The sequence below is a fragment of the Paenibacillus sp. NRS-1781 genome (assembly GCF_050467745.1).
Classification (GTDB): domain Bacteria; phylum Bacillota; class Bacilli; order Paenibacillales; family Paenibacillaceae; genus Paenibacillus; species Paenibacillus terrae_A.
The window spans coordinates 57,672-115,342 of sequence record NZ_JBITPI010000024.1; the positions used below are offsets into that span (position 1 = coordinate 57,672).

Sequence of the window (57,671 nt, forward strand, 5' to 3'; positions counted from 1 at the left end):
CTTGTCTGGAAGGCTTGCCTCTGAAGGTAGCTTAAACAATTTGTTGGTAAAAACTTCTTTTTCTGTTTCCACATTATAACCAGCCTCGTATGAAGAACGCTCTATGCTTGAGGCAGCTTGTTCGGAGCCAGCCAGCAAATCAGCCAACCCCTCCTTGGAACTGTTCGTCATTTGCGTTACCCGTCGATAGGCTTCAGGTGCGGCTTGTCTGGGAACCACTGGTGACGATGGTACTTCCTGCTGCTCAGGAGCATTCATGGGTGGAAAAGCCTCAACCGACTGCTGCTGTGACGGTTGGACCCGTCGTGGTTTTTGAAGCTGCTGCTCCTCTACCGCAGCGACGACCTCGATTTTCTTTTTTCCGAACATACCCATGAATCCGCCGATCTTCATTTCCTTGGTGCTCAAAATGACGGCATCCGTTCCGAAATCACCTCTGATTTGCATCATGGCCTCCGGCATTGTATCCACTACATATCGTTTCACTCTCATAAGTTCACCACCCCGACACTTTGAATTTCAACGTTCGGCTCCAACTCACTGTACGACAGTACCGGGACATCCTGCATCGTCCGTTCCATCACTTGCCGCAAATACATACGAATCGTCGGTGATGTTAATACGATAGGCTGCTGCCCGGATTGAATGAGACGATTGATTTGCTCCATCATCCTTTGATACACCGTCTGCGTGGATACCGGATCAAGTGCCAGATAGCTGCCCTGCTCCGACTGTTGCACGCTTTCGGCAATTTTCTTCTCCAGCCCTGGCCCCACGGTAATGACACGTAGCGTCTCTCCCTGCTGGGCGAACTGTTGAGTAATCTGGCGAGATAACGCCTGGCGAACATATTCAGTCAGCACGTCCGGATCTTTTGTATAAGTGCCGTAATCAGCCAGCGTTTCGAAAATGGTCACCATATCGCGGATGGAGATTTTTTCTTTTAACAGCTTGGCTAGCACTTTTTGTACATCTCCAATCGCCAACACAGAAGGAATAAGATCGTCCACAAGCACCGGATAATTTTCCTTGAGATTGTCGACCAGCGACCGCGTTTCCTGTCTGCCAAGCAGCTCGTGGGCATGTTTCTTAATCGTTTCCGTCAAATGAGTAGCTACAACCGAAGGAGGGTCCACAACCGTGTAACCGGAAAGCTCCGCAACATCCTTGGTATTCTCATCAATCCAGAGCGCAGGCAATCCGAAGGCTGGTTCTGTCGTTTCGATGCCTGTAATGGAATCGTCGTCGTATCCCGGGCTCATTGCCAGATAATGGTTTAACAGCAATTCCCCGCCGCCTACCGTATTGCCTTTAATTTTGATTACATACTCGTTCGGCTTGAGCTGGATATTGTCCCGTATACGAATGACCGGCACAACCAAGCCCAGTTCCAGCGCACATTGACGACGGATCATAATAATCCGGTCTAGCAAATCCCCGCCCTGCTGCGTATCAGCCAGCGGAATCAGCCCGTATCCAAACTCGAATTCGATCGGATCGACCTGAAGTAAATTAATGACACTTTCCGGACTGCGCACCTCTTCAATCTGTTGCTCTTCTTCCAGCTGTTCATCAGCAATCTGCTTACGTTCCATATTGCCCTGCATTCTTCGGGCCGCCAAAAACAACAGAACAGCCAGTGGAAGGGTCGTAATGATATGAATAGGAGTAAACAAGCCCAACAAAGCAATCGTGGCAGCCACGATGTAAATTAGCTTTGGATATGAAAAGAGCTGCTCCGTCAAATCATCCGCTAAGTTTCCATCAGATGTAGCACGTGTAACGATCAGACCTGACGCTGTTGAAATGAGCAATGCGGGGATCTGGCTAACCAGTCCATCACCAATGGTCAAAACGGAGTAAGTCGACAGCGCCTCCTGAAACCCTTTACCCTGAACAGCCATACCGATAATAAAACCGCCGACCAGGTTGATAATCAAAATGATGATACTGGCAATGGCGTCACCTTTAACAAATTTGCTGGCACCATCCATTGCTCCATAAAAATCCGCTTCCCGCTCAATTTTACTACGCCGTTCACGGGCTTGCTGTTCGTTGATCAGACCTGCGTTCAGATCAGCATCAATACTCATTTGTTTACCCGGCATCGCGTCCAGTGTAAACCGTGCGCCTACCTCAGCAACCCGCTCGGAGCCCTTGGTGATCACGATAAACTGCACAACCACAAGAATCAGGAAGACAACAAAACCGACCGCAATTTGTCCACCTGCAATCCAACTACCGAACGTAGCCACTACTTCCCCGGCATGTCCCTCACCTAAAATGAGCTTGGTCGTCGAAATGTTAAGCGCCAGACGAAACAAAGTTGTGATGAGCAGCAATGAAGGAAAAATAGAGAACTGTAAAGCTTCCTTCGTGTTCATGGACACAAGTAGAATCATCAAAGCAATCGATATATTGATCACGAGCAAAATGTCGAGCAACCATGAAGGGATCGGTAGAATCATCATAAGAACGATGCCGATGACGCCTGCAAGGACGGTTATTTCTTTTATTTTCACGGGTCTCTTGGCCTCCGATCCCTTTATTTCACTTTACCTTTTAATTTATATACATACGCCAGCACTTCGGCAACAGCCTGGAACAGATCAGCTGGAATGGCATCCCCGATTTCGGCTCTTTGAAACAGCGCTCGTGCCAGCGGCTTGTTTTCCATCGTTATAACGCCGTTTTGCTTGGCAATTTCCTTAATTCGGAGCGCTACGTAATCTTGCCCTTTCGCAATAATCTGCGGCGCTTCCATCTCCGAACCATCATATTTCAAAGCCACAGCAAAGTGCGTAGGGTTAGTAATGATGACATCTGCATTGGGAACTTCCTGCATCATGCGCTGCATGGCCATACGACGCTGTCGTTCACGAATTTTCCCTTTGATCAGCGGGTCACCTTCCATTTTCTTGTATTCATCCTTAATGTCCTGTTTGGACATCTTCAGATTTTTCTCATGCTCATAGCGTTGATACATATAATCCAATACTGCTAAAACGAACAGCACCGCACCAATTTTGAGTCCCAGCTCCATTGTTAACGAAGCCGTAAAGCTCAACATTTGGTCACCGGACATTTCGGCCAGCTTGGGTAAGTCTGCTTTTGTTTTCCACAGCACGCCGTACACCAGATAACCGATCACGGTCATTTTTAAAACAGATTTGAGGAATTCGACCAGTGATCGCATGGAAAAAATATTTTTAAATCCTTTAATCGGGTTAATCTTGCTAAACTTGGGTGTAATCCCCTCTCCGGTTAACAGGAAACCGATCTGCATGTAATTCGCCACGATCCCGATGACAATGGCCCCAATAAAAATAGGAGCCAGCATAATCATGATTTGCACACCATACTCACCCATCATCAGCATTGTAGTGTTCGGCGTTACTTCCATTAATAAGCGATTTACAAAAACATCCCGAAACAAGCGAACCGCATGATCCTTGAAATACCCGCCAAAAATCATTAGGCAGAAAAACGTTACCAGCAGGACACCTGCTCCGGGCAACTCCGTACTTTTGGCAACCTGCCCCTTTTTCCTGGCATCCTGCTTCTTTTTGGGTGTGGCTTTTTCCGTTTTTTCCCCTGAGAACAACTGCAGGTTCATAGCATATTTAAATGACAAACTACGTTCCTCCAAACCAGATATTAAAGACGGTTGCCCATAATATCCAACAAGTTGCGCATGGATTCGAACATCACAGTAAACAATTTTTCGAAAATAAAAGCAAAACTCGGCATCAGAAGCAATAACATGAACAGTCCCACAATAATTTTAAGCGGCACACCAATTACAAAAATGTTAAACTGAGGAGCCGTTTTAGCCAAAAATCCGAGTCCCACATCCGTTAAAAAAGTAGCTACTACTATAGGAGCAGCAATTTGAAAAGCCAGCATAAAAGATTCAGCAAAGGAACGAATCAGAAATTCCGTCACACTGCCTCCATACAGCTTTACAAAAAAATTATTCGTCAGCGGCACCCAATCATAGCTGTATAAAATAGCGGTAATCAGGTGATGATGCCCATTTAAACTTAAAAAGAGCAACACGGCTATCGCAAACTTGAAATTTCCCGTTAAAGGCGACGAAGCTCCTGTCATCGGGTCAAACACACTGGCCATCCCGAAACCCACCTGAAGGTCAATAAAGGAACCTGCGGTTTGGATCGCTGTCATGAATAAATAAGCGGTAAAACCCAGCAACAACCCAATCAACACCTCGCGACCCACCAACAGCACATACGCTGCATCCGTCGGTACTTGCTGATGCATTCCATAAGTGAGGTACACAATCAATGCGAGAAATCCCGATATACCAACCTTAAAGATATTAGGTACTCCTCGGGTCGAAAAAATAGGTGCTACAACAAAAAACGAGGTAATCCGACAAAAAATCAGCAAAAAAACAGGAAAACTCTGTAACAACATGTCCATAACTTCAGCCTAACCTATATATTTGTACAAATTGTCCAGAATATTAAACGTAAAATCCACTAATGTCGTCAATATCCAAGGTCCGAACAAGAGCAATGCCAGTAATACGGCGACAATCTTCGGAACAAATGCCAAAGTCTGCTCCTGAATTTGGGTTGTCGCCTGAAAAATACTGATAATCAAACCGACGACCAGTCCCAAAATCAGCATCGGAGCACTAACTTTAAGCACTGTGTACACCGCTTGTCCGGCAAGGGAAATAATAAACTCCGAAGTCATTGCCGTCCTCCTTGATTGCTGTCCCTACGGGAAACATTCATGTGTTAAAGCTCAGAAGCAATGATTTGACGACCAGATACCAACCATCTACGAGCACAAACAGCAGTATTTTAAAAGGAAGCGAAATCATCACCGGCGGCAGCATCATCATCCCCATAGCCATGAGCGTACTCGCCACCACAATGTCAATAACCAAAAAAGGTATGAAGATCATGAAGCCCATCTGAAATGCTGTCTTTAACTCACTAATGGCATAAGCCGGAACCATCACCGTTAATGGAATATCCTGATAGTTTTTCGGTTTTTCCATCTTGGTGTATTTCATAAAGAGCAGTAGGTCCTTCTCCCGTGTATGAGAGAACATAAAGGTCTTGATGGGTACCGCAGCCTTGTCCAGCGCCTGCGACTGTGTCAAATTCCCCTTGAGATACGGCTGGAGGGCAGTTTCGTTCATAGCTGAGAACGTCGGCGCCATAATGAATAAGGTAAGAAACAGAGCCAGCCCGACAAGCACCTGATTAGGTGGCATCTGCTGAGTCCCCAGCGAGGTGCGAACAAAGCCCAGCACGATCACAATTCGCGTAAAGCTTGTCATAAGCACAAGCAACGCGGGCGCTACACTGATGACAGTAATAAGTAAAATAATAGACAGCGAGGTGGCACCGGGCTGTCCTTTATCCGAGTTGCCGACTTGAATATCAATGTTCGGAATCGGTTCCGCAGAGGCCGCCGTCACCGAAATGAAGCTGAACAAGACCAGCAGCAAACATGCAAGTATAATCTTTTTTCTCATGAATCTCCCGACCGATCTGTAGTATTCTCCTCATTGCGCAGCTTTTCGAGTTTATCCTTACGATTCGGCATCTGCCGAAGCTTGGATTCGAACATCTCGTGAAAAGACGTTTCCTCTTCAGGCTGCTGCTGTGCCGCGGTGTTCCGGCGAAGCTTATCCGCAATTTTAGCGAATAGCGGGGCAATCGGGCCGCGCTGCAGAGAAGCTTCCTGCTCCAGTGCGGCCAAAATTTGCTCCACTTCTTCAGGATCGGATACTTTGTCAACAAGCCGGATATCTTCTCCCACACCAATGAGGTACACACTGCTGCCAACTTCAACAAGCTGAAGGGATTTGTTAGGACCCAGCCCCACGCCTCCCAGTATGCGAACGGAGCGGTTGCTGAACCAGCTCTGATTTCTTTTACTCAAAAACCGTATCAAGTACACGATCAGTACGATGATAAAGATTAGCACGAAAAGGACCCAGGCAATGTTGCCTATATTGCTGGATGTACTCAATGCGTCAGAGGCACCCTGTTGTGTATCCATACCGAATGCGCCTTACACACCCAGTGTTTTGTTGATGGCTTCGATAACCCGATCCGATTGGAAAGGCTTAACAATAAAATCTTTTGCGCCTGCTTGGATAGCATCAATAACCATCGCTTGCTGACCCATAGCGGAACACATGATGACCTTTGCGTTCGCGTCAATTTTTTTGATTTCCTTCAGAGCGGCAATGCCGTCCATTTCGGGCATCGTAATATCCATCGTAATCAGGTCCGGACGAAGCTCCTTGAATTTTTCAATAGCCTGTGATCCATCCTGGGCCTCTCCTACTACTTCATATCCATTTTTGGACAGGATGTCCCGAATCATCATTCTCATAAATGCAGCATCGTCCACGATCAAAATACGGTTTGCCATCTGAAATAAATCCTCCCTAAATTATGCTATTATTGTAATTTTTGAATACGGTCCCATTGGCTTACAATATCCGTCACACGCACGCCGAAGTTCTCATCGATGACGACAACCTCGCCTTTGGCAATCAGTTTGTTGTTAACAAGAATGTCCACTGGCTCTCCAGCAAGCTTGTCCAGTTCAATAATTGAACCTTGTGAGAGCTCTAGAATATCTTTAATTTGCTTTTGGGTCCTTCCTAATTCTACGGTGACTCTAAGGGGAATGTCCATCAATAAATTTAAATTGTTTTCATCCACTTGCGCAAATGCACCGGACTGCAAGTTTGAGAATTGTACAGGCTGCACATTTACATTTCGTCCCGGTATCGAACCATAATGATGAGGCGCTCCATAAGGGGCCTGCGGTGGGACACCTCCAGCCATTCCATAACCTGGTGCTCCCTGCTGACCGTATCCAGGGTCTTGAGGGTACATAGGCGGTTGCTGTCCATAACCTGCATCCTGCGGCGTCTGTACAGGCATCTGTGCGGCTACAGGCGGCTGTTGATACGTTGGTGCGGGTTGCTGTTGCGGAATCTCGGTTTGTTGCGGCACTTCTGGAGCAGTCGTTGCAGCTACTTGCTGTGCCGACGCTTGCGGTTGCTCATCTTCCTCTCCGCCATTCATCAGAATGCTCACCATCTTTTTAGCAAAATGCACAGGCAACAATTGCATCAATGTAGAGTCAATCAGGTCACCGATCAACAAACGGAAGGATACTGTAATCAACGTCTGTTCGTCTGGCAGGCTGGATACTCCATCACCATGCATTGGATCCAAAATATCAATTCCAGGTGGAGAAATATTAACAAAACGGTTAAACATAGTAGACATTGAGGTTGCCGACGAGCCCATCATCTGGTTCATCGCTTCCTGCACAGCGCTGATATGAATTTCATTCAATTCTTCATCTACCGGATTTCCTTCACCGCCAAGCATCAAATCCGCTATGACCTGCGCATCACGCTTTTTGATCACGAGCGAGTTAATACCCTCAAATCCATCTACATAATTCACATGTACCGCAACGTGCGGCTTAGGAAAAGTTGTTTCGAATTCAGAACGGGTAATAATTGAAACTTTAGGGGTTGTAATATCAACCTTTTGACCGAGCAGTGTGGAAAGAGCTGTCGCTGCGCTGCCGAACGTAATATTACCGATCTCTCCGAGAGCATCCTGCTCCAGAGGAGTCAGAAAATCGTCAACGGTCTTGTTGGCGGGAGTAGAATCCGTGCCCGCTTCAGACTGTTTCAGCAGGGCATCAATTTCCTCCTGGGACAAATAGTCTTTACTCGTCAATTTCTTCAACTCCTTCGCTGACAATTTCATCAATCTGTACGGCAACACGATCTTTTACCATGCCGGGACTTCCAAAGAATTTCAGTTTTTCGCCCACCCGGATGGAGAGCCCTTCCTTGACGGGTTTGTTCAATGAAATGACGTCCCCCACCGAAAGGCCCAAAAACTCGGCCACATTTATTCGGGATTCACCTAGCTCGGCAATAATGGGAAGTTGCGCTTTTGTGACCCGTAATCTCAAGGCGTCAATCTCTTCAGGCGCCCTTGATTTCTTTTCGGATGTAAACCACTGGTGCGTGGACAGTCTAGCCATAATAGGCTCCAATACCACGTGCGGGATACAAAGGTTAATCATCCCTGTGGTATCACCAATTTTGGTACTAAGTGAGATTAGGGCAATCGTTTCATTTGGTGAAACAATCTGCATAAACTGCGGATTGGTTTCCATTGCCTCCAAACGCGGTTCAATGTCCAATACCGTTTTCCAAGCCTCTTGCAGGCTGTCAAAGGTACGACTAAAAATCCGCTCCATGATTGTCGTCTCAATTTCTGTCAACGCGTTAACCTTGGACGGCGCTGATCCGGTTCCTCCGAGAAGCCTATCCAGCATTGCAAAAGCTACGTTCGGGTGAACCTCAAGCACCATGCGTCCTTCCAGCGGCTCAGCTTCAAAAATGTTCAAAATGGTCATTTTTGGAATGGAGCGAATGAATTCATCATAAGGAAGCTGCTCCACCTGAACGACATTAATTTGGACAAACGTCCGGAGCTGTGCTGAAAAATAAGTGGTCAGATACCGCGCAAAATTTTCGTGTATCCGCGTCAAACTCCGAATATGATCCTTGGAAAACCGAAGCGCTCTTTTGAAGTCATAAGCGCGAACTTTCTTTTGGGTATCTTCTTTTTTAAGTTCTTCCGCATCCATTTCACCGGACGATAGAGCTGCTAAAAGGGCATCAATTTCCCCTTGCGACATTACATCCACCAATGTTATTCACCCCCTTACATGTTCTGACAAGTTCACCTGGAATCAAATGGCTGCCAGCAAAAAGTCTGTAATTTTGGCGTTCCCCAGGTGACCTTCAGGGAGCGACTTGTTGATGAGATCCGTCAGCTTGTCACTGAACTGGTCCCGGCCTCTAGCTGTTCTGAGCTCATCAGGCTTGGTGTCTGCAAGTAATTGAATAACGATTGGCTTGATACTGATGTCCTTGATTTTTTCAAAAGATTCCTTTGCTTTTACATCGTTTAATTGAAAGGAAAGGTTCATTTGGACAATATAATCAGCGTCTGCCAAATTTGTTTTGATACCGGTAATTTCAGAACTCACTTCCACTAATTCATCTGCTGACAGTCGGGGAAGCTGTTCTGTTTGAGCGGCTTGCGCATTTGGAGTGGCTTCCGACTTCTTCCCACTAAGCGCTGGTATAAGTACAAAGGCCGCACCTGCAATCAAAGTAATCGCGAGTAAAATTGTAATGAGCCATGGCAGCATCTTTTTCATTCGTCTTCCTCCATTTGTTGCACTTTTATCGTGGCGGCATGTATGCCGATTTCACGGCTGTAACCCTTGATCAAGGAGACGACATCTGCCGCTTTTTCCAGTACAATCAACCGTTTTCCCGTCACTAAAGTGACGTATGTATCCGGCGTTTCCTCCACAGTCTCAATGAGCAGAGCATTAAGCCACATAGGCGAGCCGTTCAGCCGCGTTAACGGAATCATCGTAACACCAACCTCCTGATAGGAGCGGGGAAGCCTTTACTTCCCCGCCTTTAGATGCGATTATCGTTTCAAGTTTACAACTTCCTGAAGCACTTCATCCGAGGTCGTAATGATACGCGAATTCGCCTGGAAGCCGCGCTGCGCTACGATCATTTCGGTAAATTCACCTGTCAAATCGACGTTGGACATTTCCAGCTGGCCCGCAATGATAGCACCCCGGCCCTCCGAATTGGCTACTCCAGGCTCAATTACATCAATATTGGAGTTAACGGTGGTACGGTACAAGCTACCGCCGATTTTCTCCAATCCTTCCGGGTTTGTGACTGTGGCAATACCAATTTTCGTGCCAGTGTCCACGGTGCCATCTTCCAATTGCTGTACAATCGTACCGTCCTGTGAGATAGAGAACGAAGTCACATTGTCATTCAGTATGATTGGATCTCCACCCTCGTTTCCTACGAAAAACCCATCTGAGGTAACCAAATTTCGGCTCGCATCCACGTGAAAATCACCCGCGCGAGTCAGATAAGGAACATCCTGTGCATCATTCATTTTGATCAGGAAAAATCCGTCACCGTTAATCCGCAAATCTGTCGGATTGTTCGTAGTCATGGCACTCCCTGGAAGATGAAGTGTATCTATCGAGCTGACCGATACCCCTAAACCGACCTGCTTAGCGTTTTGCCCCGCAGTAGTCGTTCCGTCCGGTGCACTTGCGCCCGAGCTCGTCTGGCTCAAAATATCCTTGAACATGACACGGCTGGACTTGAAGCCTGTTGTATTTACGTTTGCAATGTTGTTACCGATAACGTCCAGCTTTGTTTGAAAGCCCTTCATACCCGATACACCCGAATACATTGATCTCAACATTGAGTATAAATCCTCCTCTGAATGCTTGCTTGATTAACCGCATCAGTCGATCCGCGGCTTCTTCATGGCTTTCCTGCTCGGGCCAGCCATTTATCGCTAAATTTTCTATGAAATAATAACGGCGCTATCAATTTGCGTAAATACGTTATCCTGCATGGATTGCTTATCCATTGCAGTAACTACTGTCCGGTTGGGCACACTTACGATCAACGCCATATCCTGCATTAAAATCAATGATTCTTTGGCACCTTTGGCAGCTGCTTTATCCACTGCAGAGTTAATCTTCGCCATCTGGTCACTTCTCAGCTCTATCCCCCGCTGCTCCAAACGCTTGGCTGCATGGTTGCTCAGCTTGAGTACTTGATCCTGCAACACCTGTCCGAATGGCCTACCATCCTTCGGTACCGGATTTACCCGGTTCTGCGAGATCGCTGCTGGAGGGACATTGGCGGGAAAAAGACGCCCGACCGTTATCCGGTCATTCATGTGTCTCACCACTTCCAGTAGAGGAAGAAGTTGCAGTATCCGCTGTTCCTGCCGAGGAAGCCATTGTTTGAGCTTGGCTTACTGATGTCACATCTTTCAGGGCTACCTCTGACTTTCCGATTTTGGCATACTGTACACCGTCACGAATAACGATGGAATCCACGATTCCACTTTTCACCGCACCTGCGCCCGTTTCACCCGTAATTGAATCCTTTTTACCTGCCTCAATCCAGCTGACTTCCTTTCCAATCAAACCGGAGGATATGCCTAAAGACTGTCCCAACGTATTCAACTGGGTAGAAATGTTCATCAACTGCTCCACCGAAGAAAATTGCGCCATTTGCGCGATAAATTCCTTATCCTCCAGAGGCTGCATTGGGTCCTGGTTTTGGAGCTGGGTAATCAAAATTTTCAAAAATTGATCCTTACCCATCGTTTTGGTATCCTTGGCGCTTGCCGTTTTGACGTTATTCACGTTGTAATTCGGCCAGACGTTACTGGTGGATACATTATTGTCCGCAGTCGTCATTGTGTTCTCACCTCCATGCTACGCTTGTGCTGTAAAGGAGCCAGTCCGATTTACATCATCTGTGCGTTGTTCTGCTGTCCAATTGCGGAGTTCCTCCGCCATTTCAGCTACCTTTAGAGCATCCTCGGCTTCTTCTCTACTCCGCGACTTGGAACGTTGCTCGGATTGTTGCTGCTGATTTGCACCTGATCCACGGCCATCCTGATACATGTGGGAAGAAAGTGATTCATTTTGCGTGACTTCCACTTTATCTACCTGAATACCCTGGCTTTGAAGACTTGCACGCAGCTGTGACATTTGCTGTTCAAGCAAATCCTTAGCTCCACTGTGCTCAGTCATGAACTGGGCGACCAAGTGCCCATTCTGCATCGTCAGTTTAACTTCCAGCTGTCCCAAATGATCCGGGCGAAGCATGATAGTCGCTTCCGTTAACCCAGAATGTTTCACGATATCAAGCTTTTGCACTACAAATTCCGTCATTTCCTTAGCAAATTGTCGTACATGTACAACAGGCTGCGCCGGAGCGGAAGGAGTTGTACCTTGCGTCTGCACTGAAAGCTGGCCTGCGGTCGTAACCACAGAAGTTTGACCATTGTTCGCTGTCGGATCAGCCTGCTCGGCTACGTCTACTACACCAGTTTCATCCGTTGAAGTCGCTTTAACAGCGGCTTGAACATGAATATTAGCTGCTGAACGTTGTCCTTCTGTACCTTGCTGGCTTGTCCCACCTTGACTCGTCTGCTGCTCAGTAGCAACAACCTGTTTGTCTGTAGAAACAGCCGTTAATGACTGAGCGCCATTCGCCCGATTCGCGGAAGGCTGAACTGCTTGTGAATCTGTGCCATCAACAACCTCTACAGCTTTCAGTACGCCGGTCCACTGCTCATCGGAAATAGCTCCCGTACCAGCCGTCGTATTTTGAAGCGATTGTAACAGCTGTGTAATCTGGGACTTTTGGTCTCCTGTAGCCTGATTCGCTACATTTGCAAGCTGTGACAAAGCATCCTGTAATGCAAACCGAATGGTAGCTGGATGAGCTGCCAAAGCCGTTAAGCCTGCCGCCCCATTCGTTCCTGCCCCGTCTGTTTGCTGCTCCGCTCCACCGCCTAAAAACTGTTGTACTTGCTGAACCCACGACTGCAGAGCTGCAAGCAAGGCTGGATCAGCTGTTACCTGATCATCCAGCTTTTCAAGATTTTGCAGTAATGGAGCCAATGTCTCGACAAGCGGTGCTGCTGAAGCTTCTGTCGATTCTCCGGCAGTAATCAACGGCAGCACCATAACTAATGGAGATTTCCCAGCATCTGTACCTGTAGAACCCGTTTGTCCGCCAGTCATCATTTGCGTAAGCGTCTGATTAAAACCACCGCCTGTGGCTCCTGCAGCTGCCGTCCCTGCTGTTGAAGTTGTCGCTGTACTAGCTGTGCTACCAGCCGTCTGACTGGAACTGCTGAGAGATACACTTTGAGAAATAAGTGTCATTTATTTTTTCACCTCCCTTCATTTAAATCACTTGCTACCCATCAGCTTGTTCAAAATTTTCGCCGTCTGTGCAGCATCCTTCGCAGACATATTTTGCAGTAAAGAAGCACGTGTCGAATCATCTACTGTATTCAATATGTTTAATGCCTTGTCCGGACTGATTTTGTAAGTTTGTAAAATAAGCTCGGCACCACTTTTCTTGTCCATGGAAGCGAATGTACTGCTAATTTGAGTGTTTTGCAGATTTTTACTCGTTGTTCCCGCTGTTGTGCTTTGGTCCTTTTTCAAGCGGGACTGCAACGCAGCCAACGACAAATCGGTAGATGGCGTTACGTTTTTCAGAGCCATCGTGATATCGGCTGCTTTTTTAGCATCCATCTTTTGCAATATCTTCGCACTGTTCGCTGGGTCCATGTAGCTTAACAACTGCACCGTTTCTTCGGTTGTCAAGTTTTCCATAATCGGCGCTGCTTTACTTGCCGTCATTCCTTCATACATGGAAGCAAGATCTCTGGCCTGTTTTACATATGGGTCTTCATTCGCTGTTCCGTCTGCCGCTTGCGTACCTGTCTGTCCCTGCTGACTCGCCTGCGGCTGTTGTTCCTGTTGCGTTTGCAACGTACTAACCTGATTTTGCAGTTCTGTAACTTTTTTATCCTGAGTTGTTTTAGCAGTGGCAGCCTTTTGGAGTTCCTCCGTCTGCTTGGCCAAATCTGCCTTAAGCTGCTGGATAGTGGCTTCGGAGCTTTGGGACTGGGCTTTCTGATCAGCCTCTTTGCTCTTGGCAACCTTGTCTTTTGGTTCAGGAATCCAATTCTTCACAATCGGAATCTTGTTTCCCAATGAAATCATTTCACTTCTGAAATCCATGTTGAACAGTGTCAGCAGGACCCCGACCAGAACGATTGTAAAAACAATCGGAATCAGGAAAAACATAAACCGTTCAAATCCCCCGCCTGACTCTTTTTCCAAATCCATATCCAGTTCATTTTCTGCTAAATTCCGTGCCATCGTCTTCCTCCTCAGGCAGCTGATATGCGTATCCTGCGACTTTCCGCTTACCGGGCTTTCATGGCAAATCTCACGGAAGCCATTTCATCCAGCTCGTTCTGCTCGCGCAGGAGCATTTCCTGTTGGAATTTCACGTTGGCCTTCTCTCTCGCTTTCAGCCAAACTTGTTCATCCAGCATTTTATCGGTCAAAACGGTTTGTTTGCTTTGCACATTTTGCTGCGCATATTGAACGTCCCTATGCTTGCGTGTGATACATTGATCCAGATGATTGACGTAAGCCTGTAATTCCTGAATGGTAGAGAGCGGCGCGCAATCCTCGGCAGCCTTTTGAATGGCTGATATGACCCGATTCCTTTCGCCTAATAGCTGTATTAATGTCTGCTCCTCAGCCTGCAATTGTCCAACAGCACTGGAGAGCAACCATTCGGCCTGTGACTTTTCGTTGGTTTTCAAGTCTACAACTTTTTGAAAGGAATACTGAAATCTCATCGTTCAACCTTCATCTCCTCGTAAATTCAGAAATCAAACGCTCACGAACCTCGTCCAGCTCAACCTTTTCATCCGTTCTTTGCCTTGTAAAATCCCATATATCCCGTATGCGATCCATAGATTCGTCAATTTCTGCATTCGAACCCTGCTGATAAGCCCCGATGTTAATCAGGTCCTCTGAGTCTTTATAAACCGCCATCAGGCGCTTAATATTCTCGGCAGCGTCAATCTGGTCACGTGGTGCAATATCCTTCATGACCCGGCTAATGCTGGCTAACACATCAATTGCGGGAAAATGTCCTTTATTCGCTATCCCCCGGTTGAGCACGATATGCCCATCCAAGATCCCGCGCACCGCATCCGCGATGGGTTCATTCATGTCGTCACCATCGACCAGCACCGTATAAAAAGCGGTTATGGAGCCTGTAGGCCCGGTTCCCGCACGCTCCAGCAACTTAGGCAAACTGGCGAATACGGAAGGGGTATAACCCCTCATCGCTGGTGGCTCCCCGACTGCCAATCCTACTTCACGTTGCGCCATCGCATACCGGGTAACCGAGTCCATCATCAGCATGACGTTCAATCCGCGATCACGAAAGTATTCAGCGATTGTCGTTGCAATGAGCGCTCCCTTAATACGGATCAACGCGGGTTGGTCGGAAGTTGCCACGATGACTACTGAACGTTCAAGCCCTTCCGGACCCAAATCCCGTTCAATAAAGTCCAGCACTTCGCGTCCACGTTCCCCGATCAGAGCAATTACGTTCACATCTGCTTCTGTATTACGTGCAATCATTCCCATTAGGGTACTCTTACCTACACCAGAGCCTGCGAAAATACCGACCCGCTGTCCTTTACCGATGGTAAGCAATCCGTCAATGGCTCGTACACCGATACTGATCGGCTCCTGCACACGCGGGCGACTCAGCGGATTCGATGGAATGTTGAAGGTCGAGTATCTCGCCATCCGTGAGGGAATCAACGAACCATCCAAAGGTTGGCCCAAACCGTCCAGCACTTTGCCTAACAGCTCTGATCCCACCTGCACGTTCAATGGCTTCCCTGTTCCTACGACATCACAGCCGGGACCAATGGATTGCAGTTCTCCGAGCGGCATCAAAAGTACCTTGTTGTCTCTAAAGCCTACAACTTCCGCTTGCAGTGGCTTAGCCGTTTTACCCGGATAAATGTAACAAACATCCCCGATGCTAGCGTCTGGACCTTCCGATTCCACCATCAAACCGATAACCTGTGTCACTTTGCCGTTTACCCGAACCGGGTCTATTTGTCGCAAATGATCCATGTAGCGCTGCGCATTAAGCCCCTTCATGTCTTCGCTCCTCGTTCTCATGTGCCAGACGCAGCAGTTCCTTTTTGATCTCAGCCAGTTGTGTATCTATCCGTGCATCCACACTTCCAAAGGAAGAACGAATAACACAGCCGCGATCCTTCACAGTTCCATCAGGAATAATTTGCAGTTCTGCCTGCGAATCGACAGTTAATGACAATTCTTCGCGTGCACCTTGCACAAATGCAAAATGCTGAGGCGACACACACAGCGTAATTGTTCCTTTTTCCCGTTTACGAGCCAAGTTTTTACGAATAAGCTCAATTGTATATTCAGGCTCAATACTAAGCTGTTTTTCAATAACTTTCTCAGCAATAGCACTACTTAGCTCGACCAGAAAAGGCTCAGCCTCCTGAATCAATTGCTCCTTGGTCTCATAGGCCTGACGCAAAATATCCTGCGCTTCTGCCATCATCTGTTCCGATTTCACCTGAAGCTCGGCTTCAGCCAACTTTTGGCCTTCCTCATAGCCTTGCTGAAACCCGCCAGCCTTTAAGGACTCTGTTAACTGCTCGTCCTGCTCACGGCGTTCCTGCCACCAGGCTTCAATCTGCTGCTGCGCCTCCTGAAGCATCCGTTCCGCTTCTTCAGCCGCCTCACGAACCTGCCGTTCGGCAAAATCCTTGGCATCATTCAGCATTTCATCCCGGAGCCGTTCAGTCTCGTAATCTCTCTGTGGTTCCGGCTCCATATGTTCAGTTGTGACTTCCTCGTTCGACGTTTCTGGCGCATACGTATGTGCCACATCAATGGTTTTCAAAGCTTCAACAGGCACATATTGGAAAGATTTGATCAAGTTAGACAATGATGTCATCTCCTCCGCCGCGTGCGATTATAATCTCACCGGCCTCTTCCAATCTGCGGATCGTCGATACGATGCGAGTCTGCGCTTCTTCCACATCACGCAGCCGTACCGGTCCCATATACTCCATTTCCTCTTTGAAGGTTTCTGCCATCCGTTTCGACATATTTCGGAAAATCACATCGCGTACTTCTTCGCTGGACACTTTAAGCGCCAACTGCAAATCGGCATTGTCGATATCGCGGATAATACGTTGAATGGAACGGTTATCCACATTGACGATATCCTCAAATACGAACATTCTTTTCTTGATTTCCTCGGCCAGTTCAGGGTCCTGAATTTCAAGCGAATCGAGGATCGTGCGTTCGGTCCCACGGTCTACCCCATTCAAAATCTGAACAATGGACTCGATACCACCTGCATTCGTGTAATCCTGCGTCGCGGTTGCTGACAGCTTTTGCTCCAGCACACGTTCCACTTGTGAAATGACTTCCGGCGAAGTGCTGTCCATTACAGCGACACGCCGAGCTACCTCAGCCTGCTTTTCCTGTGGCAGGGACGACAGAATCGCCGCCGCCTGCTCGAATTGCAAGTACGATAGCACGAGAGCAATCGTCTGTGGATTTTCGTTCTGTATAAAATTCAAAATCTGGTTTGGATCAGCCTTGCGGGCAAAATCGAACGGTCTTACCTGCAACGTTGCCGTCAGACGGTTAATGACCTCAACTGCTTTTTGCGACCCGAGTGCCTTTTCCAATATCTCTTTGGCATAATTGATGCCGCCTTGGGAAATGTACTCCTGAGCTAAACAAATTTGATGAAACTCAGCCATAATCGAATCTTTTTCCGTTGCATCGACCTTCCGCACATTGGCAATTTCCAGTGTAAGTTGCTCAATCTCTTCGTCACGCAAATGCTTGAATATTTGAGCGGATACTTCCGGCCCCATCGTGATTAGCAGAATTGCCGCTTTTTGTCTTCCCGTTAAACCTTGACTGCTTGCTTTTGCCAATGAACTCACCTCTATTCGTCAGCCAGCCATGTACGAAGCAGATTGACGAATTCGTCGGGTTTCTTTTTCGCCAGACTCTCAAGCTGTTTACGCACTTGACTTTCATTTGTCACACTTTCCATGGTAATAGACGGGAACTCCGTCGGTGTTGGCATAAGTTGCAGATCTTCATCTAATTCTTCTTCCTGCTGCTTACGACGACCGCGTACAATCAGGAAGATTACGCCTGCCAACAGGGCCAGTACAGCAGCCCCGATGCCCCATACCCAAGGGTTGGAAGCTGAGAAAAACGTATTGGTGTTCGCTGGCGCCGGTACGGATTGAGAGAACACTGAAACTTTTTTGGCTAAATCAGCGTCTGTAATAGTAACGCCGGAATTCGCTAATGAAGCTCTTACGATATTAACCAAGATGTTTTGGATTGCGGCCTGAGTTGCTGTATCCAAAGTTTGCTGCCCTGTTGGTGGTTCAACTGCTACATTAATGGTTAAATCTTTTACAGTGTACGGACTTTGGATAATATCCTTTGCAATTCGGTTAACTTCGTAGTTAATTGTGCTTGAGCTCTTATCTGAGCTTGTGTTGCCCGAATTGCTTCCTCCAGGGTAACCAGGTACATCCTGCGTTCCTGTGCCTGCGACTCCTCCGGTTTGTCCACTACTGCCAGTGTAGCTTTCCTGAATTTGCTGGGCACTGATTTCAATGCCCTTCATTTTCGTTTGATCAACTGGTGTGACCATCTGCTCTTTTGACGTTACTTTGTCGAAATTCAGCTGTGACATAACCAGCACATTCACTTTGTCTTCGCCAACAATTTTCGACAAAAATTGTTGGACATTATTCCTTACATCGCTCTCAAACTTCTTCTGCAGAGCCATGTTTTCCTCAACACCACTGGAGAGACCTCCTTGACCGCCCTTGGCCGTTGGAAACAGTTCATACTCCTTATTGGTGATCGTAATGTTTTCTACAGGCAAATTCGGCACAGCCGTCTTTACCAGATTAAAGTATCCGTCGATGGCTTGCTGATTTGGCGTAAAGCCAGGTTCGAATTCCATTTGAACCGAAGCAGAAGCTTTGTCTTTTTCTTCAAGCCCGGCAAAAATGTTTTCCTTCGGCATATTAATGACAGCTTTAGAGCTTTGGACACCATCCATCCGTTCCAACAATTGCTGCACTTCGCCGTTCAATGCGTTATTGTATTTCACATTGAACTCGTTCTCCGTCATACCAATTGCCGAGGAGGACTGGTCAAAGGCACTCATGCCGATTGAACCCTTTTGAATTAGGCCCTGAGACCCGACATCTACCTTTGCCTTATCGGCGTTTGCGGTTGGGACTGAGATTTGCGTCCCGCCAGCATTGAGCTGATATGGAATACCCGCTGAATCGAGATATTTAATGACCCCGGCAGCATCGTTTGCGTTTAAATCCCGGAAAGCCACTTCATACTCGGTTTTAGTAAACTGCATCGTTAGCACTACAATGGCAATGATGATGAATGCCATTGTCGAAACAAGTAATATCTTCTGTTTTTTGCTGAAATTATTCCAATACCCGGAAATCTTATCCCGATATTGGGCGATTCTCTCGTTCACTCCGTCACCCCATCCGAAACTTTGCTAGATCCTCTTTACATCTGTGTACGCATGATCTCCTGATAGGCTTCAATCGCTTTGTTTCGGACTTGAGTAGTAAGCTGCAGAGAAAGCAGCGCTTGTTGGGAAGTGATCAAGACCTGATCAACATCAACTTTTCCTGCCATGAACTGGTCGGACATCGTGTGTGTAGCGGCTTCCTGCTGCCCCACTTCATTGAGCGCATCCTTTAGGAACGAACCAAAATCCTTCAAGGATTCGGAAGGTGTCGCTTTCGTCAACTCATTGTTAGGCGATTGAATTTGCTGTATTGCCGGTGTCTGTACATTAAACATGGCGTTCTGGATCATGTTTTACTCTCCCTATTCTGTAGTTAGTAGTCCTGGAACTTAGCGACCGATTTCAAGTGCCTTGGAAACCATTGCCTTGGATGCATTCAGAGCTGTTACATTGGCTTCGTAAGAGCGTGTTGCGGAAATCATGTCTACCATTTCTTTCATAATGTCTACGTTAGGCATATATACATAGCCATCTTTATCAGCATCCGGGTGACCCGGATTATACACAGGCTTCAAAGGTGACTGATCTTCCTGTATTTGCGAAACCTTAACGCCAGCGGCGCCTATTCCTTTTCCTTCCATTTGAGCCTGCAAAACATCGGCAAACCGAGATTGGTTAGGCTCCAAAACAACCGTTTTTCTCCGGTATGGAACCGCTTGCCCATTCTCCACTTTTGCCCGGGTTGTCTCTGCATTCGCAATGTTGCTTGATATGACATCCATCCGCAACCTTTGGGCCGTAAGAGCAGAGGCGCTGATATCAAAGCCGTTGTTAATCTTCACCTGGTCCTATCTCCCTTCTACCGCTGTTCTCATCATTTTGATGCGTTCACTAATTTCTTGGATGTAGGTATTATATCTCAGTTGATTCTCAGCCATAAGGCTCATTTCTCTGTCGATATCCACGTTATTCATATTGTTGTTCATGACAGAATACCCATCTTTGGTGACGACAGCATCTGGAATGGAGTTCACAGGTCCTATCTGAAAATGTTTCGCATTGGTTACTTTTCCACGTAATGGTGTCACGTCGCCACCCATTTGCTGCTGAAGCAATTCTTCAAATGAAACCTCTGAACGCTTAAAATACGGGGTATCCTCATTGGAAATGTTGTTGGCTATCACACGTTGTCTCGTATTTGCCGCCTGAACACCTGCCTGAAGTTTTTGAAAGCTCATATCACCCAGCAGATTCATTTAGCTCCTCCTTCCAGCGTCTACTCCAAAGTAAGATTCAATAAAACAAGATTTTTCACTTTTTTTCGACAATAAAATTTCATAATTATACATTTCTCTTAGGTCTTAAGTAGAAAATAATTGCTTTGTGTCATATATTCTAAGTTTCGTAGAGTTGGGACCTAATTACAATAAGAAAAAAGCCCTATCTTTTTTAAAAAAGAGGGCTTTCGATGCATAAAATGTTAAATTTTTCAGGTTTTTTTCAATGAAATGAATGTTTTCTTAGCACTTTGCACCTGTAAAAGATTATACGTCCTACTTTTGGAATAGACAGAAAAATCATCTAAGGGGCGCTCATCTAGGTCTATGTGACGGTGCAAGATAGTGTTATTCTAGACAACGCATCCTATTTTAAAAGCTCCCGCTCATAAAATATACTGACTAAGGTCCCTGTTTTGGGCAATATCACCCAGCTTCTCCCGAACATATTCCGGGGTAATGATCATGCGGTCTAAAGTAAGCTCTGGAGCCTCGAAGGACAAATCCTCCAACAACTTCTCCAAAATCGTATGCAAGCGGCGCGCACCGATGTTTTCCGTGTTCCGGTTTACAGACTCGGCAATGCTGGCAATTTCACGGATGGCTTCCGCCGAAAATTCTACTTCAATCTCTTCGGTACGAAGCAAATCCGTGTATTGCTTAGTCAACGCATTTTTAGGCTCTGTTAAAATGGATACAAATTCATCCAATGTGAGACTGCTCAGTTCAACACGGATTGGAAAACGTCCCTGCAGCTCAGGGATCAGATCAGAAGGCTTAGCAACATGAAAAGCTCCAGCGGCGATAAAAAGAATATAATCTGTCCTTACTGGGCCGTATTTAGTCATAATGGTAGAACCCTCGACAATAGGCAAAATATCGCGCTGGACACCTTCTCTAGATACATCAGGACCACTGCCCTTGCCCTGGCTGGCAATCTTGTCGATTTCATCAATAAAAATGATACCGGATTGTTCAGCACGTTTCACGGACTCCTGAATGACATCATCCATGTCGATCAGCTTGGCAGCCTCATCCTGAATGAGCACCTTGCGGGCTTCCTTCACTGGCAACTTGCGCTTTTTAGTCCGCTTTGGCAGAAAGCTTCCAAACATTTCCTGCATATTCATACCCATTTGCTCATTTCCCTGCCCAGCAAACATATCCAGCATATTGGGTGCGGTATCCTCCACATCAATCTCAATAACTTCATCTTCAAGCTTGCCAGACAATAGATCGAATTTAGCCTTACGCCGTTTCTCTGCCAAGGATGTGTCCTGTTGCGGGGGTTCTTCCTCTACCGAATTCCCGGTGTTATTGCCAAACAGCATTTCAAAAGGGTTGCGTTGGGATTTATTTGATTTCTCCGTAGGTACAAGAATACTGACAATCCGTTCATTCGCCATGTCCTCGGCTTTGTCCTTCACATTCTCCGTCCGCTCCGCTTTAACGATACGAATCGAGGTTTCCATCAAGTCACGCACCATGGATTCCACGTCCCGGCCGACATAACCCACTTCTGTGAACTTAGTCGCCTCTACCTTAATAAAAGGAGCTCCCACGAGTCGGGCCAGTCTGCGTGCAATTTCGGTTTTACCCACGCCCGTCGGACCGATCATCAAAATATTTTTGGGCACAATTTCATCCCGGATATCATCCGGCAGCTTGCTGCGCCGATAACGGTTGCGCAAGGCAACGGCAACGGATTTTTTAGCCTGCTTCTGTCCGACAATATATTTATCCAGCTCGGATACAACTTGTCTGGGCGTCAACGATTGATTATTCATTTTGCACTCCTCCACCCTTGAATACTCAGAGCCGATTTACAGTTCTTCCACGATAATCTGATTGTTCGTATATACACATATTTCCGAGGCAACCTCCAGCGCTTCCCTGGCCATATCCTTTGCCTCCATACCGGAGCCATGACGCTTGAATGCGCGCGCCGCCGCCAATGCAAAATTTCCACCTGAGCCGATGGCAAGCACATCATCGTCCGGCTCGATAATTTCACCACCCCCGGAAATGAGTAGCATTCCGGATTGATCCATAACAATCATCAAAGCCTCCAGCTTACGCAGGATACGGTCCTGCCGCCAGTCCTTAGCCAGTTCCACCGCAGCCCGCTGAAGGTTGCCGTGATGTTCCTCCAGCTTGTTTTCAAACTTTTCAAACAATGTGATGGCATCCGCCACCGAGCCGGCAAAACCTGCTACCACCTGACCACGGTATAATCTGCGTACTTTTTTTGCCGTCTGCTTCATGACGACACTGTTACCGAACGTTACCTGACCATCACCAGCAATAGCTCCCTTGCCATTGTGGCGTACAGCACAGATGGTGGTAGCATGAAAGGACATATCCATAACGCGCTCCTCCTTTTCCTTCATCCTTATGCCTGTACTTCGGCTGACATAACTTCCGCTTCGTTGATGTAACCACGCAAGCTTTCCAGCGCACGGTTAGCAAGCGCTTCGTTCTTTTCCTTCTTGTTGCGAATACGCATTTCCAGCTTTGGCAGCAGACCGAAGTTCGCATTCATCGGCTGAAAATGCTTGAAATCAGCGGTTGTGATGTAACGGGCCATACTTCCCAGTGTCGTTTCCGCTGGGAATACAAACATTTCTTGTCCACTCGCCGCACGTGCTGCATTCATTCCCGCCAGCAAACCCGAGGCCGCAGATTCCACGTACCCTTCTACTCCAGTCATTTGTCCGGCAAAGAACAGATTACTTCTGCCTTTGAACTGATAGGTCGGATGAAGCTGCTGTGGGGAATTAATAAAGGTGTTGCGATGCATTACACCATAACGTACAAACTCTGCATTCTCCAGGCCCGGTATCATGGAAAATACGCGCTTTTGCTCTCCCCATTTCAGATGAGTCTGGAACCCAACCAGGTTGTACAGTGTACCCGCCGCATTATCCTGACGAAGCTGTACAACGGCATGTGGCAGCTCTCCTGTATGTGGGTTCACGAGACCCACTGGTTTCATCGGTCCAAACAATGCCGTCTGCTTACCTCGCTGCATCATCACTTCAATAGGCATACAGCCTTCGAAATAAATTTCTTTTTCGAATTCCTTAACTTGTGCCACCTCAGCCGTAATCAGCGCCTCATAAAAAGCGTCAAATTCCGCTTCATTCATCGGACAGTTCAAGTAGGCTGCTTCTCCCTTATCATAGCGGGAAGCCAGATAAACCTTGCTCATGTCGATAGAGTCCTTCTCCACAATCGGGGCCGCCGCATCGTAAAAGTAAAAATACTCTTCTCCCATCAGCGATTTAATCTGTTCCGACAAAGCCGGAGAAGTTAAAGGACCGGTAGCAATGACCACGATCCCATCCTGTGGAATTTCCTGAAGCTCCTCATTGACAACCTCAATAAGCGGATGTTGATGAAGGGTATCTGTAATATGGCCGGAAAATCCATCTCGATCCACCGCCAGCGCACCACCAGCCGGAACAGCATGACGATCTGCGGCATTCAAAATCAAGGAGTTCAATATTCTCATTTCTTCCTTCAGCACACCTACCGCGTTAGTCAAACCATTTGCCCGTAAAGAATTGCTGCACACCAGCTCGGCAAATTTATCTGTATGATGTGCCGGTGTTTTGACAACCGGTCTCATTTCATATAACTTAACAGGCACACCACGGCTTGCAATCTGCCAGGCAGCTTCGCTGCCCGCCAAACCTGCTCCGATGACCGTTACCTTTTGTAGTTCACTCACGTTTAAATCCCCCTGCTATTGTTGTTCTTATGAAGTCTCTACACCCTCGTCGCTATCTTCCAGCATTTCACTGTGATCGCAGACGGTACAGTTGAGCTTCGTTCCCTTTTTGGTACGTTTTTCAACCATTAGGCTAGCACAACTTGGACAAGGCTTAATAGACGGTTTATCCCAGGATACAAAATCGCATTCAGGATAACGATCACATCCATAAAAGATACGTCCTTTTTTACTCCGCCGTTCCACCACATGGCCCTCACCACATGTAGGACAATTAATTCCGATATCCTTGACAATCGGCTTCGTATTACGACAATCCGGGAACGCAGAGCAAGCTAGAAATTTACCAAAGCGGCCGAGCTTATACACCATCGGGCTGCCACATTTGTCACAAATGACATCGGATTCTTCATCCTTTATCTCAATTTCCTTCATTTCTTCCTCTGCCACTTCCAGACGCTTCTCAAACGACTCGTAAAAGTCACTCAAGACCTTGACCCAGTCTCCTTCGCCTTCTTCTACGTGATCAAGATCACCCTCCATATTGGCCGTGAACTCCACGTTCAGAATTTCAGGAAAGAATTCCTCCATCTGCTCGATGACCAGTTCTCCCAGCTCTGTAGGGAAGAACTTCTTCTCTTCAATGGCGACATAGCCACGCTTCTGAATAGTTTCCAGTGTCGGTGCATACGTACTCGGACGCCCGATACCCAGTTCCTCCAGCGTTTTCACCAGCCGTGCTTCTGTATAACGGGGAGGCGGTTGCGTGAAATGCTGCTTCGGCTCAACCGATTCCTTTTTCAGCTTGTCGCCCGGTTTAAGCGGCGGCAGCAGCTTATCTTCTTCGGTTTTGCCGTCGTCATTCCCCTCCACATACACTTTCATGAAGCCTGGAAAACGAACCTTCGAACCGGCTGCACGGAATATAGTCTCACCCGCTTCAATATCAACGGACAAGGTATCCATAATTGCCGAAGCCATCTGACTGGCCATAAAACGCTCCCATACCAGTTTGTACAAACGGAACTGATCACGGCTCATAAACGGCTTAACCGTTTCCGGATCACGCAGCGCGGAGGTTGGACGAATCGCTTCATGTGCATCCTGGGCGTTGGCCGCTTTTTTGGAATATTGACGAGGACTTTCAGGTACAAAAGCTTCACCATATTTCTGAATAATGAATTCCTTCGCTTCCTCTTGGGCCGAGACGGCGATTCGTGTGGAATCCGTACGCATATACGTAATCAGACCCACGGTTCCTTCCTTGCCCAAGTCCACACCCTCATACAGCTGCTGGGCCACGGACATTGTTTTGGATGCACGGAAGTTGAGTTTCCGAGCCGCCTCTTGCTGCAAGGAGCTAGTCGTGAATGGTGGAGAAGGATTGCGCAAACGCTCTTTCTCTTTCACATCACGGACCTTGTAAGACGACTTGCCGATAGCCTCCAGCACTTCTTGTACATCCGCTTCGCTGGAGAGCTCTTTCTTTTGGCCACGAAGCTGATGGAATTTCGCCTCAAAGGTACTTTCCTTAATCGCCAGTTTGGCTGTGATCGTCCAATACTCTTCCGGCACAAACTCATTAATCTCGTTTTCCCGGTCCAGGATAATTTTCACGGCAACCGACTGCACACGCCCTGCGGACAAGCCCTTCTTTACCTTTTTCCAAAGCAATGGACTGATTTTGTAGCCAACAAGCCGATCAAGAATCCGCCGTGCTTGTTGGGCATTGACCAAATCCATATTGATTTTGCGTGGTGTTTTAAAAGCATCCTTGACGGCCTGCTTTGTGATCTCATTAAATACAACGCGGCAGTCTGCTGTATCGTCCAGATCCAGCGCATGCGCCAAATGCCAAGCAATAGCTTCGCCTTCGCGATCCGGGTCAGCCGCCAAATATACTTTTTTTACTTTTTTTCTGGCATCCTTTAATTCTTTCAAAATTGAGCCTTTTCCTCGAATGGTAATGTATTTGGGATTAAAATCATTTTCAACCTCTACGCCGATCTGACTCTTTGGCAAATCCCTGATATGACCCATGGAAGCCTTGACGATATATTTGCTGCCCAAGTATTTGCCGATCGTCTTCGCCTTGGAAGGCGATTCCACGATGACGAGTGAATCCGCCATAGGCTCTTCCTCCTCTCAATTACGTACAATAGGATAGACTTCCTGAAATGTGGTGAGTTATAGCGCAGAGACGCTCCGAGCTATAAAGTCAACACATTTCAGGAAGAAGGTAGGGACCAGGAGTCCGCTATGCGGATAAATATCTAAACTCCCATCCCCGGATGTTTAATACTGAATTTGTGCAATTACTACATTAAGGATTTGCAAAATCAACTATTAAATAAGTTTGTATTTTGTACCCGCAAGCTGGGCGATCCTTTTTTTTATGATTAACGATAACAGAACTGAGTGTAAAAGTCCAAAATCCCAAGCAGTTGCTTCAAGCAGTTCATCCAGTGTCAGGGTTCCCTGCTCCAGTAACAGCACGACACGCTTTTCCTCGGAAGTCTCACTCACTGCTACTTTGGAGACCCCATTCACAACCAGACTCTGCTCTCTATTGTATGAAGAAACATCCCTTGTACGCAAATCGGCTACGTACTCCTCTACAATATCCGAAGCTTCGGTGACCGTTTTCGCCCCTTGCTTAATCAAACTTAACGTACCTCTGCTCTTCGGTGATGTAATCGGTCCCGGAACGGCGAACACATCTCGATTTGCCTCCAACGCAGCATCAGCTGTAATTAGAGAACCGCTTCTTACATCTGCTTCCACGACAACGGTTCCCCGTGTCAGACCGGCAATGATCCGGTTACGCTGGGGAAACATTCCCGGATGCGATCTGGTGCCTGGTGGATATTCCGATACAATCAAGCCTCTGCTCGCCATCTCTGCAAATAAAGATGCATTTTGGGGTGGATAAATTTGATCAATCGCTGTTCCAAGCACCCCAATCGTATGGCCTCCCCGGCGCAGGGCAGCTTCGTGGCAAATACTGTCGATCCCTCTCGCCAAGCCACTGACTACTGTCATGCCTGCATCACACAATCCCTCTGTCAGCATTTCGGCCGCTCTGCGTCCATAAGCCGTAGGAATGCGGGTCCCCACCATAGCTACAGAGCATGTATGCAAAAGTGAAATGTCCCCTTTCGTATACAATACCCAAGGCGCGTCAACCGTTTCCTTCATTAATAAGGGATAATCCTCATCCAGATAAGTAATCACTCCGATATGGCCGGATCGAACGCGCTGATATATTTCATGTACCCAATCTTCATCGTAACGCTGCGCCGCTATACGGGCCTGAGCGGGATTTAAACCTACCTCAATCCATTTCTGCTCGCTAAAATGCAGCAGTTCATGCAGTCGGTAGTCACTCGACCAAATACGCTGAATTGTTTTTCTACCGATACCCTCTAATTCATGCAAACCCAGCAAAAGCCATCTTTCTTCCAAACTGCGGTTCCCCCATTCACGGGAAGAGTGAACCCTCCCTTATTTTGTGGCACAACGTATCATTTTGCAAGCGTTTCCCATATGACCCTGTCCTAACGCAAAAAAAAGCAACCTTTTCATCCCCTGTTTAAGAAGACAAAAAGGTTGCTTACCTTTCTTTCATTATACACTAGCAAGCGGCAAATTTCGATGCCATTTTACAGCTTGTATATTAATGAAGAAACACGATTTAATGTGTAGTACATAAATTCAAAATACCACGTGCTTCCAGCACACTGACCAGCGTCGAGCCCATCTCGGAAGGAGTCGGTGCCACCTTAATACCACAGGCTTCAAGCGTAGCGATTTTCTCCTTGGCAGTTCCTTTTCCACCGGAAATGATGGCGCCCGCATGCCCCATTCGTTTGCCTGGAGGCGCAGTCACACCGCCGATAAAACCGACCACCGGTTTCTTCATATTGTCTCGAATCCACTCGGCAGCTTCCTCCTCGGCTGTACCGCCGATTTCTCCGATCAGAATGACAGCATGCGTGTTAGGATCTTCATTGAAGCGTTGCAAAATATCAATAAATTCCGATCCTTTAACCGGGTCCCCGCCGATACCTACCGCAGAGGATTGTCCGATGCCCCGGGTAGTCAGCTGATGCACCGCTTCATAGGTCAGCGTGCCACTACGTGACACAACGCCTACATGGCCCGGCAGATGAATGTAGCCCGGCATGATGCCAATTTTGCACTCTCCCGGTGTAATTACGCCTGGACAGTTAGGACCGATCAGAACGGTCTTTTTACCTTCCATAAAACGTTTTACCCTGATCATATCAAGCACCGGAATGCCCTCGGTTATACAAATCACGAGGTCCAACTCTGCATCCACAGCCTCCAAAATGGAATCCGCAGCAAAAGCAGGCGGCACATAAATAACACTCGCTGTCGCGCCTGTAGCAGTCTTCGCTTCGCTGACTGTGTTAAACACGGGCAACTTGACCTGCTGTCCGTTCTCCAGCGTAATTTCCACCTCGGTGCCGCCCTTGCCTGGAGAGGTGCCTCCTACCATCTGTGTGCCATAATCAAGCGCACCCTTGGCGTGGAATAACGCCGTTTTTCCCGTAATCCCCTGTGTAATCACCTTTGTATGCTTATCAACCAAAATACTCACGATCTTCACATCCCCTATCGTTTATTCGGCATATCGGAATGCAAACAGGCTATTGAACAAGTTCGACGATTTTCTGGGCACCGTCCGCCATGGAATCAGCCGCCACGATATTCAAACCGGATTCCGCCAAAATCTGTTTACCCAACTCGACATTCGTACCTTCGAGACGGACAACAAGCGGACGTGTCAGCCCCAATTGCTTGGCAGCCTCCACCACACCGTTCGCAATAATGTCACACTGCATAATTCCGCCGAAAATGTTCACAAAAATGCCCTTTACCTTCGGATCGGACAAAATGATTTTGAACGCTTCGGTTACCTTTTCTGTCGTCGCACCGCCCCCTACGTCCAGGAAGTTGGCCGGATCGCCACCGTAATATTTGATAATGTCCATCGTCGCCATTGCAAGACCTGCCCCGTTGACCATACACCCAATATTTCCGTCCAATGCGATGTAGCTCAGATCGTATTTGGAAGCTTCGATTTCTTTCTCGTCCTCTTCGTCCAAATCACGCAGCTCCAAAATATCCTTGTGGCGGAACAGCGCATTAGAGTCAAAATTCAGTTTGGCATCCAACGCCAGCACATTCCCGTCACCTGTGACGACCAACGGATTGATCTCTGCAATCGAACAATCCTTGTCCACAAAAGCTTCATAGAGCGCCTGCATGAACTTAACCACCTTGTTCACCAGCTCATTCGGGATGTTAATGTCATACGCCAGTTTGCGCGCCTGATATACCTGAAGCCCAATCGCCGGATCAACAACCGCTTTAAAAATTTTCTCCGGAGTAGCCGCAGCTACCTCTTCGATTTCCGTACCGCCTTCTTCTGAGGCCATGATCACGACACGTCCGGTCGCACGATCCACGACAACACCGACGTAATACTCTTTACGAATATCGCAGCCTTCCTCTACCAAAAGGCGTTTAACCTCTTTGCCTTCAGGCCCGGTCTGATGTGTCACCAGTACCTTACCCAAAATTTCAGAAGCATAGGTACGCACTTCATCCAAGCTTTTGGCCACCTTCACACCGCCCGCTTTACCACGTCCACCGGCATGAATTTGCGCCTTTACCACCGTAACAGCGCTTCCAAGCGATTCTGCTGCAGCAACGGCTTCCTCCACCGTATAGGCAACCTTACCGTTCGGTACAGCCACTCCGTACTGCTTCAATACTTCTTTACCCTGATATTCATGGATATTCATTCTGGAATCCTCCTATCAACATGACTGCAACAAGGGCGGTTCACAAGGAAATCTATACTAAACCTACATCATTGTAACATGTTTTTAAAACGCTTTCCTTATAATTTAACCTTATGAATTACAGTATTTTGATATCATTATCATTCCCAAAATCGAATGCTTGGATATTAATGGATATTTATCTTAATAGAATACAAAAAAAAGAACCTCTTCAAGTGCGGAATTTATTAAATCCGTATGAGAGGTACTTTAGTTCATTGGGGCATTCCTTCATCCAGCTACGGGCTGCTACATAACAAGAAATTCGTAATGTAGCCGGAAATACCGATTATGATTTTTCAACCTGCACATTCGCTTCATGAACTCGATCCAGTAGATCATTGAATTGATGCAGAAGCGAACCGAAATGATCATGGGTCATGCTTGTTTTTTCCTGAATACATCCCGGTACAGATTGCGCTTTTTCCCGCAATGCACTTCCTTCAGGAGTCAAAGAAATCAGCACCTTACGTTCATCCTGAGTCGAACGCTTCCGGTCAATGAGTCCGGCATTCTGCAATCTTTTCAATAACGGGGTCAGTGTGCCTGAGTCCAGATACAACGCCTCGCCTAATTCCTTCACTGTACATTCCTCGCGCTCCCACAACACAATGAGCACCAAATACTGTGAGTATGTCACACCAATATTTTCCAGATAAGGCTGGTATAGCTTCGTAATCTCTCTGGAGCACGCATATATGGCAAAGCATAACTGATTATCAAGTTTTAATGCTGTACCTTCATTCAGTTTGTTATTGTCCATGCTGTCAGATCACCTACTTTCGTCATAATTTTATCACATTATATATCAAAAAGCATGCTAATTGCACAAAACACTTTACAAATAATAATTATTTTGATAAATTAAATTGTGTAAAATATAAATTGAACGAGAGGCAGTGATCGAATTATGATGACCATTCAACAAAAAATGTATGAAACCACAGTGAAAGCAGTTGGTGGACGTAATGGTTATGTCGAGTCTTCTTCCCCTGAACTTCGTTTAAATATTGATACACCCAAAGAAATGGGCGGTGCTGGTGGCGCGGGTACGAATCCTGAGCAATTGTTCGCAGCAGGCTATTCAGCGTGTTTTGACAGTGCTTTGAATATGGTTGCCCGCATGCAGCGTATTAAACATGAAGGTACCGAAGTAACAGCAACGGTCAATTTCGGTAAAGTTGAAGACGGCGGCTTTGGAATCGGAGTAAACCTCGATGTACTGGTGAAAGGCGTTGACCATGAAACAGCGGTAAAGCTGGTAGAAGGCGCACATGAACAGTGTCCTTACTCCCGCGCTACCCGCGGCAACATTGAAGTCAAGCTGAACGTGCTCTAATCCGATTTTTACAAAAAAGCCTCCGAGCTGTTTCTGGTTCGGAGGCTTTGTATACTTTCAGCTACACCTTCTCAACAAAGGATGGATAGCTGGTTTTTCTTCCATCAAGTAACATGGGAGATGATGCATAATCGTATATACGGAATTGATATACTTATTGTATAATCACGTTGTCATAATCTTTTTTCTTCTCCAGAACTTAGCGTCTGGAGCTTTTTTTGTCTATGGAATTACTTCTATGCCGCGTTATTCTTCTGAAATATTGGCATGTGCCCTGTCCATATTCCGATATTGAATGGCTTCAGCTATATGCGACACAGTGATCTTCTCTGATTGACTCAAGTCTGCAATCGTGCGTGACAGCTTGAGAATTCGATCATACGCACGCATGCTTAAACCGAGCGCATCCATCGTCTGATCAAGCAGCTCTGCCGCATTGAGTTCTAATACCGCATATTTCCGGAGCATTTGACCGGATAGTTCGCTATTCCATGAAAAAGGAAGCTTGCTGTACCTATCGATTTGTATCGCTTGAGCAGCTAGTACCTGTCTTCGCATTTCAGCGGATGACAGTGACTCCTTTTCCTCACGCCAATCCTTCGGTTGCGATACCTCAAGCTGAAGATCGATCCGGTCCAGTAATGGACCAGAAATACGCGAACGATAGCGGGCTACCGCAGCAGGTGAACAGGTACAGCGCTGATGTTGCGTATCACTTCCGAAAAAGCCGCAGTGACACGGGTTCATAGAAGCTGCAAGTAAAAAGTGTGCCGGGTACTTAAAAACTGCACGTGAACGGCTAATTGTTACATTGCGATCTTCCAACGGCTGCCTCAGTACCTCTAGCACATGACGACTAAACTCAGGTAACTCATCCAGAAATAAAATCCCCCGATGGGCAAGGCTAATTTCTCCCGGCTTGGGAATGCCACCGCCACCCACCAGTCCAGCAGCGGAAATCGTATGATGAGGTGAACGGAAGGGGCGAATGTTCATCAAATGAGGCGACGACTCCTTCCACTTGCCGGCGGCGCTGTAAATTTTGGTAACCTCCAATGCCTCTTTTTCGGTCAAGGGCGGCAGAATGGATGGCAGCCTGCGGATAAGCATCGTTTTTCCGGCACCTGGCGGCCCGATAAGGAGGATATTGTGCATTCCAGCAGCAGCGATAACCAGCGCTCGTTTGGCGTGTAGCTGGCCCAATACATCGCTGTAATCCTCCATAGCGTCAATTATCTCTTTGACCTCACCCATAGGTATCTGATCTGCCTGAGGCAAATGGTCATAAGTGTGGATAATGATCTGCTGTCTAGCAGTAATACGCTTATCTTGGGCATAGTGTTCGGCTTCATTCGGGATTGGCGTAGGAGCTGGATCCATAGCTTGCTTAATGTCTTGACTAATTATTTGATTAGCTGTTTGATTAGTTGCCTCATCATCCATTGGATCAGGTAAGTAGTTAGAATTCCGATCTTTTGATTGATCTTCAATAGCGTATTGTCCGTGATCTTTTGCTGGAATGAGATCCATCAGATGACGAACCGCGTAAATACGTATACCCGTGATCAGACATGCCTCACCTGCATTTTCCTCAGGAAGCAGCACCGAATGAAATCCTTCTCGCTTGGCCAAATCAACCATAGACAATACCCCATTCACGGGGCGAATACTTCCGTCTAACGCTAGTTCACCGATAAATAACGTTCGTTCCCCCACAGGTAAAACGACTTGTCCGCTAGTTGTCAGCAGTCCCAAAGCGATTGCAAAGTCAAAGGATGAGCCTTCCTTACGTAAATCAGCAGGAGCCAAATTTATGGTTACACGCTGGGACGGATATTTGAAACCGCAGTTTTTGATCGCTGCTCTTACGCGCTCTACAGCCTCTCGAATGGCTGAATCCGGCAATCCGATGATCGCAGTTTGAGGTAACCCATTAGACAAATCAGTCTCAACTTCAATCAGGACACCGTCTATTCCATAAAGACAAGCTCCATGTAGTTTTCCATACATAACAAAAAAACACCTCTCCTCATATTGAAATGTCTCCCCTAGGGAGCATTGCATATATGAAAAAAGGTGCTTCCAAATTTTCATCTGTTGCAAATGTAATGTTACATCTTTAATTTTCAAGCTGTCTAATCAAGGTTATTCGACAAAAGATTATTTGTCAAACAGGGTTAGCTTATCTGCTGCTGGAATACGTGGTCTTGGTTCTGGGATGACTTCAGGATAACCTGCATACACCATGCCTATGACCTTCTCACCAGGCTGGATTCCCAAATGCTTGCGGAATTTCGGCGAATAAAGAAAAGGCTTGGTGACCCAGAACGTTCCGATTCCTTTACTCCATGCGGCAAGCATAAAGTTTTGTACAAGGGCACTAACCGCTGCAAAATCCTCATCCCAAACTGCCTGACGAGGGTCTTCCTCCAACACAACTAAAAGCTGAATCGGATTGTGTAAAATGCCGCTTTCGAATTTATTATCCTTGCCAATATCGGCTTCAATAGCTTCAGCAAGCTTTTTCCGGCCGTCACCGGCAAACAAGAGAAAACGCCATGGCTCACGCATTTTATGATTGGGGGCCCATACAGCAACGTCCAGCAGTTCTTTAATGGTATCTACCGAAATGGGGTCGGATTTGAACCGTTTAATGGTCCGTCGTTCCTGAATTACATCTATGACATGTTCACTAAAGGGTTGCTCTGTCACGTATATCCTCCTTCACAGGTATAGCTCGTGGATATCACTATAACTATATTTTCAAAATGATAACCATTCTCAATAAAATATACCTTTAGCATTCCTTCCTGTCAACCTGTACATATAAAATTCGAAATGAACCTTCAAAAAATTTATCGCTCTTTTAAAATGCCTCAATTATGTGCTCCGTGACGACTGCGGTTTCGTCAATCAATCGTACAGAGATCATATCAAAACGGATTGGAACATCCTCTATCCCGTTCATATGCAGATAAACAGCGGCTGTCTGGCGAACCTGGGTTATTTTACGTGCCGTGATTGATTCTGCAGGCGTTCCATAATTGGAGCTACTTCGGCTACGTACTTCAATAAACACGAGAATATCATCCTGCGCGGCAATCAGATCCATTTCACCGCTACGACATCGCCAGTTACGCTCTATGATACGATAACCCCGATTTTCCAAAAACGAAGCCGCTGCCTGTTCACCCAAAGCTCCTTTGGCTTTTCGGTGATCCTTGCCTCCGGTCCTCATGTCCCTCATCAGCTGTCATCCCTTGGAGCAAGCTTATCTATTTGATATATATAGGTGAGCACCTCTGCCACTAACTGATATAGCTCAGCAGGAATTTGCTCATCCAAATCAAGCTTGGACAATACCTCAACCAGTGCGGCATCCTCTTGAACGGGAACGCCGTGCTCTTTGGCTTTTTCCAAAATGCTATCCGCAATACGACCGCTTCCTTTGGCAACGACGATTGGGGCTTCGCTCTCACCGGGCGTATATTTAAGGGCGACAGCCTTCTTCCTGGAAGGAGAAGGAGCCTCCAACGGCTCTTTCATATTTTAAGATCGACTCCTTTATACGGCTGAGGCACATAGCTTTGTACCTCCGAAGAGACCAGACCTTTGCTCTCCTGTCCAGTCCTTATCGGCATCGGTTCGGTACGCAACGATAAAAGCTGATATCCTAGTGATTCCAGCGCCGTATGAATGGATTCACGCCCACTGGTCAACAGCGAAGCGGCCCAATCCTGATCGTTATGGAGCTTGAGGCTCACAATCCGGTCCACGACTTGCACATCCACCAATGTCGGCCCTAGCGCCTTCATGTCCAAATCAAACCAAAGCCGGCAGTTGGATGCATCCAGCTCCCCGCGTTTACCACGTCGAGACTGAATCTGGATCGTAGCTGTTTCACGACCATCCGGACCGACAAATGGAATAAACATGTGTACCTGTGCAAAAGGGGCCGTCCGATCCGTATTCAGCAGCAGCTGCTGACCCGTCAGGTGCTGCACGACCTGCTGCGCCGTCTCTTTCAGAGCGGGCGGCAGGTCAGCGCTGCTCATTAACTGGAGCAGCGCCCCTTTCACGGTGTCGGCGTCCGCTGACACCGCACCGCCCGCCGCAGCCGCTAATCCCGGCAGCGGCTGCGCTCCTTCCGGCGGCTCCATACGGGCCGCCGCCGTTCCCTGCGCGGTCTGTGCAGCCGCGCGGTGTACCTGCTGCTCGTGCTCTGCACCGAGCAGCTTCAGCACACGGCCCACCCACGGGTCCTCCGTGGGGGTGAGCTGCGTGCTGGACGGCACGGACGCCGCTGGCTGCACAGCAGCAGCGTCCGTAGCCCGCAGAGCGCCAGCCGCAGGCTGCGGTGCTTCTGTTGCGGGCTGCTCCGGCGCAGCCGTGCCCAGCGCGGGCGGCACCGCCGCGCGCAGCTCTTGCAGCAGCGTACGCAGCCGCTGAAGAGGCGCCTCCGGCGTGGCCGCGTTGCCCGCAGCGGGCTGCGGTGCGGCGGCACGGTCAGCTGTAGCGGCGTCGGCGTTCTTAGGCTGCTGTGTACCCGCTGTAGCAGCTTGCGGCTGCTCCGCTCCGGCACGTGGAGCCCTCAATGCATCAGGGCCCGATTCAGGTGCATTTACACCAGAGTCCGCTACCACGTCCGTGGCTATGGTTCCACGCCCATTAGCTAGTGCTGGTTCCCCGGAGGCAGCACCTTTAGCTACAGATGCAGCAGTTCCAGTCGGAGCATCCGTGTCTGTCGCCGAAGCGCCCGCTTCACCCACCATAGCAGCAAGATTTGCCGCCTGAGTCCCTTTCAGCGTCTCCTTGCCTCCTGCTGCCTGTGCCACTTCTGCCTGCTTTGTAGCAACAGCAGCGGCATCTTTGGACAATACAGGAGCTTGGCCTTCTGGTGCATCTGCAATCACAGCTGAAGAAGCGCCTGATGGAGCAGGGGACATTCGGTCAGCCCCCTTTACCGCTGTTGCTTCTCCCGCCGTACGGTCAGCAGATGCTCCTTGTCCTTGCTGCTTGAATACTGCTTCAAGCTCCTGCTCCAGCGAAGACAAAAGATCATTTAAAGGAGGGCCAAACATCGCCTGTCGCAGGCCGTTTATACTTTCCGCCGTCAACGGCAATCCACGTTGAAAGGCAACCGCTGCTGCCTGCACAAAAGTCTCTATTTGTACTTTTCCCGGCTGCTTCGCCAAAGCGTCTCGTAAAGAAGCCGCATTTTCCGATGTCAACGGTACGCCATTCTTTTGCATCGCCTGTATCAGCTCCCTGTTCTGCGCTGTATCCGGTAGTCCCACCGAATCCAGTACATCTGCCAGCGCTACAGTCTGCTGCCCTGTGTTGGCTGCATCGTTCAAAGGCTTAAGTACAGTCATTCCGCTGGGAGAAGCTGGCTGGACCTGGAGTAATGTGGACTGCCCAGGTTGAAGAGGGGTTTCCAGCTTGGCTCTGACCTGGGAACCTTGAATTTGCAACACAGCCTCACCGCCGTCCTCAGACACCTTTAATACGACGCCTCGCACGACCTGACCTGGCTGCATATCGAGCTTTTTAGCCTCTCCCGCCTTCACATCACCAAGTAATCCTCGAAATACAGATCCGATATTCATAGGGTCCCTCCTCTCTTCATGCCCCATATTCAAGGGGCCTATTTTATTAGGTCAGGATTTTGCAAAATCCTTAGGTATACATTATATCGGCACAGTCCCGACTCATAATAAGTATTTACAGGTCAAACAACGTCGGTTGCTCGATCAACAAATTACCAAGAAAGCTGCGTCTATGCATTGCTGTAGGTCCCAGCGTCAAAATTTGTTCCCTATGCAGCTTCGTAGCGTAACCTTTATGTATGCCAATCCCATATTCCGGGTACTTTGCATCCCATTCACCTTTGCACAATCGATCACGGGTTACCTTGGCAATAATAGAAGCCGCAGCAATAGACTGGCTGTTCGCATCTCCTTTAATAATAGAAAGCTGGGATATAGGCAAATCCACCTTTTCTGCATCTACAAGTAAATAATCAGGAGATACATGCAGAGCCTCAACAGCCTGCTTCATAGCCAAACGAGCTGCCTGTTTAATATTGATGGCATCAATCGTTCGTGCGTCCACATACCCGACTCCTACGGCGATGGCCTTCTCCATAATCAGCTCATAGTAGGTTTCCCTCTTTTTGTCCGTCAGCTTTTTGGAATCATCCACGCCCTCCAGCAGCTCACCGTTCGGCAAAATGACCGCCGCAGCCACAACATCCCCGAATAAACATCCTCGGCCTACCTCATCAATGCCAGCGATGCGCTCATAGGATTGCTCCCAGCACTCTTTTTCATAGCGCAGCATGTCCGTTACCGCTTTTTCTTCCATACTCCCTACCCGCCTATCTATATGTATTTTAAGCTCTGCATCAATTTAATTCAGCTTAACACAGACCTGTCCATCCCAAAACCCCTTTGGTTAACCTACCTTCACATACCAAAAAACCTTCCTCTCTCCGGAGAGATGGGGAAGGTTCTTCCTTGCCACACTATGCTATGCGGTGTATCCGATACATCAGGCAGAATCGAATCAGTAAGGAGCTTCCAAACTGAAACGTCCCAGCTTACCTGCACGCAGCTCACGTAAAATGATTTTTGACGACTTTTCGAGATCTACACGTCCACCGCTGACAATACAGCCGCGTTTACGTCCAATCGCTTCCATGACACTGACAATTTCATCGGCATTTTCCGTATCCTCGGGACGTTCAGTCAGCTCAAAGCGCGCTTCCAGCTCATCCCAGTAATATTGAACCAAATATTTTGTCGCGAAAAAAGCGATATCCTCAACATTCAAAATCTCTTCCTTGATCGCGCCTGTAACTGCCAGACGATAACCAACATTCTGATCCTCGAATTTGGGCCACAAAATACCCGGTGTATCCAGCAGCTCAATTTCACCAATCTTGATCCATTGCTGTGCCTTCGTCACCCCAGGACGATCGCCTGTAGCCGCAATGCTACGTCCTGCCATACGGTTGATCAGAGTCGATTTACCAACATTCGGAATACCAACAATCAAAGCACGCATAGGGCGCGGATTCATACCTTTTGATATCTGTCGATCTATCTTTTCCTTAAGCAGCAACTTGGCCTGAACCGGAATTTCTTTCATCCCTGTGCCTGTTGTAGCATCCACCTGAAAGGCGATATGCCCTTGCTCCTTAAAATAGGCAATCCACTGCTGTGATACAACCGGGTCCGCCAAATCTGCCTTATTTAAAATAATCATTCGCGGCTTGCCCTGCAAAATATCATCAATCATTGGATTTCGGCTGGAAAGCGGCAATCGAGCATCAATCAACTCAATTACCAAATCAATCAGCTTTAATTTTGCTTCAATTTGGCGGCGCGCTTTGGTCATATGACCAGGAAACCATTGTATCGTCACCGTCATCACCTCATTGATCGTAACTCCTAACGTTTCCCATAGGGTTATGCGTCAGGATTACGGCAGCTATGCTGCATATTAGTTGTTCTAGTGGTTAATCCACTTCATATCCTTCACCGGCCAGAAAATAACATCAGCACGACCGACGACTTCCTTCAAATCAATATATCCAATCATCCGACTATCTGTACTGTTGGAACGGTTATCTCCCATAACAAAAATATGTCCTGCCGGAACTTTACCATCCTTAAAATTTTCATTTGGGAAATTTGTAAACTTGTTGTAAAGCTCACCATTTTGATGCGCTTCCTCCACTGGAGCTTTCAAGTAAGGCTCCTGAATAGGTTTACCATTCACCGTAATCGTGTCACCTTCTACCTTAACCGTGTCGCCCTCAACGGCAATGACGCGCTTTATGAAGTCTCTTCCTTCATCCGGCACATGAAACACGATTACCTCTCCCGGTTTTGGGGAACGGAAATCATACAAAATTTCATTTACAATGACACGTTCTCCGGTATGAAAGTTTGGCTGCATCGACGGACCATCCACAATAAACGGCTTAAAAAGAAACCAACGGATTAAAAAGACCAACACTAACGCGATAACGATGGCCTTGATCCACTCGAAAATCTCATTTTTCGGTTTACGCTTGGGTGTGCCATCCTGTTCAGTCGGATGCTGTATAGCTCCTTGTCCTACTTCTTGCTCCATAGCTCACTGTCCTCTCTTTACGGTCAATAATCCACAGTTCCCTATGTACGTAGAAAAAACGAAAGGAGCTTGTAATCAAGCCCCTTTCGTTATTCGTTGTATTAACGACGAATTTCTTTAATTCTCGCTGCTTTACCGCGCAGTTCACGAAGATAATAAAGCTTCGCACGACGCACTTTACCACGGCGAGCCACGTCGATTTTATCGATTTTCGGGGAATGAAGCGGGAAAGTTCTTTCCACACCTACACCGTAAGAAATTTTACGAACTGTAAAAGTCTCACTGATTCCACCACCACGGCGTTTAATTACAACACCTTCAAACAACTGGATACGCTCACGAGTTCCCTCAATAACTTTCACGTGCACTTTCAAAGTGTCACCGGGACGAAAGTTAGGCAAATCTTTACGCAGTTGTTCTTCAGTGATCGCTTGGACGATATTCATCTATGACTCCCTCCTTCCGTACAGGTGTTCATGCATCTTCTGGAAACACATCCGTTTCCTTCATCATCCACAGAGGACCACCGTATTACACACAACAGATGTATTGTATCATGGAGGATACCGCATTGCAACAAGAAAAAGGGATTTGACCAAACATTATATTTAATTAATTACATTATAAAACAGGTTAGCACCTGCTTTCAAATCCACTCATTGCTAAAGCTCTTCAATACACTCTTCCCATGATCAATCCATCTTGCGCTGTTCCTCTATCCATACCCGTTCCTTGCTTGTCAATTCAGCCTGCTCCAGCAGATCCGGTCGACGTTCCATCGTACGACACAGCGCCTCCTGTCGTCTCCAGGCATCAATATTAACGTGATGTCCTGACAACAGCACCTCTGGTACCTTCCAGCCCCGAAACTCAGCAGGTCTCGTATAATGCGGGTACTCCAGCAGACCCGTACTGAAAGAGTCCGTTACTGCACTCGTTTCATTGCCCAGCACTCCAGGCAGCAACCGTGCCACACTATCTATAGCGACCATGGCGGGCAGTTCCCCACCAGTCAACACATAATCTCCGATAGAAAGCTCATCCGTCACCAAATACTCGCGAATACGCTCATCATAGCCCTCATAATGCCCGCATATAAAAATAAGATGGTCCTCTTTAGCAAGCTCCTCCGCTTTCTTTTGCGTAAAAGTCTCACCTTGCGGACACATCAAAATAATACGCGGAGCTTTCAAACCTGCACTCAATCCGGCCTCTTCACCTTGAACAACTTCGTCTGTGTTCCCTAATATGGTTGGATGCTCTGCTTCATCCAATAACGTCTCCACCGCAGTGAAAATCGGGTCAGGCTTCAATACCATCCCGCCCCCACCGCCATAGGGTGTATCATCCACTTGACCATGCTTGTTCCCGGCATATTGGCGAAAATTAACCGCTTGCAGTGATATGATTCCCTTATCCCTTGCTTTTCCCAGAATGCTTGCATTAAATACACCGTCAAACATTTCGGGAAACAGGGTCAGCACATCCACCCGCATTACAGTAGTCCTTCCATCAACCGTACCGTAACCCGTTTTTCAGGCACGTTTACATCCAAAATGACATCTTCTATATACGGCAACAGCAGTTCCTTACCATCAGGCATTGTGACTACCCATACATCGTTAGCTCCTGGTGTCAAAATCTCTTTCACTACACCAAGCTTTTCTCCGTCTTCTGTCACTACTTCCAGGCCAACAACTTCATGAAAATAGAACTCATTTTCCTCTAGTTCGCCTAGCCGTTCAGCGGATACCTTCAATAAGCTGCCTTTATACTTTTCAACATCATTGATGTTGTGATATTCCTTGAATTTGGCTACAACCATATTTTTTTGAAAACGTGCTGTTTCAACAGTTACAGGGATCGGCGCTTTACCATCCACAGGAATGATCAACAGCTCACTGCCTTTGTCAAAACGATCCTCCGGGAAATCAGTCGTCGCTAATATTTTAAGCTCGCCGCGGATTCCGTGTGTATTCACAATTTTCCCGACATTAAAGAATTGCTGCATCGTGTTCCTCCTGCATATAATCGGTCCCGCTCCATATCATCTTCATCATGTACGAAAAAGGGTTAGGACATACATCCTAACCCACTTTCGTATATCTTTAAGATATGATGTCTACGGTAACCCGTTTATCCATCTTAACGGCTGCTGATGTAACCACAGTGCGAAGCGCCTTGGCGATACGACCCTGCTTGCCAATGATTTTGCCTACATCCTCAGGATGCACGCTAAGCTCATATACGACAAGCCGATCCTTCTCCAAGGTCTTCACGGTTACATCTTCCGGATGATCGACTAAAGCCTTAGCAATGATTATCACTAATTCTTCCATGGTTGACCCTCCGCATCAGCACCTTATTTCTGTTGTTTAAGCTCATGAAACTTTTTCATTACGCCCGCTTTGCTAAGCAAGTTGCGGACTGTATCGGATGCTTGTGCGCCATCTTGCAACCATTTCAACGCTTTATCTTCATCAATTTTTACAACTGCTGGTACTGTAATAGGGTTGTAATAACCGATTTCTTCGATAAAACGACCGTCACGCGGGGAACGGGAATCCGATACCACGACGCGATAGAAAGGAGCTTTATGTGCACCCATACGTTTCAGACGAATACGAACTGCCACGAAAATTCACCTCCTTCAAAAAGTAGACTGTATATTGTTATCCTATAATTCCAACGGCCTATTAGCCTTAACGGAAAGGAAACTTCATACCTTTACCCATACCCTTCAACTGCTTCAGAGCTTTGTTTTTGCCACCCTTGGGTCCCATCATATCTGAGAACTGCTTCATCATGCGCCGCATTTCATCAAATTGCTTGATCAGGCGATTTACCTCAGCCAGTGATGTTCCACTGCCTACAGCAATCCGCTTGCGGCGGCTATGATTAATCATGTCCGGGTTTTGCTTTTCTTGTGTGGTCATGGAATGAACGATAGCCTCAATCCGGCCCATCTGCTTATCATCCACTTTGACATCTTTCATTTGCTTCATATTGCCCATGCCGGGAATCATATCGAGAATCTGGTCGATTGGGCCAAGCTTTTTAACTTGATCCATCTGCTCCAGAAAATCTTCGAAGGTAAATTCAGCATTGCGCATTTTCCGTTCCATTTCCTTCGCCTTATCGGCGTCGATATTGGATTGCGCTTTTTCAATCAGGGACAACATGTCGCCCATACCCAAAATCCGTGAAGCCATCCGTTCCGGATGAAACGGCTCCATCGCATCCAGCTTTTCACCCAATGTAGCAAACTTGATCGGGCATCCGGTCACAGCCTTAACCGACAAGGCCGCACCACCGCGGGTATCACCGTCCAGCTTCGTTAGTACAACCCCTGTTAACTCCAAGCTGGTGTTAAAGTGCTCTGCCACGTTTACTGCATCCTGACCAGTCATGCTATCAACAACCAGCAGAACTTCGTCCGGCTTAACGTCCGCATGAATCTGACGCAACTCTTCCATAAGCTCTTCATCCACATGAAGACGACCAGCAGTATCTATAATAACGTAGTCATTACCGTTATCCTTGGCATGCTGTAAGCCCTGTTTTGCAATCTCCACCGGGCTTGTCTGATCACCAAGCGTAAATACAGGAGCATTAATCTGCTCACCAAGTACCTGTAGCTGCTTGATCGCAGCCGGTCTATATATATCACCAGCTACAAGCAATGGGCGATGATTTTGCTTTTGCAGCAGCTTCGCCAGCTTACCGGATGTCGTCGTCTTACCTGCGCCCTGGAGACCCACCATCATAATGACCGTAGGCGGTTTGTTTGCCTTGGCAAGCTTGGCTTGACTGCCACCCATCAACTCGGTCAGTTCCTTGTTCACGATGTCGATGATTACCATACCTGGTGTAAAGCTGTCCATCACTTCCTTGCCGATGGATTTCTCCTTCACCTTGGCAATAAAGTCCTTTACAACCTTGAAGTTAACGTCCGCCTCCAGCAAAGCTAATCGTACTTCGCGCATCGCCTGAGCTACATCATCCTCAGACACTTTTCCTTTGCCGCGCAGTTTACTGAATACATTTTGCAAGCGGGTCGATAATCCTTCAAATGCCATATTTTCGCACCTCCTTGTCTACCAGGGTTGTTTGTTTACTAATCTATATGACCTACAATTCCTGCAGGCGATTTACAATTTGATTAACATGTTGCAGAGTGCCCTCATCGGGTTCACCGATTTTACCGAAAGCTTCATACAACGCCGTATTTAGTTCTTCCAGATCTCGGCTTCTGCGCTCGTGTTTACTAAGCAATCCGAGCTTTTCCTCATACATTTCCAGCACCTGCTCGGCACGTTTAATATGCTCATACACGGCCTGACGGCTAATTTGAAATTCCGAGGCAATCTCTCCCAGAGAAAAATCGTCATGGAAGTAATATTTCAAAAACATCTGTTGCTTCTCCGTAAGTAAAGGTTCATAGAAGTCAAACAGTCGGTTAATCCGGTTTGTCTTTTCCAGCCGATTCTCCTGACTCATCGCGTATACCTCCATCGTCAAGGAAAAACACTTTACAGTTCTTTTCAACGATCCTTATCATACATAAAAGAAAAGAAGATGTCAAGCGTTATCCCTTGTCAACCAAAAAAAAGCCAATCCACTGCCCTTAAACGGAAGTACGAATCGGCTTTTTGTCTACTAGGATTTAAACTCTTACCGGAGTAAGGTACAACAGAACAGCCAGAAAATGAAGTATGCTGCCTGCCAGAACAAACATATGCCAGATCGCATGATGATACGGAAACGCCCGCCACACATAGAAGATTGTGCCCAATGTGTACATTAGACCGCCCACGAACAATAGCGTCATGCCCCCGGCGGGAACAGCTGCCACCAGCGGGTTCCAGGCAATGATGATAAGCCAGCCCATGACAATGTAGAACACGGTAGACATGAACAGGAAGCGCTTGGTGAAGAATGCCTTGAACAGCACACCAAACAGGGCGATTCCCCAAATAACGCCAAACAGCGTCCAGCCTAAAGTCCCGCGCAGTGCAACGAGCATAAACGGAGTGTAGCTGCCTGCAATGAACAGGTAAATGCAAGAATGATCGAATATCTCGAACAAATCCTTCAATTTTCCTTCGCGCAGACTATGAAGCAACGTGGAATTGGTGTACAACAGCAACATCGTGATTCCGTAAATCGTGAAACTGACGACATGCCAAGTGGTCCCTTTCAAGCTTGCAAAAACAATGAGCAGCACAAGTGCCGCGACACTTAAAACGGCTCCAATTCCGTGTGTGATGGCATTGGCTATTTCTTCCCGGCGGGAATAAGTATAGGTATTCGCCATTGGTTCTTCACCCGGCTTCCTGTGAAATATTTTTATATTCTAAAAATCATATCCGGCGCCGACAGACCCTTTCTTTCATTATACATCCCTGTGATCTCACGCAGCAACCGGACCCTACAACAAACCTGATTAAGCCTGTTCTTCCTCACCCGGAGCGTTTTCATCAACGCCTTCTTCCTGAATCAAACCAGCGAACAACGCGTGAACGAATTGCTCGGAGTCAAATGGCTGGAGATCATTCACCTTTTCACCCAAGCCTACCAGTTTCACCGGCAAATTCAGCTCTTGGCGGATCGCCACGACAATACCACCCTTCGCTGTACCATCCAGCTTCGTCAGCACCAGCCCGGTTACGCCACTTTTCTCCCCAAACATTTTGGCTTGATTAAGTGCGTTTTGTCCGGTTGTGGCATCAAGTACCAGCAATACTTCATGAGGGGCGTCTGGAATTTCGCGCTGGATCACACGGAAAATTTTATTCAGCTCCTCCATCAGATTGCTTTTATTCTGGAGACGTCCTGCGGTATCACACAGTAGCACATCTACCTGACGCTGCTTGGCAGCCTGTACCGCATCAAACATAACCGCGGCTGGATCGGAACCGGATTGCTGTTTGATGACCTCTACACCAGCCCTTTCGCCCCATACCTCCAGTTGTTCAATCGCACCCGCACGGAACGTATCCCCGGCGGCCAGCAATACTTTTTTACCCTCTTGTTTAAAACGGTGCGCCAGCTTGCCAATGGTTGTTGTTTTGCCAACACCATTGACACCGACGAACAGAATGACTGTAATCCCGTCAGGGCTCATTTGAAGCTGACTGTTGTCATTGCCCCGCAGCAACTCAGACAGCTTTTCCGATAATACAGGCTGTAGCTCGGATGCGTCCTCGATTTTGCGTTTCTTCACTTCTCCTCGCAGGTCTTCAATGAGGTTCATAACGGTGTTGACACCAACATCGGCACCGATCAGAATTTCTTCAAGCTCCTCATAAAACTCCTCATCAATCTTCTTGCGGCGAATCATCAGATCCGATACTTTTTCAACAAAACCTTTGCGTGTTTTTTCTAAACCGTCCTTGAACTGTTTGGTGACGGATTCGGTTTTGCTTGCAATGCTTTCCTTTAATTTCCTAAAGAAACTCATAGGTTCCCTCCGTTGATCTGAAAATATGTTATTTTATGTCAGGCAATCTCAGCTTCATCATTGTCCAGCTTGACGGATACGAGCTTGGAAACCCCGCCTTCTTCCATCGTAACCCCATACAACACATCGGCTTCTTCCATCGTTCCCTTGCGATGTGTAACTACAATGAATTGTGTCTGCGCGGAGAATTCCCGCAAATATTGGGCAAAACGCACCACGTTGGCTTCGTCCAGTGCGGCCTCTACTTCATCCAGCACACAGAATGGGACAGGCTTGACATGTAAAATGGCAAACAATAGCGCCATCGCCGTTAACGCCCGCTCGCCTCCTGACAGTAGCTGCAAGTTTTGCAGTTTTTTGCCTGGCGGCTGGGCTACGATGTCAATTCCCGTCTCTAACATGCGTTCTGGGTCAATGAGCACCAGATCGGCACGTCCGCCTCCGAACAGCTTGGAGAACACCGTACCAAATTCGCGCCGGATGGCATCGAAAGTGGCTTTGAAGCGTTTGGACATTTCATCATCCATTTCTCGAATAACCTGATAGAGCGTTGTCTTGGCCTCGACCAGATCAGACTTCTGCTCATCGAGAAACGTATAACGCTCATGCACACGCTGGTATTCCTCAATGGCACCCAGGTTTACTTCGCCCAATGCAGAAATACCTCGTTTGAGCCTTTGCACCTCGGCCTGCGTACCTTCTATATCTTCTGGTATCGGATAACGCTGCTTGGCCAGCTCATAGCTGAGTTCATAGTCATCACTTAATTTTTTCAGCACGTTCTCCAGCTCTACATCAAGCCGATTCACTCCAATTTCTGTCTGGCGAAGCTGTTCTTCGACCGACTTGAGCTGAACGCGCTGCTCTTTCGTCTCGTTTTCGGCCACTTCCAGCTTTTTGGACAAGCTGCTGCGTGCAGCACGCTTAAATTCCAATTGCTGCGAAGCCTCTTCCTTTTTAAGCCGATACTGATTGAGATTTTCAATCTGCTTCACGCTTTCCTGCTCATTGGTCAGCAGATCAGCTTCGATGGAAGCAAGCAAGGTCTTGTTCTGTCGCGAATCCTTGCCAAGGGTATCATAATCCCCCCGTAATCTACGCAGCTGTTCTTCCAGTGAAAAACGCTCCTGATCCAGCTTTCCTTCTCTTACCTTGAGATTCGTAAGTTCTCCCTGTAGCTGTTCTTTCGCAGATTCGTTGGCCTTACGGGCAAATTCAGCGGCATGGATAGCCTGGTGGGTTTTCTTCTCTTCTTCCTCCAGCGCAGCTAATTTCAGCAACGCCTCTTCACGGGAAGCTTCCAGTTCCTTGATCTCCTGATCAAAACCCTTCTTCTCCTGACCAGATGCAGCCACCTGCTCCAGAACATGACGAAGCTCATGCTCCAGTTGTTTGAGTTCCATTGCTGCCTGCTGCTCTTCGCCGCGCTTCACATCGCCGCCCTGACGCAGCTCGTCCAAACGGGTCTGTGTCTCTTCCAACTGACGTTTTGCATCTACTGCGCTCTGACGCAGCCTTGCAATTTGTTGCTCTGTATCGATAATATCCTGATCAAGCTGATCCAGCTGACGTTTACGTCCAAGCAAATTGGCATTTTTCTTGAATTGGCTACCACCTGTCATGGAACCACCTGCATTGACGACATCACCTTCCAGCGTCACGACGCGATATCTATATTGACAACGAGCCGCAATACGGTTCGCATCTTCCAGCGTACGGGCAATAACCACATTTCCCAGAAGGCTGCCTACAATGCCAGCATACCGTTCATCATACTGAACAAGATCCGCACCGATTCCGACAAAACCCTCGGCGCCTTCCACGATTTGGCGTTCACCCGCCCCAATTTGACGCGGACGGATTACATCCATAGGCAAAAACGTCGCTCTGCCCAACTGACGCTGCTTCAAAAAACTGATCGCCTGTCTGGACACCGATTCATTTTCCATCACGATATGCTGCATCGAAGCGCCCAAAGCCGTTTCCATCGCCTGCTCTAAATGCTCAGGTACCCGGATCAGCTCTGCTACAGCTCCATGCACGCCATGCAGGGTTTCTTTGCGTGCCGCCTTCAGCACTTCTTTAACGCCCAGCATAAAGCCGTCGAAGTCATCCTGCATTTCCTTCATCGTATCTCGGCGTGAAATTTGGGCCTCGCGTTTTTGTTCCCATTTGCGGACAGTACCCTGGCTTTCTTCCAGCAGCTTTTGTAGCGCTTGGTATTTTTCGCTTCCCTGAATATATCCGCTGCGTAGACTGCTGATTTCCTGACCAAGCTTCTGAACAGCCGTTTCCAAACCCTTTTTACGCTGTTCCAGTTCAGCTTTCTGAGCTTCCCATTTGCCGGATTCATCACTTACACGAGTCACCCGCCGTTCCAACGCTTCCTTCTGCTGGTCGGTATAACGGATTTCGTTACGGGCCTGTGCCATCTGATTCATCAGCTCCAGCAGTCCGCCCTTTAGGTTTTCCTCCTGCTCCTGGCTGATTCCACCTGTGACACCAATCAGCTTCGCCTCTTCGTCGGATAGCCGTTCACGTAGCTCGTCAAGCTCGACAGTCAATGCAGACAGTTTTTCGTTAAGTAGATCCAGCTCACTTTTGCGCTCGGAATGACGTGATTCGCTCGTGCTGAGCGATAATATGAGTTGCTCCCGGTTTGCCTCCAGATTGCGTGTGCGCTCTTTTAACAGTTCGCCGTAGCCTTCGCTCTTTTCCGTAGCTTCACTGTATTGCAACAGATCCCTTTGCAGCCGTTCCACTTGCTCCTCCAGCTGACGCAGCTCGTTACGATCGCTCTCCAGCATCGCATCATGACGGGACACCACCGTAGACAGCTGTAGCTGCTCCTGCTGCAACAAAGCCAGCTTGGAAGTCGCATCGCTCCACGAGGTATGAATCTGCTCAATCTGATGGACATACATCGAAATTTCTTTCGATTTCAGTTCACCCCGCAGCTCCTTAAAGTGGATCGCCTTTTCCGACTGCTCCTTGAGCGGTCCGATCTGATCCTCCAGCTCACTGACCAAATCATGAATTCGAAGCAAATTTTGCTCCGTGTCATCCAACTTACGAACTGCATCTTTTTTACGTGATTTATATTTCACGATACCGGACGCTTCCTCAAAAATCCCCCGGCGGTCCTCGGAACGGGTACTCAAAATCTCTTCAATGCGCCCCTGTCCGATAATGGAATAAGCTTCTTTACCAATTCCTGTATCCATAAACAGCTCGGTAATATCACGGAGTCTGCATGATTGTCGGTTAATGAAATATTCACTATCCCCACTGCGATGCACACGCCGCGTGACCGTGACTTCTCCAAAATCAAGAGGCAACGCCTGATCCTCATTATCCAGCGTAAGCGACACTTCGCCGTAATTAACAGCCTTACGAGCATCACTACCCGCAAAAATAATGTCCTCCATTTTACCGCCGCGCAGTGATTTGGCGCTCTGTTCACCCAGCACCCAGCGAATACCGTCGGATATATTACTCTTTCCGCTTCCGTTAGGTCCGACGACCGCTGTAATGCCGCGGACAAATTCCATCTCCGTTTTATCTGCAAACGATTTGAAGCCCGCCAGCTCAATGCGCTTTAAAAACATACTCAATCTCACCTCTAACATTTAAATATGCTTGTACAACACGTATACTTGGTTAACAAGAATTATCCCTATTGTAGCACAAGACTACCGCGGATAAAGCGTGGCAAGACATACAATGCTACAGCAGCAAAGCCACGAAAAAAGAGCAAAACGCAGTCCATTCGCCTTTGCGGGCCGGGACTCCCCGCGGACTGCCCTTTGCTCTTACTTTGTGTCCCCTGCTCGTGTAACCCGTCCGGGCCGCTCAGGTACCGATTACGATTCTGCCAGCTTCAAACGGTTTAAGGCTACTGCCGCCGCCTGCTGCTCAGCTTCCTTTTTGGAGCGTCCTGTACCTGTACCCAGCCGTTCGCTGTCCATATATACCTCAGCTACAAACTCGCGCTCATGGGCAGGTCCGCGCTCCTCCACGATCTTGTATTCAAGCATCCCCATGTTATGATGCTGCGTCAGTTCCTGAAGCTCTGTTTTGAAATCACTCATCTGTAGCTTACCGTTTAATACAATTTGAGGAAAAATATAACGTTCCAGAAACGACCGGACGGCATCCAGACCCTGATCCAAATAAAGCGCGCCTACGAACGCTTCGAATACATCGGCCAACAAAGCCGGACGAGTACGTCCGCCTGTCAGCTCTTCACCTTTGCCAAGCAGTACATATTGCCCGAACTCAAGTCCGACAGCAAATTTCACCAGAGAAGGCTCACAGACAATGGCTGCACGCAGCTTGGTCAGCTCACCTTCTGGCCGGTTAGGGTACTGATTGTACAATTGCTCGGATACGGTCAGCTCCAGAACTGCGTCGCCTAAAAACTCAAGCCGCTCATTGTCTGCATGCTGACTGAACCGATGTTCATTTACGTAGGAAGCGTGCGTAAAGGCCTGCTTCAGAAGCTGCCGGTTGTTGAATTGAATATGAAGTTTATGCTGTAATTGCTTCAAGTCTCCACTCAACGAACTGACCCCTTACGCTTCATATTTTTTTAGAATAACCGTAGCATTGTGACCACCAAAACCGAAGGAATTGGACATCACTACATTCAGTTTCGCTTTTCTCGGCTCGTTAGGTACATAATCCAGATCGCAAGCCGGGTCCTGATTATCCAGATTAATCGTCGGCGGAATGGTCTGATGCTGGAGAGCCAATCCGCAAATCACGGCTTCAACACCGCCAGCTGCACCCAACAAGTGTCCAGTCATTGACTTGGTTGAGCTAATTGCGACTTTATAGGCGTGGTCTCCGAGCGTTTTCTTAACCGCTTCTGTTTCCGATTTGTCACCGACTGGCGTGGATGTACCATGCGCATTGATATAATCAATATCTTCAGGATTCAACCCTGCGTCGCGGATCGCCATTTTAATACAGCGTGCTGCACCATCCGGATCTGGCTCTGTCATATGATGTGCATCGCCGGACAGACCGTAGCCGATCACTTCGCCGTAAATACGTGCGCCACGCTTCAATGCGTGCTCCAACGATTCCAAAATCAGAACACCGGAGCCTTCACCCATAACAAATCCGTCTCTCTCTGTATCAAAAGGACGACTTGCCTTCTCAGGCTCATCATTACGAGTGGACATCGCCCGCATCGAACAAAAGCCAGCCATTCCAATCGGACGAATCGTTGCCTCGGCTCCGCCGCAAATCATAGCGTCAGCATCACCACGCTGAATCATGCGGAACGAATCGCCGATCGCATGACTACCCGTTGCACAAGCCGTAACCGGTGATGTATTAGGTCCTTTAGCGCCGAGCGAAATCGATACTTGACCCGAACCCATATTAGCAATCATCATCGGGATAAAGAAAGGACTTACGCGTTTAGGTCCTTTTTCAATCAGCGCATTGTGCTGATCCTCCCAGGTACCCAATCCGCCAATACCGGAGCCAACGGATACACCAACACGCTCGGCATCGGCGTTCTCTCCGATTACGAGTCCGCTATCCTTGAGTGCCAATTTACTGGCGGCAACGGCGAATTGTACAAAACGATCCATTTTTCGGGCATCCTTGCGCTCCATATAATCCTCAGGATTAAAATCCTTAATAGAAGCGGCAATTTTCGTTGTATATTCACTGGTATCGAAAGCTTCGATTTCACTGACGCCAGATTTTCCAGCCATCAGATTATCCCACAGTGTGTTCAAATCCTGTCCCAGCGAAGTGATTACACCCATTCCTGTTATGACAACACGTTGTTTCAAAGATAATCACCTCTATGTCTACTGCATATTGTATTTCAAGACCGTACGCTCTTGTGTGCAAAAATAATATAGAATCAACTAAAGTTAGTAATGCCACATACTCCAGCCTTGACTAAGTCATGCCGAGCCAAGCTCAAGAACACGCGGCAATTCCGTCTTTAGTTCAATCTGTATAATTAGGAGAAAGTCCCGCCTGTAACAGAACGGGACTCTTGTTGACTTGAATTAGGTATGAGATTGTATGTACTTTACAACTTCACCTACGGTTGTAATTTTCTCTGCATCTTCATCAGAGATTTCCATATCAAACTCATCTTCCAATTCCATAACCAATTCAACTACATCGAGAGAATCAGCGCCTAAATCATCTTTGAAAGATGCTTCAAGTGTAACTTCGGCTTCGTCGGCTCCCAAACGGTCAACGACAATGCGTTTTACACGCTCCAATACGTCGGACATCCGGCTCACCTCCTCCTTAGGTATTATACGAAAATTACAATTAAAATGCCATAGAAGAGAGTTTTCAATCACTACTCTTCTTCGGGGCATGCGGATTAGCAACATGTAGCTACATGTACATGCCGCCATCCACATGCAAAGTCTGGCCCGTCATGTATGAGGAAGCATCAGAGGCCAAAAATAGCACCACATCCGCAATTTCCTCAGGCCGTCCGAGACGGGCCAGCGGAATACCGCTGAGCATATTATCACGCAAATCATCAGCAAGCACCTGTGTCATTTCGGTATCAATGAATCCCGGGGCTACGCAGTTGACTGTAATACCTCTCGAAGCAAGCTCCCTCGCGGACGATTTGGTAAGACCAATCACTCCTGCTTTGGCAGCCACATAGTTGGCTTGTCCTGCGTTGCCGAGTACGCCGACAACGGAAGAAATATTGATAATCCGACCGGACCGCTGCTTCATCATCGGACGCGTCGCAGCCTTGAGACAATTAAACACACCTTTCAGATTCGTCTCGATCACCTGATCGAACTCCTCTTCCTTCATACGCATGATTAAATTATCTCTTGTTATTCCGGCATTATTCACCAGAATATCGATCTGGCCCCAAGCGCCGATCACATCCTTGATTAACCGATCTGCCTCATCGGCGCGACCGACATTAGCCTGAACCGTAATAGCTTCCACGCCTTTGGCACGAATTTGCTCCGCAACCTCTGCCGCAGCCGCTTCACTACCAGCGTAGTTTACCGCTACATTAGCGCCTGCTTCAGCCAACGCCAATGCGATACTGCGGCCGATCCCCCGTGACGCCCCTGTAACGAGCGCCGTTTTTCCACTTAATGGCTTAGACATCATCCAGCCTCCCCTTGCAAGTATATAACCGTTAAGGCGATAATTGCTACTTTTAACGGGCCTCCAAGGCTTCCGTTACCGAAACAAGCGATTCCAGGCTGCTTATATTATACAGCTTAACCGTTTTGTCGATCTTTTTAACCAGTCCTGTCAAAACACTGCCCGGTCCAAACTCGACAAAAGTGTCAACTCCCTGCTCCAACAGCCATGCTACACTGTCTTCCCACAATACTGGGGAATAGACCTGCTCGACCAGTAGCTGGCGAATTTCTCCACCCTCACACACAGGTTTCGCTGTGACATTGGCTACAACCGGAACCTGAGCTTTGGAAAAAGCTACGTCTTCCAGCTTGCCGGACAACTTAATCGCTGCTTCCTTCATTAGCGAAGAATGAAAAGGACCACTGACCTCCAAAGTAATAGCACGCTTGCCACCCGCTTCCTTCACGCGTTCAGCGACAGCGGCTACGCCCTCCTTCGCACCGGATACGACAATCTGCCCCGGGCAGTTGATGTTCGCCAATTCGACCAGTTGACCGGATTCCGTAATATCACGGCATAGTGTAGCCAACGCTTCACGGTCGGCTCCCAGTACAGCAGCCATCCCGCCTTGTCCAGAAGGAATGGCTTGCTCCATGAACTCGCCACGAGTACGAACGATCTCAACTGCATCTTCAAATGCAAGTACGCCGGAAGCAACGAGCGCGCTGTATTCTCCAAGACTGTGTCCAGCCACGTAATCAGGGCGAATGCCCTTTTCCTTGAACGCTTCATACAATGCAATGCTCGCCGTCAACAGCGCAGGCTGCGTATTGGATGTTTGCTTCAAGGCTGTATCTGGACCTTCAAAAATCAGTGAGCTTAGCGCGAAACCCAACCGTTCGTCCGCTTGGCGGAACACTTCTCTAGCTGCTGGAACCGCTTCATAAGCATCTTTAGCCATACCTACAGCTTGTGAACCCTGACCGGGAAATATAAATGCCGTTTTGCCCATCGTGTATGCACCTCTCTGTATCCAATGCTTGTCCTGTAAAGTACCAGACAAATTCAATATTGTATCAAACCCGCCGCTTTCTTACCAGACAAGAACCGACGCGCCCCAAGTCAAACCACCACCGAAGCCCACCATTAATACTCGGTCGCCTTCCTTCATACGGCCTTCCTCGGCTGCTTCTACAAGCGCAAGAGGAATGGATGCAGCTGATGTATTCGCATATTTATGAACATTTATGACAACCTTTTCTTCCGGTAGATCCAAACGCTGCATCGCCGATTGAATAATACGAATATTGGCTTGATGCGGAACAAACACATCAATATCATCCTTGGAAAGCCCTGCTTTTGCCAGCACATCGACGGTTGCTGTCCCCATAACACGTACCGCGAACTTGAACACTTCGCGTCCGTTCATGTAAATATAGTGTTGCTTGTTTTCTACGGTATCCGCACTCGCAGGCAAACGTGAACCGCCAGCTTCCAGCTTAAGCAATCCGCCTCCTGCTCCTTCGGCACCGAGATCAAAGGATTGGAATCCTCTACCCTCAGGTACTTCACCAATTACTACCGCCCCTGCACCGTCTCCGAAAAGAACACAAGTATTGCGGTCTGTATAATCCGTGATCCGGGAAAGACAGTCTGCCCCAATGATTAACGCATTATTATAAATGCCCGTCTTAATAAAGCTCGTCGCAGTTGCCAGCCCATATACAAACCCTGAGCATGCCGCAGACAAATCAAAAGCCGCTGCGCCTTTGGCTCCGAGCTTGTCCTGAAGAATGCAGGCAGTCGAAGGAAACGCCATGTCCGGCGTAACCGTAGCCACAATGATCAGATCCAAATCCTGTGCGGTCATACCTGCGGATGCCAATGCCTTAATCGCTGCTTCATAAGCCAGATCGGATGTGGCCTGCTCTGGAGCCGCAATGTGGCGCTCCTGAATTCCTGTACGACTGACAATCCATTCGTCACTTGTTTCCACAATTGCTTCCAAATCTTTGTTCGTTAATATTTTCTCAGGTACGTATTTCCCTGTTCCGATAACACCAACCGGCCGCAAATTATTCATATCGTCACTCACTTCCTGCTGATTTCCTTGGATATACTTTCCACCAACTGGTTTTGCAAGGCCGTACGGGCCTGTCTTACCGCGTTTTTGACGGCAATGCCGTCAGATGAACCGTGACCCTTCAAGACGAGTCCGCTCAGCCCCAGTAATGGAGCGCCGCCATGCTCTTTGTAGTCCAGCTTATCTTTCAAACCGCGAAGCTCACGCATAATCAGGGCCGCTGCCAGCTTGGTCTTTAAAGATTTACTAAACTGCTCCTTTAAGAGAGAAAATATCGCACCCGCCGTACCTTCCAGCGATTTCAGCATGATGTTTCCGGCGAATCCGTCACACACCAGCACATCGCAATTTCCGGTCAGTACGTCTCTGGACTCTACATTACCTACAAAATTAACAGGCAACTGCTCAATCAGAGGGAAAGCCAGTTTCGTCAATTCATTGCCCTTCCCTGCTTCCGTCCCAACATTCAGCAAACCCACTCTGGGGGAAGCCACACCATGAACCTTTTGGCGGTACAAGCTACCCATCAGGGCATATTGGGCAAGATGTTCAGGCTTGGCGTCCATATTAGCTCCCAAGTCCAACGCCAGCACACCCTGATCGTCAATCGTCGGAATCATCGGTGCGAGAGCAGGACGCTCGATGCCTTCCATTCTCCCGACCACCAGCAGCCCTGTCGTCATCAGCGCACCTGTATTACCTGCCGATATCATGGCATCCGCTTCGCCTTCTTTGACCATTCGGCCAGCTACGACCATCGAGGCATCCTTTTTACGTCGTACTGCCTTCACAGGCTCGTCCTGCGCATCTATCGTTTCAGATGTATGGCGAATGCTGAGATTCGCGGGCAGCACTCTGCCGTTCAGCACCGATTCAATTCGTTCCCGGTCACCAACCAGCGTAATGTCTGTATCCTTCCATTCCGCCGCCGCAGATAGCGCGCCCTCTACTGTCGCCATGGGGGCATTGTCTCCCCCCATGGCATCAATGGCGATCCGCATGCTGACTTCCTCCTTCGCTATACTCTTCCTCTGTGGAGCGATAAATGACAAAGTTCCCCTGGAACACCATTTCTTCTCCCACGTAAGCAAACACTTCCACTTTGGCTTTCCCTTTTTGCTCGGGATTTGAACGTACATATGCTTTGGCAATGCACTTTTCTCCCAAATGAACGGGGCGGACAAAGCGGATATCCGCCGAAGCGGTCAACGCTATCTCATCATTAATCACGGCAACAGCCAAGGAATTGGCCTGGGCAAACACATAATGCCCCCGCGCAATGCCAGTACGTGAAAAGATATGCTCTTCTTTAATTTCAAAAATGGAAATACCGCTTCTGTCCAACTGGAGATCAACGATATCCCCGATCACTTCATGTAAAGGCAGGGAGCGAACCTGATCGTAGGAACGCTCAGCCATCAGCTTCAGTCGCTCCCGCAGCTCCGGGATACCCAATTCCATCCGATCCAGCCGAATCGTCTGAATGCTCACCTTAAGTTGTCTCGTCAGTTCCTGATCCGTTACGAACGGATTCTCATCAATTAATTGAGTCAGCCGTTGCTGTCTCTGTCTCTTTGGCAAACGTTCGATATCTGTGGCGCCTCCTTTCCCTGCAATAAAATACCGCTCAACCGACGGTTCGGGTTACTTCACGTGCTAGCGGCGATTGCTTTATGCCGATTTGTCATCTTGTATGTATAAAGAACCCCTTCGGCCCTTCTTTCTTAGAACCTGGTACTAAAACAGTATATAGCATGCCGCCGCAAAAAGAAAGTACGAAGACAAAAAAAGTAGCGCCTCACTAGAGTGAAGCGCTACTTTTCCTGCGAAAATTCCAAAGAATCCGCTTATCGGACATTATTGAGAGATAATCTCTCTAGCTTTGTACGTTCCGCAAACTTTGCACACATGGTGAGCAAGTTTCAATTCGCCGCATTCGGAGCATTTCACCATACCTGGTACTGCCAGTTTAAAGTGAGTACGACGTTTGTCGCGACGAGTTTTGGATGTTCTCCGTTGAGGTACTGCCATTATTCCCACCTCCTTAACCAGATCACCCCGTATAACGGGTGTGACTTCTTATCTCATTCAAGACTGAAGGAAACTGCCGGAAGCAGCTAACTTACAGCCGGTGAATCAAGCCTGCAACATCCATGCGTCGATTAACTCCTGCGCACAAGTGGATGATGATTTGTCAGAATTGAACTCAATTCTCATTTAAAAAAATCCTTAAGCCCTGCCAGACGCGGATCAATCTTTTGCGTATCATCATCGGTACTGTCATCAGAGCCAACGCTCCAATTTTGTCCGACCGCAGGAGCGATCCCCTGACAATCCTCACTGCACACAGGCACAAACGGCACGTGCAGTACAAACAGCTCTTCACAATACGGTGCAATGTCGAAGGAATCCCCCGTCACTGCGATAAATTCGCCAACTTCATCCTCCTCTTCGCCAACCGAAGAGATTTGCTTAAACCGTTCACGGAATTCAATCTTCAAATCCTCGTGCATCGGACTCAAACAGCGTGAGCA

At 47.8% G+C, this 57,671-nt stretch carries 62 protein-coding genes (2 of these 62 cut by a window edge); 1 reads left to right on the forward strand and 61 read right to left on the reverse strand.

Translation table 11 applies throughout. From position 1 onward, the window contains the following. The 33 genes from flhF to ACIFO6_RS09485 all read right to left on the reverse strand — a co-directional run. A protein-coding gene (flhF, locus tag ACIFO6_RS09325) for a flagellar biosynthesis protein FlhF (protein ID WP_430040234.1) crosses the window boundary here: on the reverse strand, positions 1 to 492 show its start. The gene continues 915 nt to the left of window position 1, outside the view; the window shows 492 of its 1,407 coding nt (coding positions 1–492); the start codon lies at positions 490 to 492; the stop codon falls past the left edge of the window. Continuing rightward, complete coding sequence (flhA, locus tag ACIFO6_RS09330; protein WP_430040236.1) at positions 489 to 2,522, reverse strand: flagellar biosynthesis protein FlhA; 2,034 nt, start codon at positions 2,520 to 2,522, stop codon at positions 489 to 491. Before flhA ends, flhF begins: the two co-directional genes overlap by 4 nt. Positions 2,523 to 2,545: 23 nt before the next feature. Next, entirely contained in the window at positions 2,546 to 3,658 is a 1,113-nt protein-coding gene (flhB, locus tag ACIFO6_RS09335) for a flagellar biosynthesis protein FlhB (protein ID WP_430040611.1), read from the reverse strand. Further along, positions 3,658 to 4,443: a flagellar biosynthetic protein FliR gene (fliR, locus tag ACIFO6_RS09340; protein ID WP_430040238.1), complete on the reverse strand. Its 786-nt coding sequence runs from the start codon at positions 4,441 to 4,443 to the stop codon at positions 3,658 to 3,660. The genes flhB and fliR overlap by 1 nt, the downstream gene beginning before the upstream one ends. A gap of 9 nt (positions 4,444 to 4,452) precedes the next feature. Next, on the reverse strand, positions 4,453 to 4,722 hold the full coding sequence (gene fliQ, locus ACIFO6_RS09345) for a flagellar biosynthesis protein FliQ (RefSeq protein WP_014281093.1): 270 nt from the start codon (positions 4,720 to 4,722) through the stop codon (positions 4,453 to 4,455). 37 nt (positions 4,723 to 4,759) lie between these two features. Next, positions 4,760 to 5,515, reverse strand: coding sequence for a flagellar type III secretion system pore protein FliP (fliP, locus tag ACIFO6_RS09350; protein ID WP_430040241.1), 756 nt, complete (start codon positions 5,513 to 5,515; stop codon positions 4,760 to 4,762). Beyond that, entirely contained in the window at positions 5,512 to 6,045 is a 534-nt protein-coding gene (locus tag ACIFO6_RS09355; RefSeq protein WP_014281091.1) for a flagellar biosynthetic protein FliO, read from the reverse strand. Before ACIFO6_RS09355 ends, fliP begins: the two co-directional genes overlap by 4 nt. A gap of 12 nt (positions 6,046 to 6,057) precedes the next feature. Beyond that, positions 6,058 to 6,423: a response regulator gene (locus ACIFO6_RS09360; RefSeq protein WP_014281090.1), complete on the reverse strand. Its 366-nt coding sequence runs from the start codon at positions 6,421 to 6,423 to the stop codon at positions 6,058 to 6,060. Between the two features lie 29 nt (positions 6,424 to 6,452). Then, a complete protein-coding gene (fliY, locus tag ACIFO6_RS09365) occupies positions 6,453 to 7,760 on the reverse strand; it encodes a flagellar motor switch phosphatase FliY (protein WP_430040244.1) in 1,308 nt (435 codons plus the stop codon). Continuing rightward, positions 7,750 to 8,748, reverse strand: a complete 999-nt coding sequence (gene fliM / locus ACIFO6_RS09370) for a flagellar motor switch protein FliM (RefSeq protein WP_192510529.1) — start codon at positions 8,746 to 8,748, stop codon at positions 7,750 to 7,752. Before fliM ends, fliY begins: the two co-directional genes overlap by 11 nt. 42 nt (positions 8,749 to 8,790) lie before the next feature. Then, entirely contained in the window at positions 8,791 to 9,264 is a 474-nt protein-coding gene (locus ACIFO6_RS09375) for a flagellar basal body-associated FliL family protein (protein ID WP_430040246.1), read from the reverse strand. After that, positions 9,261 to 9,485: a flagellar FlbD family protein gene (locus tag ACIFO6_RS09380; RefSeq protein WP_014281086.1), complete on the reverse strand. Its 225-nt coding sequence runs from the start codon at positions 9,483 to 9,485 to the stop codon at positions 9,261 to 9,263. The genes ACIFO6_RS09375 and ACIFO6_RS09380 overlap by 4 nt, the downstream gene beginning before the upstream one ends. A gap of 60 nt (positions 9,486 to 9,545) precedes the next feature. Then, the gene (gene flgF, locus ACIFO6_RS09385) at positions 9,546 to 10,355 is read right to left on the reverse strand and encodes a flagellar basal-body rod protein FlgF (protein WP_430040248.1); all 810 of its coding nucleotides are present in this window, start codon (positions 10,353 to 10,355) and stop codon (positions 9,546 to 9,548) included. A 105-nt stretch (positions 10,356 to 10,460) separates the two neighbouring features. Further along, positions 10,461 to 10,841 carry a TIGR02530 family flagellar biosynthesis protein gene (locus ACIFO6_RS09390; protein ID WP_134910133.1) on the reverse strand — a complete coding sequence of 127 codons (381 nt, stop codon included), beginning with the start codon at positions 10,839 to 10,841 and terminating at the stop codon, positions 10,461 to 10,463. Further along, a complete protein-coding gene (locus tag ACIFO6_RS09395) occupies positions 10,834 to 11,370 on the reverse strand; it encodes a flagellar hook capping FlgD N-terminal domain-containing protein (protein ID WP_430040251.1) in 537 nt (178 codons plus the stop codon). Before ACIFO6_RS09395 ends, ACIFO6_RS09390 begins: the two co-directional genes overlap by 8 nt. A gap of 18 nt (positions 11,371 to 11,388) precedes the next feature. After that, complete coding sequence (locus ACIFO6_RS09400; RefSeq protein WP_430040253.1) at positions 11,389 to 12,852, reverse strand: flagellar hook-length control protein FliK; 1,464 nt, start codon at positions 12,850 to 12,852, stop codon at positions 11,389 to 11,391. Between the two features lie 27 nt (positions 12,853 to 12,879). After that, positions 12,880 to 13,863 carry a magnesium transporter MgtE N-terminal domain-containing protein gene (locus ACIFO6_RS09405; RefSeq protein ID WP_430040255.1) on the reverse strand — a complete coding sequence of 328 codons (984 nt, stop codon included), beginning with the start codon at positions 13,861 to 13,863 and terminating at the stop codon, positions 12,880 to 12,882. Between the two features lie 47 nt (positions 13,864 to 13,910). Then, a complete protein-coding gene (gene fliJ / locus ACIFO6_RS09410; RefSeq protein ID WP_044644869.1) occupies positions 13,911 to 14,354 on the reverse strand; it encodes a flagellar export protein FliJ in 444 nt (147 codons plus the stop codon). Between the two features lie 10 nt (positions 14,355 to 14,364). Beyond that, positions 14,365 to 15,684: a flagellar protein export ATPase FliI gene (gene fliI, locus ACIFO6_RS09415; protein ID WP_044644870.1), complete on the reverse strand. Its 1,320-nt coding sequence runs from the start codon at positions 15,682 to 15,684 to the stop codon at positions 14,365 to 14,367. Then, a complete protein-coding gene (locus ACIFO6_RS09420) occupies positions 15,671 to 16,507 on the reverse strand; it encodes a FliH/SctL family protein (RefSeq protein WP_430040258.1) in 837 nt (278 codons plus the stop codon). The genes fliI and ACIFO6_RS09420 overlap by 14 nt, the downstream gene beginning before the upstream one ends. Next, positions 16,500 to 17,516, reverse strand: coding sequence for a flagellar motor switch protein FliG (gene fliG / locus ACIFO6_RS09425; RefSeq protein WP_283655626.1), 1,017 nt, complete (start codon positions 17,514 to 17,516; stop codon positions 16,500 to 16,502). Before fliG ends, ACIFO6_RS09420 begins: the two co-directional genes overlap by 8 nt. 11 nt (positions 17,517 to 17,527) lie before the next feature. Further along, positions 17,528 to 19,114, reverse strand: coding sequence for a flagellar basal-body MS-ring/collar protein FliF (gene fliF / locus ACIFO6_RS09430; RefSeq protein WP_430040260.1), 1,587 nt, complete (start codon positions 19,112 to 19,114; stop codon positions 17,528 to 17,530). 35 nt (positions 19,115 to 19,149) lie between these two features. After that, positions 19,150 to 19,464 (reverse strand): flagellar hook-basal body complex protein FliE, encoded by a 315-nt coding sequence (gene fliE, locus ACIFO6_RS09435; protein ID WP_283655624.1) that lies wholly within the window; start codon positions 19,462 to 19,464, stop codon positions 19,150 to 19,152. A gap of 39 nt (positions 19,465 to 19,503) precedes the next feature. Next, the gene (gene flgC / locus ACIFO6_RS09440; RefSeq protein ID WP_430040263.1) at positions 19,504 to 19,956 is read right to left on the reverse strand and encodes a flagellar basal body rod protein FlgC; all 453 of its coding nucleotides are present in this window, start codon (positions 19,954 to 19,956) and stop codon (positions 19,504 to 19,506) included. A gap of 6 nt (positions 19,957 to 19,962) precedes the next feature. Further along, the gene (gene flgB, locus ACIFO6_RS09445; protein WP_430040265.1) at positions 19,963 to 20,370 is read right to left on the reverse strand and encodes a flagellar basal body rod protein FlgB; all 408 of its coding nucleotides are present in this window, start codon (positions 20,368 to 20,370) and stop codon (positions 19,963 to 19,965) included. A gap of 407 nt (positions 20,371 to 20,777) precedes the next feature. Beyond that, the gene (hslU, locus tag ACIFO6_RS09450) at positions 20,778 to 22,178 is read right to left on the reverse strand and encodes an ATP-dependent protease ATPase subunit HslU (RefSeq protein WP_430040267.1); all 1,401 of its coding nucleotides are present in this window, start codon (positions 22,176 to 22,178) and stop codon (positions 20,778 to 20,780) included. Between the two features lie 36 nt (positions 22,179 to 22,214). Next, a complete protein-coding gene (gene hslV, locus ACIFO6_RS09455; protein ID WP_014281071.1) occupies positions 22,215 to 22,757 on the reverse strand; it encodes an ATP-dependent protease subunit HslV in 543 nt (180 codons plus the stop codon). 26 nt (positions 22,758 to 22,783) lie between these two features. Next, positions 22,784 to 24,124 carry an FADH(2)-oxidizing methylenetetrahydrofolate--tRNA-(uracil(54)-C(5))-methyltransferase TrmFO gene (gene trmFO / locus ACIFO6_RS09460; protein ID WP_430040269.1) on the reverse strand — a complete coding sequence of 447 codons (1,341 nt, stop codon included), beginning with the start codon at positions 24,122 to 24,124 and terminating at the stop codon, positions 22,784 to 22,786. A gap of 27 nt (positions 24,125 to 24,151) precedes the next feature. Continuing rightward, the gene (gene topA / locus ACIFO6_RS09465; RefSeq protein WP_430040271.1) at positions 24,152 to 26,254 is read right to left on the reverse strand and encodes a type I DNA topoisomerase; all 2,103 of its coding nucleotides are present in this window, start codon (positions 26,252 to 26,254) and stop codon (positions 24,152 to 24,154) included. A 216-nt stretch (positions 26,255 to 26,470) separates the two neighbouring features. Next, the gene (dprA, locus tag ACIFO6_RS09470; protein ID WP_430040273.1) at positions 26,471 to 27,589 is read right to left on the reverse strand and encodes a DNA-processing protein DprA; all 1,119 of its coding nucleotides are present in this window, start codon (positions 27,587 to 27,589) and stop codon (positions 26,471 to 26,473) included. 229 nt (positions 27,590 to 27,818) lie between these two features. Further along, entirely contained in the window at positions 27,819 to 28,748 is a 930-nt protein-coding gene (gene sucD / locus ACIFO6_RS09475; RefSeq protein ID WP_430040275.1) for a succinate--CoA ligase subunit alpha, read from the reverse strand. 49 nt (positions 28,749 to 28,797) lie between these two features. Continuing rightward, positions 28,798 to 29,958 carry an ADP-forming succinate--CoA ligase subunit beta gene (gene sucC, locus ACIFO6_RS09480; protein WP_430040277.1) on the reverse strand — a complete coding sequence of 387 codons (1,161 nt, stop codon included), beginning with the start codon at positions 29,956 to 29,958 and terminating at the stop codon, positions 28,798 to 28,800. 328 nt (positions 29,959 to 30,286) lie between these two features. Further along, on the reverse strand, positions 30,287 to 30,760 hold the full coding sequence (locus ACIFO6_RS09485) for a MarR family winged helix-turn-helix transcriptional regulator (protein ID WP_430040279.1): 474 nt from the start codon (positions 30,758 to 30,760) through the stop codon (positions 30,287 to 30,289). A 147-nt stretch (positions 30,761 to 30,907) separates the two neighbouring features. Here ACIFO6_RS09485 and ACIFO6_RS09490 point away from each other — a divergent pair, with 147 nt between their 5' ends. Next, positions 30,908 to 31,336 (forward strand): organic hydroperoxide resistance protein, encoded by a 429-nt coding sequence (locus ACIFO6_RS09490; protein ID WP_137062708.1) that lies wholly within the window; start codon positions 30,908 to 30,910, stop codon positions 31,334 to 31,336. Positions 31,337 to 31,582: 246 nt separating this feature from the next. On the opposite strand, the gene ACIFO6_RS09495 is transcribed toward ACIFO6_RS09490, so the two are convergent. From ACIFO6_RS09495 to ACIFO6_RS09630, 28 genes are all read right to left on the reverse strand, one after another. Then, positions 31,583 to 33,346 (reverse strand): YifB family Mg chelatase-like AAA ATPase, encoded by a 1,764-nt coding sequence (locus tag ACIFO6_RS09495; protein WP_430040281.1) that lies wholly within the window; start codon positions 33,344 to 33,346, stop codon positions 31,583 to 31,585. A 150-nt stretch (positions 33,347 to 33,496) separates the two neighbouring features. Further along, positions 33,497 to 34,048, reverse strand: a complete 552-nt coding sequence (locus ACIFO6_RS09500) for a nitroreductase family protein (protein ID WP_430040283.1) — start codon at positions 34,046 to 34,048, stop codon at positions 33,497 to 33,499. Between the two features lie 154 nt (positions 34,049 to 34,202). After that, positions 34,203 to 34,583, reverse strand: coding sequence for a YraN family protein (locus ACIFO6_RS09505; RefSeq protein WP_430040285.1), 381 nt, complete (start codon positions 34,581 to 34,583; stop codon positions 34,203 to 34,205). Beyond that, entirely contained in the window at positions 34,583 to 34,882 is a 300-nt protein-coding gene (locus ACIFO6_RS09510; RefSeq protein WP_430040287.1) for an EscU/YscU/HrcU family type III secretion system export apparatus switch protein, read from the reverse strand. Before ACIFO6_RS09510 ends, ACIFO6_RS09505 begins: the two co-directional genes overlap by 1 nt. Continuing rightward, positions 34,879 to 36,945: a DNA ligase gene (locus ACIFO6_RS09515; RefSeq protein WP_430040289.1), complete on the reverse strand. Its 2,067-nt coding sequence runs from the start codon at positions 36,943 to 36,945 to the stop codon at positions 34,879 to 34,881. The genes ACIFO6_RS09510 and ACIFO6_RS09515 overlap by 4 nt, the downstream gene beginning before the upstream one ends. A 115-nt stretch (positions 36,946 to 37,060) precedes the next feature. After that, complete coding sequence (locus tag ACIFO6_RS09520; RefSeq protein WP_430040290.1) at positions 37,061 to 37,702, reverse strand: ribonuclease HII; 642 nt, start codon at positions 37,700 to 37,702, stop codon at positions 37,061 to 37,063. 201 nt (positions 37,703 to 37,903) lie between these two features. Next, positions 37,904 to 38,764 carry a ribosome biogenesis GTPase YlqF gene (ylqF, locus tag ACIFO6_RS09525; RefSeq protein ID WP_430040292.1) on the reverse strand — a complete coding sequence of 287 codons (861 nt, stop codon included), beginning with the start codon at positions 38,762 to 38,764 and terminating at the stop codon, positions 37,904 to 37,906. 87 nt (positions 38,765 to 38,851) lie between these two features. Next, positions 38,852 to 39,478: a signal peptidase I gene (gene lepB / locus ACIFO6_RS09530; protein WP_044644889.1), complete on the reverse strand. Its 627-nt coding sequence runs from the start codon at positions 39,476 to 39,478 to the stop codon at positions 38,852 to 38,854. A 101-nt stretch (positions 39,479 to 39,579) separates the two neighbouring features. Continuing rightward, a complete protein-coding gene (gene rplS / locus ACIFO6_RS09535; protein ID WP_010346403.1) occupies positions 39,580 to 39,924 on the reverse strand; it encodes a 50S ribosomal protein L19 in 345 nt (114 codons plus the stop codon). Between the two features lie 246 nt (positions 39,925 to 40,170). After that, the gene (gene trmD, locus ACIFO6_RS09540) at positions 40,171 to 40,974 is read right to left on the reverse strand and encodes a tRNA (guanosine(37)-N1)-methyltransferase TrmD (RefSeq protein ID WP_430040294.1); all 804 of its coding nucleotides are present in this window, start codon (positions 40,972 to 40,974) and stop codon (positions 40,171 to 40,173) included. After that, positions 40,974 to 41,489, reverse strand: coding sequence for a ribosome maturation factor RimM (gene rimM, locus ACIFO6_RS09545; protein ID WP_430040296.1), 516 nt, complete (start codon positions 41,487 to 41,489; stop codon positions 40,974 to 40,976). Before rimM ends, trmD begins: the two co-directional genes overlap by 1 nt. 97 nt (positions 41,490 to 41,586) lie before the next feature. Continuing rightward, a complete protein-coding gene (locus ACIFO6_RS09550) occupies positions 41,587 to 41,817 on the reverse strand; it encodes a KH domain-containing protein (RefSeq protein ID WP_430040298.1) in 231 nt (76 codons plus the stop codon). A 23-nt stretch (positions 41,818 to 41,840) separates the two neighbouring features. Beyond that, complete coding sequence (gene rpsP / locus ACIFO6_RS09555) at positions 41,841 to 42,113, reverse strand: 30S ribosomal protein S16 (RefSeq protein WP_014281051.1); 273 nt, start codon at positions 42,111 to 42,113, stop codon at positions 41,841 to 41,843. A 67-nt stretch (positions 42,114 to 42,180) separates the two neighbouring features. Further along, positions 42,181 to 43,557, reverse strand: coding sequence for a signal recognition particle protein (gene ffh / locus ACIFO6_RS09560; RefSeq protein ID WP_430040300.1), 1,377 nt, complete (start codon positions 43,555 to 43,557; stop codon positions 42,181 to 42,183). 52 nt (positions 43,558 to 43,609) lie between these two features. Beyond that, positions 43,610 to 43,978: a putative DNA-binding protein gene (locus ACIFO6_RS09565; protein ID WP_430040302.1), complete on the reverse strand. Its 369-nt coding sequence runs from the start codon at positions 43,976 to 43,978 to the stop codon at positions 43,610 to 43,612. A 166-nt stretch (positions 43,979 to 44,144) separates the two neighbouring features. Next, positions 44,145 to 44,795 (reverse strand): PAQR family membrane homeostasis protein TrhA, encoded by a 651-nt coding sequence (gene trhA / locus ACIFO6_RS09570; protein WP_430040304.1) that lies wholly within the window; start codon positions 44,793 to 44,795, stop codon positions 44,145 to 44,147. 129 nt (positions 44,796 to 44,924) lie between these two features. Further along, positions 44,925 to 45,941, reverse strand: coding sequence for a signal recognition particle-docking protein FtsY (gene ftsY, locus ACIFO6_RS09575; protein WP_430040306.1), 1,017 nt, complete (start codon positions 45,939 to 45,941; stop codon positions 44,925 to 44,927). 38 nt (positions 45,942 to 45,979) lie between these two features. Further along, complete coding sequence (smc, locus tag ACIFO6_RS09580) at positions 45,980 to 49,549, reverse strand: chromosome segregation protein SMC (RefSeq protein WP_430040308.1); 3,570 nt, start codon at positions 49,547 to 49,549, stop codon at positions 45,980 to 45,982. A gap of 255 nt (positions 49,550 to 49,804) precedes the next feature. Continuing rightward, positions 49,805 to 50,503: a ribonuclease III gene (gene rnc, locus ACIFO6_RS09585; protein ID WP_430040310.1), complete on the reverse strand. Its 699-nt coding sequence runs from the start codon at positions 50,501 to 50,503 to the stop codon at positions 49,805 to 49,807. Between the two features lie 12 nt (positions 50,504 to 50,515). Beyond that, entirely contained in the window at positions 50,516 to 51,754 is a 1,239-nt protein-coding gene (gene fabF, locus ACIFO6_RS09590) for a beta-ketoacyl-ACP synthase II (RefSeq protein ID WP_430040312.1), read from the reverse strand. Between the two features lie 225 nt (positions 51,755 to 51,979). Then, complete coding sequence (locus ACIFO6_RS09595; RefSeq protein WP_007429985.1) at positions 51,980 to 52,213, reverse strand: acyl carrier protein; 234 nt, start codon at positions 52,211 to 52,213, stop codon at positions 51,980 to 51,982. A gap of 109 nt (positions 52,214 to 52,322) precedes the next feature. Next, the gene (gene fabG / locus ACIFO6_RS09600) at positions 52,323 to 53,072 is read right to left on the reverse strand and encodes a 3-oxoacyl-[acyl-carrier-protein] reductase (protein WP_025682288.1); all 750 of its coding nucleotides are present in this window, start codon (positions 53,070 to 53,072) and stop codon (positions 52,323 to 52,325) included. A gap of 52 nt (positions 53,073 to 53,124) precedes the next feature. Then, positions 53,125 to 54,066 (reverse strand): ACP S-malonyltransferase, encoded by a 942-nt coding sequence (fabD, locus tag ACIFO6_RS09605; RefSeq protein WP_430040314.1) that lies wholly within the window; start codon positions 54,064 to 54,066, stop codon positions 53,125 to 53,127. An 81-nt stretch (positions 54,067 to 54,147) separates the two neighbouring features. Continuing rightward, a complete protein-coding gene (locus ACIFO6_RS09610; protein ID WP_430040316.1) occupies positions 54,148 to 55,137 on the reverse strand; it encodes a beta-ketoacyl-ACP synthase III in 990 nt (329 codons plus the stop codon). Positions 55,138 to 55,145: 8 nt separating this feature from the next. Next, positions 55,146 to 56,138, reverse strand: a complete 993-nt coding sequence (plsX, locus tag ACIFO6_RS09615; protein WP_430040318.1) for a phosphate acyltransferase PlsX — start codon at positions 56,136 to 56,138, stop codon at positions 55,146 to 55,148. Further along, positions 56,122 to 56,718: a transcription factor FapR gene (gene fapR, locus ACIFO6_RS09620; RefSeq protein WP_025682284.1), complete on the reverse strand. Its 597-nt coding sequence runs from the start codon at positions 56,716 to 56,718 to the stop codon at positions 56,122 to 56,124. Before fapR ends, plsX begins: the two co-directional genes overlap by 17 nt. A 276-nt stretch (positions 56,719 to 56,994) precedes the next feature. Beyond that, positions 56,995 to 57,168, reverse strand: coding sequence for a 50S ribosomal protein L32 (gene rpmF / locus ACIFO6_RS09625; RefSeq protein ID WP_007429979.1), 174 nt, complete (start codon positions 57,166 to 57,168; stop codon positions 56,995 to 56,997). A 182-nt stretch (positions 57,169 to 57,350) separates the two neighbouring features. Then, a protein-coding gene (locus tag ACIFO6_RS09630) for a YceD family protein (protein WP_430040320.1) crosses the window boundary here: on the reverse strand, positions 57,351 to 57,671 show its 3' portion. It continues 198 nt past the right edge of the window; only the last 321 of its 519 coding nucleotides appear in the window; its start codon lies off the right edge, out of view; the stop codon is at positions 57,351 to 57,353.

Excerpts from the sequence above, each read along its gene's own strand:
- fliR (WP_430040238.1), bottom strand. The coding sequence starts at position 4,443 with ATGGACATGTTGTTACAGAGTTTTCCTGTTTTTTTGCTGATTTTTTGT.
- fliQ (WP_014281093.1), bottom strand. The coding sequence starts at position 4,722 with ATGACTTCGGAGTTTATTATTTCCCTTGCCGGACAAGCGGTGTACACA.
- fliP (WP_430040241.1), bottom strand. The coding sequence starts at position 5,515 with ATGAGAAAAAAGATTATACTTGCATGTTTGCTGCTGGTCTTGTTCAGC.
- ACIFO6_RS09355 (WP_014281091.1), bottom strand. The coding sequence starts at position 6,045 with ATGGATACACAACAGGGTGCCTCTGACGCATTGAGTACATCCAGCAAT.
- ACIFO6_RS09360 (WP_014281090.1), bottom strand. The coding sequence starts at position 6,423 with ATGGCAAACCGTATTTTGATCGTGGACGATGCTGCATTTATGAGAATG.
- ACIFO6_RS09375 (WP_430040246.1), bottom strand. The coding sequence starts at position 9,264 with ATGAAAAAGATGCTGCCATGGCTCATTACAATTTTACTCGCGATTACT.
- ACIFO6_RS09380 (WP_014281086.1), bottom strand. The coding sequence starts at position 9,485 with ATGATTCCGTTAACGCGGCTGAACGGCTCGCCTATGTGGCTTAATGCT.
- flgF (WP_430040248.1), bottom strand. The coding sequence starts at position 10,355 with ATGTTGAGATCAATGTATTCGGGTGTATCGGGTATGAAGGGCTTTCAA.
- ACIFO6_RS09390 (WP_134910133.1), bottom strand. The coding sequence starts at position 10,841 with ATGAATGACCGGATAACGGTCGGGCGTCTTTTTCCCGCCAATGTCCCT.
- ACIFO6_RS09395 (WP_430040251.1), bottom strand. The coding sequence starts at position 11,370 with ATGACGACTGCGGACAATAATGTATCCACCAGTAACGTCTGGCCGAAT.
- ACIFO6_RS09400 (WP_430040253.1), bottom strand. The coding sequence starts at position 12,852 with ATGACACTTATTTCTCAAAGTGTATCTCTCAGCAGTTCCAGTCAGACG.
- ACIFO6_RS09405 (WP_430040255.1), bottom strand. The coding sequence starts at position 13,863 with ATGGCACGGAATTTAGCAGAAAATGAACTGGATATGGATTTGGAAAAA.
- fliJ (WP_044644869.1), bottom strand. The coding sequence starts at position 14,354 with ATGAGATTTCAGTATTCCTTTCAAAAAGTTGTAGACTTGAAAACCAAC.
- fliI (WP_044644870.1), bottom strand. The coding sequence starts at position 15,684 with ATGAAGGGGCTTAATGCGCAGCGCTACATGGATCATTTGCGACAAATA.
- fliE (WP_283655624.1), bottom strand. The coding sequence starts at position 19,464 with ATGATCCAGAACGCCATGTTTAATGTACAGACACCGGCAATACAGCAA.
- flgB (WP_430040265.1), bottom strand. The coding sequence starts at position 20,370 with ATGAATCTGCTGGGTGATATGAGCTTTCAAAAACTTCAGGCAGGTGTT.
- hslU (WP_430040267.1), bottom strand. The coding sequence starts at position 22,178 with ATGAATAATCAATCGTTGACGCCCAGACAAGTTGTATCCGAGCTGGAT.
- hslV (WP_014281071.1), bottom strand. The coding sequence starts at position 22,757 with ATGGATATGTCCTTTCATGCTACCACCATCTGTGCTGTACGCCACAAT.
- topA (WP_430040271.1), bottom strand. The coding sequence starts at position 26,254 with ATGGCGGATTCACTCGTCATCGTGGAATCGCCTTCCAAGGCGAAGACG.
- sucC (WP_430040277.1), bottom strand. The coding sequence starts at position 29,958 with ATGAATATCCATGAATATCAGGGTAAAGAAGTATTGAAGCAGTACGGA.
- ACIFO6_RS09485 (WP_430040279.1), bottom strand. The coding sequence starts at position 30,760 with ATGGACAATAACAAACTGAATGAAGGTACAGCATTAAAACTTGATAAT.
- ACIFO6_RS09490 (WP_137062708.1), top strand. The coding sequence starts at position 30,908 with ATGATGACCATTCAACAAAAAATGTATGAAACCACAGTGAAAGCAGTT.
- ACIFO6_RS09495 (WP_430040281.1), bottom strand. The coding sequence starts at position 33,346 with ATGTATGGAAAACTACATGGAGCTTGTCTTTATGGAATAGACGGTGTC.
- ACIFO6_RS09505 (WP_430040285.1), bottom strand. The coding sequence starts at position 34,583 with ATGAGGGACATGAGGACCGGAGGCAAGGATCACCGAAAAGCCAAAGGA.
- ACIFO6_RS09510 (WP_430040287.1), bottom strand. The coding sequence starts at position 34,882 with ATGAAAGAGCCGTTGGAGGCTCCTTCTCCTTCCAGGAAGAAGGCTGTC.
- ACIFO6_RS09515 (WP_430040289.1), bottom strand. The coding sequence starts at position 36,945 with ATGAATATCGGATCTGTATTTCGAGGATTACTTGGTGATGTGAAGGCG.
- ACIFO6_RS09520 (WP_430040290.1), bottom strand. The coding sequence starts at position 37,702 with ATGGAAGAAAAAGCGGTAACGGACATGCTGCGCTATGAAAAAGAGTGC.
- lepB (WP_044644889.1), bottom strand. The coding sequence starts at position 39,478 with ATGGAGCAAGAAGTAGGACAAGGAGCTATACAGCATCCGACTGAACAG.
- rplS (WP_010346403.1), bottom strand. The coding sequence starts at position 39,924 with ATGAATATCGTCCAAGCGATCACTGAAGAACAACTGCGTAAAGATTTG.
- trmD (WP_430040294.1), bottom strand. The coding sequence starts at position 40,974 with ATGCGGGTGGATGTGCTGACCCTGTTTCCCGAAATGTTTGACGGTGTA.
- rimM (WP_430040296.1), bottom strand. The coding sequence starts at position 41,489 with ATGCAGCAATTCTTTAATGTCGGGAAAATTGTGAATACACACGGAATC.
- ACIFO6_RS09550 (WP_430040298.1), bottom strand. The coding sequence starts at position 41,817 with ATGGAAGAATTAGTGATAATCATTGCTAAGGCTTTAGTCGATCATCCG.
- ffh (WP_430040300.1), bottom strand. The coding sequence starts at position 43,557 with ATGGCATTTGAAGGATTATCGACCCGCTTGCAAAATGTATTCAGTAAA.
- ACIFO6_RS09565 (WP_430040302.1), bottom strand. The coding sequence starts at position 43,978 with ATGAGTCAGGAGAATCGGCTGGAAAAGACAAACCGGATTAACCGACTG.
- trhA (WP_430040304.1), bottom strand. The coding sequence starts at position 44,795 with ATGGCGAATACCTATACTTATTCCCGCCGGGAAGAAATAGCCAATGCC.
- ftsY (WP_430040306.1), bottom strand. The coding sequence starts at position 45,941 with ATGAGTTTCTTTAGGAAATTAAAGGAAAGCATTGCAAGCAAAACCGAA.
- smc (WP_430040308.1), bottom strand. The coding sequence starts at position 49,549 with ATGTTTTTAAAGCGCATTGAGCTGGCGGGCTTCAAATCGTTTGCAGAT.
- ACIFO6_RS09595 (WP_007429985.1), bottom strand. The coding sequence starts at position 52,213 with ATGTCCGACGTATTGGAGCGTGTAAAACGCATTGTCGTTGACCGTTTG.
- fabG (WP_025682288.1), bottom strand. The coding sequence starts at position 53,072 with ATGTCTAAGCCATTAAGTGGAAAAACGGCGCTCGTTACAGGGGCGTCA.
- fabD (WP_430040314.1), bottom strand. The coding sequence starts at position 54,066 with ATGGGCAAAACGGCATTTATATTTCCCGGTCAGGGTTCACAAGCTGTA.
- ACIFO6_RS09610 (WP_430040316.1), bottom strand. The coding sequence starts at position 55,137 with ATGAATAATTTGCGGCCGGTTGGTGTTATCGGAACAGGGAAATACGTA.
- plsX (WP_430040318.1), bottom strand. The coding sequence starts at position 56,138 with ATGCGGATCGCCATTGATGCCATGGGGGGAGACAATGCCCCCATGGCG.
- rpmF (WP_007429979.1), bottom strand. The coding sequence starts at position 57,168 with ATGGCAGTACCTCAACGGAGAACATCCAAAACTCGTCGCGACAAACGT.